This window comes from Chlamydiota bacterium (assembly GCA_012729785.1).
Classification (GTDB): Bacteria; Auribacterota; Tritonobacteria; order UBA1439; family UBA1439; genus UBA1439.
Genome location: JAAYCL010000022.1, coordinates 1 through 57,671, shown reverse-complemented (window position 1 = coordinate 57,671; position 57,671 = coordinate 1). Strand labels below are relative to the sequence as shown.

At 69.8% G+C, this 57,671-nt stretch carries 46 protein-coding genes and 1 pseudogene; 8 read left to right on the top strand and 39 right to left on the bottom strand.

Annotated features, from left to right (window positions below; all coding sequences use genetic code 11):
* Nucleotides 1-1,167: 1,167 nt before the first annotated feature.
* The 24 genes and pseudogenes from GXY35_04995 to serC all read right to left on the bottom strand — a co-directional run bounded on the left by GXY35_04995 (nt 1,168) and on the right by serC (nt 31,520).
* Nucleotides 1,168-2,037: pseudogene (locus GXY35_04995) on the bottom strand (PQQ-like beta-propeller repeat protein).
* 1,042 nt (nt 2,038-3,079) lie between these two features.
* Nucleotides 3,080-3,301: a hypothetical protein gene (locus tag GXY35_04990; protein ID NLW93941.1), complete on the bottom strand. Its 222-nt coding sequence runs from the start codon at nt 3,299-3,301 to the stop codon at nt 3,080-3,082.
* Between the two features lie 788 nt (nt 3,302-4,089).
* Nucleotides 4,090-5,925 carry a tetratricopeptide repeat protein gene (locus GXY35_04985; protein NLW93940.1) on the bottom strand — a complete coding sequence of 612 codons (1,836 nt, stop codon included), beginning with the start codon at nt 5,923-5,925 and terminating at the stop codon, nt 4,090-4,092.
* Nucleotides 5,922-7,220, bottom strand: coding sequence for a hypothetical protein (locus GXY35_04980; GenBank protein NLW93939.1), 1,299 nt, complete (start codon nt 7,218-7,220; stop codon nt 5,922-5,924). Before GXY35_04980 ends, GXY35_04985 begins: the two co-directional genes overlap by 4 nt.
* A 69-nt stretch (nt 7,221-7,289) precedes the next feature.
* Nucleotides 7,290-7,649, bottom strand: coding sequence for a hypothetical protein (locus tag GXY35_04975; protein NLW93938.1), 360 nt, complete (start codon nt 7,647-7,649; stop codon nt 7,290-7,292).
* Between the two features lie 84 nt (nt 7,650-7,733).
* Nucleotides 7,734-8,828, bottom strand: a complete 1,095-nt coding sequence (locus tag GXY35_04970) for a hypothetical protein (GenBank protein NLW93937.1) — start codon at nt 8,826-8,828, stop codon at nt 7,734-7,736.
* Nucleotides 8,825-10,891, bottom strand: coding sequence for a DUF4091 domain-containing protein (locus GXY35_04965; GenBank protein ID NLW93936.1), 2,067 nt, complete (start codon nt 10,889-10,891; stop codon nt 8,825-8,827). Before GXY35_04965 ends, GXY35_04970 begins: the two co-directional genes overlap by 4 nt.
* A gap of 20 nt (nt 10,892-10,911) precedes the next feature.
* The gene (locus GXY35_04960) at nt 10,912-12,207 is read right to left on the bottom strand and encodes a glycosyltransferase family 4 protein (GenBank protein ID NLW93935.1); all 1,296 of its coding nucleotides are present in this window, start codon (nt 12,205-12,207) and stop codon (nt 10,912-10,914) included.
* Nucleotides 12,204-13,592 (bottom strand): radical SAM protein, encoded by a 1,389-nt coding sequence (locus GXY35_04955; GenBank protein ID NLW93934.1) that lies wholly within the window; start codon nt 13,590-13,592, stop codon nt 12,204-12,206. The genes GXY35_04960 and GXY35_04955 overlap by 4 nt, the downstream gene beginning before the upstream one ends.
* Nucleotides 13,583-14,683, bottom strand: coding sequence for a glycosyltransferase family 2 protein (locus GXY35_04950; protein NLW93933.1), 1,101 nt, complete (start codon nt 14,681-14,683; stop codon nt 13,583-13,585). The genes GXY35_04955 and GXY35_04950 overlap by 10 nt, the downstream gene beginning before the upstream one ends.
* Nucleotides 14,684-14,696: 13 nt before the next feature.
* Nucleotides 14,697-15,623 (bottom strand): DUF3473 domain-containing protein, encoded by a 927-nt coding sequence (locus GXY35_04945; GenBank protein NLW93932.1) that lies wholly within the window; start codon nt 15,621-15,623, stop codon nt 14,697-14,699.
* Between the two features lie 161 nt (nt 15,624-15,784).
* Entirely contained in the window at nt 15,785-16,432 is a 648-nt protein-coding gene (locus GXY35_04940) for a class I SAM-dependent methyltransferase (protein NLW93931.1), read from the bottom strand.
* 69 nt (nt 16,433-16,501) lie between these two features.
* Nucleotides 16,502-17,644: a radical SAM protein gene (locus tag GXY35_04935; protein NLW93930.1), complete on the bottom strand. Its 1,143-nt coding sequence runs from the start codon at nt 17,642-17,644 to the stop codon at nt 16,502-16,504.
* A complete protein-coding gene (locus tag GXY35_04930) occupies nt 17,641-18,780 on the bottom strand; it encodes a glycosyltransferase (GenBank protein ID NLW93929.1) in 1,140 nt (379 codons plus the stop codon). Before GXY35_04930 ends, GXY35_04935 begins: the two co-directional genes overlap by 4 nt.
* Nucleotides 18,777-19,946, bottom strand: a complete 1,170-nt coding sequence (locus tag GXY35_04925) for a glycosyltransferase family 4 protein (GenBank protein ID NLW93928.1) — start codon at nt 19,944-19,946, stop codon at nt 18,777-18,779. The genes GXY35_04930 and GXY35_04925 overlap by 4 nt, the downstream gene beginning before the upstream one ends.
* A 25-nt stretch (nt 19,947-19,971) precedes the next feature.
* Nucleotides 19,972-20,991, bottom strand: coding sequence for an SDR family NAD(P)-dependent oxidoreductase (locus GXY35_04920; GenBank protein NLW93927.1), 1,020 nt, complete (start codon nt 20,989-20,991; stop codon nt 19,972-19,974).
* Nucleotides 20,988-23,237 carry a sulfatase gene (locus tag GXY35_04915; GenBank protein NLW93926.1) on the bottom strand — a complete coding sequence of 750 codons (2,250 nt, stop codon included), beginning with the start codon at nt 23,235-23,237 and terminating at the stop codon, nt 20,988-20,990. The genes GXY35_04920 and GXY35_04915 overlap by 4 nt, the downstream gene beginning before the upstream one ends.
* On the bottom strand, nt 23,221-24,348 hold the full coding sequence (locus GXY35_04910; GenBank protein NLW93925.1) for a glycosyltransferase family 4 protein: 1,128 nt from the start codon (nt 24,346-24,348) through the stop codon (nt 23,221-23,223). The genes GXY35_04915 and GXY35_04910 overlap by 17 nt, the downstream gene beginning before the upstream one ends.
* Nucleotides 24,345-25,328: a glycosyltransferase family 2 protein gene (locus GXY35_04905; GenBank protein NLW93924.1), complete on the bottom strand. Its 984-nt coding sequence runs from the start codon at nt 25,326-25,328 to the stop codon at nt 24,345-24,347. The genes GXY35_04910 and GXY35_04905 overlap by 4 nt, the downstream gene beginning before the upstream one ends.
* Before the next feature lie 37 nt (nt 25,329-25,365).
* A complete protein-coding gene (locus GXY35_04900; protein NLW93923.1) occupies nt 25,366-26,274 on the bottom strand; it encodes a class I SAM-dependent methyltransferase in 909 nt (302 codons plus the stop codon).
* Nucleotides 26,271-27,782: an O-antigen ligase family protein gene (locus GXY35_04895; GenBank protein ID NLW93922.1), complete on the bottom strand. Its 1,512-nt coding sequence runs from the start codon at nt 27,780-27,782 to the stop codon at nt 26,271-26,273. The genes GXY35_04900 and GXY35_04895 overlap by 4 nt, the downstream gene beginning before the upstream one ends.
* A 94-nt stretch (nt 27,783-27,876) precedes the next feature.
* On the bottom strand, nt 27,877-29,625 hold the full coding sequence (ade, locus tag GXY35_04890) for an adenine deaminase (GenBank protein NLW93921.1): 1,749 nt from the start codon (nt 29,623-29,625) through the stop codon (nt 27,877-27,879).
* A 17-nt stretch (nt 29,626-29,642) separates the two neighbouring features.
* Entirely contained in the window at nt 29,643-30,356 is a 714-nt protein-coding gene (locus GXY35_04885) for a methyltransferase domain-containing protein (GenBank protein NLW93920.1), read from the bottom strand.
* A gap of 78 nt (nt 30,357-30,434) precedes the next feature.
* Nucleotides 30,435-31,520, bottom strand: a complete 1,086-nt coding sequence (gene serC / locus GXY35_04880; GenBank protein NLW93919.1) for a 3-phosphoserine/phosphohydroxythreonine transaminase — start codon at nt 31,518-31,520, stop codon at nt 30,435-30,437.
* Nucleotides 31,521-31,696: 176 nt separating this feature from the next.
* On the opposite strand from serC, the gene GXY35_04875 reads away from it, so the two are divergent.
* From GXY35_04875 to GXY35_04865, 3 genes are read left to right on the top strand one after another with little or no spacing between them, the layout of a single operon-like run.
* Nucleotides 31,697-33,010: a DUF1015 domain-containing protein gene (locus GXY35_04875; protein ID NLW93918.1), complete on the top strand. Its 1,314-nt coding sequence runs from the start codon at nt 31,697-31,699 to the stop codon at nt 33,008-33,010.
* Nucleotides 33,011-33,038: 28 nt separating this feature from the next.
* Complete coding sequence (locus GXY35_04870) at nt 33,039-33,959, top strand: hydroxyacid dehydrogenase (protein NLW93917.1); 921 nt, start codon at nt 33,039-33,041, stop codon at nt 33,957-33,959.
* A 27-nt stretch (nt 33,960-33,986) separates the two neighbouring features.
* On the top strand, nt 33,987-35,249 hold the full coding sequence (locus GXY35_04865; GenBank protein ID NLW93916.1) for a Glu/Leu/Phe/Val dehydrogenase: 1,263 nt from the start codon (nt 33,987-33,989) through the stop codon (nt 35,247-35,249).
* Between the two features lie 56 nt (nt 35,250-35,305).
* Here the strand turns inward: GXY35_04865 and GXY35_04860 are convergent, their stop codons facing one another.
* Nucleotides 35,306-35,755, bottom strand: a complete 450-nt coding sequence (locus GXY35_04860; protein NLW93915.1) for a metallophosphoesterase — start codon at nt 35,753-35,755, stop codon at nt 35,306-35,308.
* On the opposite strand from GXY35_04860, the gene GXY35_04855 reads away from it, so the two are divergent.
* The 4 genes from GXY35_04855 to GXY35_04840 all read left to right on the top strand — a co-directional run bounded on the left by GXY35_04855 (nt 35,693) and on the right by GXY35_04840 (nt 42,770).
* On the top strand, nt 35,693-37,135 hold the full coding sequence (locus GXY35_04855; GenBank protein ID NLW93914.1) for a Glu/Leu/Phe/Val dehydrogenase: 1,443 nt from the start codon (nt 35,693-35,695) through the stop codon (nt 37,133-37,135). The two genes, GXY35_04860 and GXY35_04855, sit on opposite strands and share 63 nt — an antisense overlap.
* Before the next feature lie 19 nt (nt 37,136-37,154).
* Complete coding sequence (gene nuoE, locus GXY35_04850) at nt 37,155-37,637, top strand: NADH-quinone oxidoreductase subunit NuoE (GenBank protein ID NLW93913.1); 483 nt, start codon at nt 37,155-37,157, stop codon at nt 37,635-37,637.
* Nucleotides 37,634-39,418 (top strand): NADH-quinone oxidoreductase subunit NuoF, encoded by a 1,785-nt coding sequence (locus GXY35_04845; GenBank protein NLW93912.1) that lies wholly within the window; start codon nt 37,634-37,636, stop codon nt 39,416-39,418. Before nuoE ends, GXY35_04845 begins: the two co-directional genes overlap by 4 nt.
* Nucleotides 39,419-39,488: 70 nt before the next feature.
* Entirely contained in the window at nt 39,489-42,770 is a 3,282-nt protein-coding gene (locus GXY35_04840) for an FAD-dependent oxidoreductase (protein NLW93911.1), read from the top strand.
* Nucleotides 42,771-43,100: 330 nt separating this feature from the next.
* Here GXY35_04840 and GXY35_04835 read toward each other — a convergent pair whose 3' ends face one another.
* From GXY35_04835 to trpS, 12 genes are all read right to left on the bottom strand, one after another.
* The gene (locus tag GXY35_04835) at nt 43,101-45,182 is read right to left on the bottom strand and encodes a sulfatase-like hydrolase/transferase (protein ID NLW93910.1); all 2,082 of its coding nucleotides are present in this window, start codon (nt 45,180-45,182) and stop codon (nt 43,101-43,103) included.
* A gap of 52 nt (nt 45,183-45,234) precedes the next feature.
* Nucleotides 45,235-45,471, bottom strand: coding sequence for a hypothetical protein (locus GXY35_04830; GenBank protein NLW93909.1), 237 nt, complete (start codon nt 45,469-45,471; stop codon nt 45,235-45,237).
* Nucleotides 45,472-45,497: 26 nt separating this feature from the next.
* Nucleotides 45,498-47,813, bottom strand: coding sequence for a molybdopterin-dependent oxidoreductase (locus GXY35_04825; protein NLW93908.1), 2,316 nt, complete (start codon nt 47,811-47,813; stop codon nt 45,498-45,500).
* Nucleotides 47,810-48,307 (bottom strand): (2Fe-2S)-binding protein, encoded by a 498-nt coding sequence (locus GXY35_04820; protein ID NLW93907.1) that lies wholly within the window; start codon nt 48,305-48,307, stop codon nt 47,810-47,812. The genes GXY35_04825 and GXY35_04820 overlap by 4 nt, the downstream gene beginning before the upstream one ends.
* 1 nt (nt 48,308) lies before the next feature.
* Complete coding sequence (locus GXY35_04815; GenBank protein NLW93906.1) at nt 48,309-49,187, bottom strand: hypothetical protein; 879 nt, start codon at nt 49,185-49,187, stop codon at nt 48,309-48,311.
* A gap of 153 nt (nt 49,188-49,340) precedes the next feature.
* The gene (locus GXY35_04810; protein ID NLW93905.1) at nt 49,341-50,198 is read right to left on the bottom strand and encodes a prephenate dehydrogenase/arogenate dehydrogenase family protein; all 858 of its coding nucleotides are present in this window, start codon (nt 50,196-50,198) and stop codon (nt 49,341-49,343) included.
* Between the two features lie 17 nt (nt 50,199-50,215).
* Complete coding sequence (locus GXY35_04805; protein ID NLW93904.1) at nt 50,216-51,190, bottom strand: 3-dehydroquinate synthase II; 975 nt, start codon at nt 51,188-51,190, stop codon at nt 50,216-50,218.
* Nucleotides 51,191-51,215: 25 nt separating this feature from the next.
* Nucleotides 51,216-52,013, bottom strand: a complete 798-nt coding sequence (locus GXY35_04800) for a class I fructose-bisphosphate aldolase family protein (protein ID NLW93903.1) — start codon at nt 52,011-52,013, stop codon at nt 51,216-51,218.
* The gene (gene pheA, locus GXY35_04795; GenBank protein ID NLW93902.1) at nt 52,010-53,176 is read right to left on the bottom strand and encodes a prephenate dehydratase; all 1,167 of its coding nucleotides are present in this window, start codon (nt 53,174-53,176) and stop codon (nt 52,010-52,012) included. Before pheA ends, GXY35_04800 begins: the two co-directional genes overlap by 4 nt.
* A gap of 62 nt (nt 53,177-53,238) precedes the next feature.
* Nucleotides 53,239-53,835: an SMC-Scp complex subunit ScpB gene (gene scpB, locus GXY35_04790; GenBank protein NLW93901.1), complete on the bottom strand. Its 597-nt coding sequence runs from the start codon at nt 53,833-53,835 to the stop codon at nt 53,239-53,241.
* Between the two features lie 31 nt (nt 53,836-53,866).
* On the bottom strand, nt 53,867-54,580 hold the full coding sequence (locus GXY35_04785; GenBank protein ID NLW93900.1) for a segregation/condensation protein A: 714 nt from the start codon (nt 54,578-54,580) through the stop codon (nt 53,867-53,869).
* Between the two features lie 62 nt (nt 54,581-54,642).
* Nucleotides 54,643-55,623: a tryptophan--tRNA ligase gene (trpS, locus tag GXY35_04780; protein NLW93899.1), complete on the bottom strand. Its 981-nt coding sequence runs from the start codon at nt 55,621-55,623 to the stop codon at nt 54,643-54,645.
* 171 nt (nt 55,624-55,794) lie between these two features.
* On the opposite strand from trpS, the gene GXY35_04775 reads away from it, so the two are divergent.
* The gene (locus GXY35_04775; protein NLW93898.1) at nt 55,795-56,697 is read left to right on the top strand and encodes a diguanylate cyclase; all 903 of its coding nucleotides are present in this window, start codon (nt 55,795-55,797) and stop codon (nt 56,695-56,697) included.
* A gap of 22 nt (nt 56,698-56,719) precedes the next feature.
* Here GXY35_04775 and GXY35_04770 read toward each other — a convergent pair whose 3' ends face one another.
* Both GXY35_04770 and GXY35_04765 read right to left on the bottom strand, forming a co-directional pair.
* Entirely contained in the window at nt 56,720-56,992 is a 273-nt protein-coding gene (locus GXY35_04770) for an acylphosphatase (GenBank protein NLW93897.1), read from the bottom strand.
* A 336-nt stretch (nt 56,993-57,328) separates the two neighbouring features.
* Nucleotides 57,329-57,658 carry a DMT family protein gene (locus GXY35_04765; protein NLW93896.1) on the bottom strand — a complete coding sequence of 110 codons (330 nt, stop codon included), beginning with the start codon at nt 57,656-57,658 and terminating at the stop codon, nt 57,329-57,331.
* Nucleotides 57,659-57,671: the final 13 nt, after the last annotated feature.

Here is a 57,671-nt window from a genome sequence, read left to right as displayed (position 1 = left end):
CCTCTCGGCGGCGCTCATGACGCCCTCCTTTCGCGCGCCCTCCTCTGCGGAGGCCCGGGGCGTCGCAGCCGTATCCGGCGTCCCCCCGCTTCGCGCCGCGCCGTATCCCTAAAGGATCTCCCGTCCGTCCTCACCCCTCCATCGTCCCACTGATAGTAGACCACCGGGCCGCGCGCGGAGTGTCACGGAAATGTAAAAAGATTGTAGAGAGATCGTGCCAGGATCATTCAACAAGATTAATCCGCTCCTGAGTGACCTGTTCCTCCAGGTTTCGACCAGATGTCTGAAGGTCTGTTATCAGCAAACGCTTGTGGGTTCGGAAAGGAGGCGCGGTGTCCACATAGTGTCTGTCCACCGGCTGCAAACGCCGCCGAGCATAGACGGGGCGATGCAACGAGATCGGGCGCGATCCATTGGGGCTGTCGCTGCTTGCCTGCATGGTGGGAGTAAGGAGAATGCGGGGTCAGCGTCAGCACTGCAGGAAGCCTTCTAGGGAAAACTGAAAGCAAGGAGAAGCCCCGCTCCCGACGGGCGCCGGAAGCGGGGCGTGTGTGGTATGTATGCGGCAACCTACTTCACCTTCAGCGTCTCACGGTCAACCGCGCCGAAGTAGATGAGGTTGTCGGCGGAGACGGTCTTGGTCATGTCCACCGCTCCGCCTTCGAGGTAGTAGGTTCCTGTGGCTATCCCCGAGAAGCTCGCCGAGAGAACCAGGTAGTCCCGGATGGGCTCGGTTGTCACGATGGTCCCCGCCTCGAAGCCGAGGTACGGCACCGGCGAGGCCGTGAACCCAACGCCGGACTGGTAGTACAGCGTCGAGCCGTCGGCCATCAGGATGCGCACGAACGGGTAGCACGGTACCGTCAGGGGCCACACGTCCGCCGTGACGGAGATGGCGCCCGTCGTCCCGTACTCCGTCTTGTCCGCCGTCAGGTCGATCGGGGGCGTGGGCGTGGTGGTCGGCGTCTTCGTGGGCGCGGAGGTCGGGGTGATCGTCGGCGTCTCGGTGGGCACCTGTTTGATGCAATAGAGGCGGTTATCAGCAGAGCCGACATACACCCGCCCGTCACTCCCGAGCGCGGGCGAAGAGGGGTAGAACGAGCCGCCAGTAACATAACTCCACGACAGCGATCCGTCCGAGGCGATGGCATAGAGACTGTTATCCAAAGAGCCGACATACACCCGCCCGTCACTCCCGAGCGCAGGCGAGGAGTACACATTACCGACGGTTTCATAACTCCACGACAGCGCTCCGTCGGAGGCGACGGCATAGAGCCTGTTATCATAAGAGCCGACATACACCTGCCCGTCACTCCCGAGCGCAGGCGAAGAGTGTGCCACATTATAGCCGGTTGCATAACTCCACTCCAGCGCTCTGTCGGAGGCGATGGCATAAATCCTGTAATCATGAGAGCCGAAATACACCCGCCCGTCACTCCCGAGCGCGGGAGAGGAGTACACATACCCGTTGGTTTCATAACTCCACTCCAACGCTCCGTCGGGGGCGATGGCATAGAGCTTGTTATCATAAGAGCCGACATACACCAGCCCGTCACTCCCGAGCGCAGGCGAGGAGAGCACCCAAGCGCCGGTTTTATAACTCCACGACAGCGCTCCGTCGGAGGCGATGGCATAGAGCCTTTGATCTTCTGAGCCGACATACACCCGCCCGTCACTCCCGAGCGCGGGCGAGGAGCCCACATACCAGCCGGTTACATAAGTCCACGACAGCGCTCCGTCGGAGGCGATGGCATAGAGCATGTTATCATTAGAGCCGACATACACCCGCCCGTCAGTCCCGAGCGCGGGCGAGGAGGTCACCCGATAGCCGGTTTCATAACTCCACGATAGCGCTCCGTCCGAGGCGATGGTATAGAGCCTGTTATCCCGAGAGCCGAAATGCACCCGCCCCTCACTCCCGAGCGCAGGCGAGGAGCTGTGCATATAAAAGCCGGTTTCATAACTCCACGCGAGTTCTGGATTTGACGGCCCCGTGTACTCGCTCCGCCCCGTGTGCTGCAAATCGTGCCGGAACATCGGCCACGGGGTGTCGGCGAGTTCGGCGTGTGTGGGGGAGCCAGCGACAAGGGATGCAACGAGGGCAAGCGTCAGACAGAAGGAGAGTTTATTCACGACTGCCTCCTTTCGGCATATTCGCGAGAGATGCCGCCAGGAAAAGACAACGGCGCACCTTTTCAATGACGCGCCTGAAGTCTGCGCCAGGTTCGCTTTGACAACCCATCTTCACAGGGGATACCTCCCCTCCGCGAATCAATGTACTCCTCTCCCGCTGGCTGTCAATCCCCCCGGGGGGGGATTTTGAGGAAAACCGCATCCGGGATTTGTGACCAAATTTTGACCATTCCATATCCCCAACGTGGTTGTTAGTGACATCTATGGCTATCTAACTTTGGGATATAACTTGTTGGGCTGGAACGTAATTGCTTTGTTTGGCGGGTGTTATGGGAAATGGTCGGATGGCATTTTCAGTGCAGCGCTCTGCCAACTGAGCTACCCCGGCACTCCCGGAACGCGCACGCTATACTACAGGAAGGGAGACGATGCCATAGGATTTCGCCGCCCCGCCCCCGCCGCGGGGCGGCGTCCTCCCCTCCCCGATACGACGCGGGATGTCGGGCGGATGCAGGGAGCGACCGCACTCAGCCCCGCCCTTGCCCGGGGCGGCGCCCTCCCCTCCCCGACACGACGCAGGATATCTGGCGGATGCAGGGAGCGACCGCACTCAGCACCGCCCTTGCGCGGGGCGGCGTCCTCCCCTCCCCGACACGACGCGGGATGTCTGGCGGATGCAGGGAGCGGTCGCACTCAGCCCCACCCTTGCGCGGGGCGGCGTCCTCCCTTCCCCGACACGACGCGGGATGTCGGGCGGATGCAGGGAGCGACCGCACTCAGCCCCGCCCGCCCCTCCCCTGACAGCCGCCCCTTTCGGGAACGGCACGGCGCGCATCCCCGCACCCCGAACCTCCTGCATCCGTGCAGGCTCGACGGTCGGCTCGCCGAGGATCCGTCCCGCACCCCGCGCGCATTCCGCCTGTCGGCCGCGGACGATCCGGGCGGTTCATTCGCCTTCCTTGGCCGAGCGGGCCTTGCACGCCTCCTCGACGGACTGGCCGAGCACGACGCGCCCGAGCCTCTTGTGCCCGCACCGCCCGTAGCAGTCCCTCCACGCCGTTCCGAGCCTCCCAGTGAACATCGGCTGCGCGGCGGCCAACCCCTTCCAGACCGACGCGAACTCGTCCACCGCCTTCCTGGCCGCATCCTCGTCCCACGCCTTCATCACCGCCCCTCCCCGTTAGGCGGGAGCCCTGCGCCCCCGCTCACCATACTAGTCGCGGGAAAAGGGGAAAAGTTTCAAACTATTTTCAAAAAATCCCCTTCATGCGAGCATCCCTGCTACATCCCCGCCCGGCGCGCGCGAGCCGCCGGCCAGCGGCGCGGATGCGTGCGAGACGGCGTGGGTGCGTGCGAGCCGCCTATCCGCGGCGGATATGCGTGCGAACCTGCGCGGATGCGCGCAAGACGGCGTGGATGCGTGCGAGACGGCGTGGATGCGCGCGAGCCGCCGGGCCGCGTCGCGGATGCGCGCGAAAAGGCGGGGCTGCGGGCCGGCGGCGCGGGAAGCTTGGAGGGGAGATTCGCGAGGGTTGGCGAAATGGTCGCGGGCACACGTCGCACGGCGCGCAGGCGTACAATGCGCACCTTCTCTCTCGCACAAGAGGCCCGCAAAAAATCGCGAAAAGATTTGACAGGCGGGAGTGAAATCCCTACCATCAGGTGTGCGGTCTCTGTCATGTTCGTACAGGGCACGGTTAACAGCCCAATACGCACAGACGGGAATCCCGACGCGGCCGGAAGTGACCGGTCTCCGGGCCGGACGTGGAACGCCGCAAAGGATGCCCACGTGGTATCCGAAGGGCTGTACTAACAGCCTCGCCCTTACGGCATCGCGGCGGAGGCCGCACATCTTTCCCCCGACGGTTCATTCGCCCTGTCCGTCCGTCCGGTGCACGCCAATCCCGCGCGACAGGCGCCTGGAGGATCTCGAACCGTGGGCGCGGAGGCGTCCCCTCAGGACGGCTCCGCGGGCGGAGGCGATGCGGCTTTCGCGGGGGAGGCGGCGTTTTCGCGCTCCCCCCCCGACTCCGTGACGGTCTTGAGTTCGCGGTACCGGTCGAGATGCTCCCGCGCAGCCTTTTCGTCGCGCAACCTGTCGCGCAGCAGCAGCCCCAGGGCGAGGTGCGCCTCCGCATACCCCGGCGCGCTCTCGATCGCCCGCGCGTACTCCTCCCGCGCCTGGGCGTGGGCCCCCAGATCCTCGTAGAACCTCCCGAGCGCGTAGTGCGCGCGGTGGTAGCCGGGCTTGAAGTGCAGGGCGAGCTTGAACTCGCGCAGCGCGGCGCTCCGCAGCCCCTTCCGCTGATAGATGAGCCCGAGGTTGTAGTGCGCGTAGCCGTGGGCGGGGTCGAGACGGATCACGCGCTTGTACTCCTCCGCGGCGGCGTCGAACTCGTTCCGCTCGTGGTGGAAGACGCCGAGGTTGTAGCGGAGGGTGGCGTTCTCCGGGTTCCGATCCACAAGCAGGCGGTACTCGTCGACGATGTCCCTCCCCTCCCGCACCGCCCCCGCGAGCTCCTTTCTGAGTTCCTCCGCGGCGGTGACGGACAGATCGCCTGAGGAGAGCGCCTTGCGATAGAGGTAGATCGCCTTGCCCGCGTCCTCCAGAGGGCCGCGGTAGAGCGCGGCCAGCCTCTTGAGGCAGCCCGCATCGTCCGGCCGCAGGCGGAGGGCGTACTCGTACTTCGCCGCGGCGTCGGCGTGCTCGCCCCGGCGCGCGAGGTCGTCGGCCCAGGCGGCATAGGTGTCCGCCAGCTCCCCCCTGAGCGGAAGCGCCTCGTCCGAGGCGAGCGCTGTCGTGTAGCTGCGGACCGCACCCGCGTAGTCCCCGAGGCCGCGCGCGGCGCGCCCGAGGCCGACCAGCGCCTGCACCCGGCCGGGGTCGAGCGCGAGCGCCTCCTCGAAATGCGTCTTCGCGTTCCCGAAATCGGCGTTGTCGAGATAGAACTGCCCCAGCCCCCCGTGCGCGTCGGCGAGCGGGGCCGCGGCCGGAAGTGCCGGATCGAGACGCCGCGCCTCGCCCAGATGCCTCGAGGCGCTGCGGTAGCTCTTCTTCTTGAGCATCAGGAGGCCGAGCTGGAAGGCCGCGTCCGCCATTCCGGGGTCGAGTTCCGCGGCCTTGGAGAGTTCCTGCTCCGCCCCCGCGGGGTCGCCGCCGTGGAGGCAGACCATGCCGAGATTGAAACGCGCGATGGCGTTGTCGGGCTGCTCCGCGAGCACCTTTCGGTAGTGGAGGGCGCTCCTGCCCGCATCGAACCCGCGGCCGTACCGTTCGCCGTCGGCGTACTCGTAGCAGACGGCGAGGTTGTAGTGCACCGGGACGCTGTCGCCCCCCAGGAGGAGGGCCTTCTCGAACGTGGATATCGCCTCCGCGTAGGCGCCCTGCCGCATCAGGAGCACGCCGCGGTTGAAGAGGGCCGGCAGGCTCCCGGGATCGATCTCCAGCACCCGATCGAACGAAGCCAGCGCCTCGCCGGTCCTCCCCATCTCTCCGAGAACGATCCCGAGGTTGAGGTGCACGGCGGGGTCCGACGGCGCGAGCTCGGCCGCGAGGCGGAACTGCTCCGCCGCCTTCACGAGCTCGGCCTGCGCGCGGTACCGGACGCCGAGGCGGAAATGCGCATCGGCGGAGAGCGGGTCCCCGGGAGCCGCGATCACGCGCTCCGAGGTCCCCGCGGCGAGCGGGTCGAGGGAGACGCCGAGGGGACCGTGCGGGGTCCGGGCGTCCGCGGAATCGGTGGAGACGGCCAGCGCCGCGGCGGCGGCGAGGAGGATGCGAAGCGGGGTCATAGGGTTCCGGGCGGAGGGGGCCTGCGCACGAGCAGGACGGCGCCGACGACGAGCAGCCCCACGACAGCGCCGCCGAGGCCGCCGGCGGCGATCAACATCCGCATCCGGGGCCCCTGGCTGAGCGGGATGGAGGGGGCCGCGATATCCACGATCTCCATCCCGACCGACCATGCGCCCGGGGAGAACTTCGTCTGCGCGTCCTCGTGCACGGCGCGCGCGTTCTCGACTGCCTTCTGCCGCGCCTGGAACTCGCCGACGAGCGCGCCGATTTGATTTTCGTCGGCGGCGGCGAGGGAGGCGATCCGGCCGGCGGCCAGACGCGCCTCGCGGAGCCGCTCCACTTGCGCCATGAGCACCGAGGCGGCCCGTTTCGTCCTGCTCTGGTCGAGGGCGAGGTCGCTGTACACCGGGTTCAGTTCGCGGCGCTGCTCCTTCACCGTGTCGGCGGGCTTGTCCTTCAGGAGCTCCTTGATCTTCTGGACCTCCTGCTCGTAGCGGGCGCGGAGCGGGTGCCGGTCGGTCGAATCGACGCTCAGGCGCTGGAGCTCCATCTGCTTCTCGGCGAGCCGCTGCTGCATCTCGCGCACCACGGGGTTCTCCTCCCTGAGCTGGAAGGTGACCACGTACTTCTCCTCGCGCGCGAGGCTCTCGGCGAGCGCCGCCTCCCGGGCGTTGAGGGCGCGCAGACGCTCCTCCGCCTCGGAGAGCTCCCGGTCGATCCGGGCGACCTCCCCCCCCACGATGCGCGACAGGCGCTCGCCGCGGGCGAGCCTCGAGAGGGTCTGGGCGGCGACGGCGGGGGGGACCCCCACCTGCTCCACGAGGAACTCCTTGAGGGCGTCACCGGCCTTCTCGCGGAGCGCCTCCTCCTTGACGAGGCGCTCCTTCAGACGGGCGGTCTCCTTCCGGCCGTGCTCGCCGCGGAGCTGCGTGCGCCCCGCCTGGAAGCTGTCCACCCATGCGCGAACGAACGCGTCGGCGACACCGGGTTCCCCGGCCCGGTAGCCGAGCCGGATCCGGCCCTCGTCGATGACGGAGGCCCAGACGCGCTCGGTGAGCTCCTCGACCGACAACCGCCTCTGCGCGCCCCCCGACTGGCGGGCGGCCTCGATCAGCACCGGCGTCTCGAGCATCTGGCGCCGAAGCTCCGCGATCCCTCCCTGGCGGAGCGGGGTGCCGCGCACCGCCACGGTCGCCTCGCAGAGGAAGAGCGGTTCGCGCATGAAGGCGTGGCACCAGCCGAGGACGGCGCCGGCGAACGTGCACAGCGGCAGAATGAGCAGCAACCGTTTCACAACGACCCTTTCGGGCGGAACGTTCGAGCGTCCCGAAGCCACACGAACGGCCGCACGCGCTGCCCGCGCTCAGCGGTCGTCCAGCGGTTCCACCCGGAGCCGGAAATTGAACCGCGCCCCCCCGATATCGAGCGTGAGAAAGGTGTTCATCCGCGTGAGGAGGATCCGGTACGGAACCTGCACCGAGTGCCCCTGGATATCCAGGCCCACACGCGTATCCCCGAGGATCTCCTCCGCGTCGCGCACCGCCTCGACCAGACGGGCGAACTTCCGGAACTTGCCGCAGAGCGCGGCGTCGAATACGTACTCCCGCCCGCAGGCGGGGCAGGACACCTTCGTCTCGTCCCCCGCCGACAGGAACGGGAAGGCGAGGAGCTGGCGGCACTCCCCGTTCACGCAGTGAAACTCTATCGCGCTGTCTTTCTTCACGGTCACTCTCCCGGGCCGCTTCCCTGCGCGGCCGGATATGCACTATACCATATGCCCGGCGCGGCGGAAAAGGCAAATGCCCGCTCAGGACGGAGGCCCGGCGGGCTCCTCACCCACCTCGATCTTCCCGACCACGAAATCCTCCAGCCCCGGGTCGGTGTAGCGGCATTTCGGGAAGCTGCCGGAGTAGTCGTAGGCGCCCCCGTACGGCACGTCGCGCGGGCCGTTCCCCCCCGCGGCGGTGTGGAAGAGCCCGACGCGGATGAGGTAGCGCCCCGCCGGGGCGTATCGCGGGAGGTAGATGGTGAACGGCCCGACCTCCCGGGGGACGCCGACCGGCCAGGTCGTGACCGGCGGGTACGGGACGTGCTCGAGGTGGATGTACCCCGCCCGCTGGGCCGGGACCTTCACCCCCTTTTCCGCCTCCGGATAGAGGTGCACGAAGACGGAGTACGGGATGGTCTGCGGGCGGGCGAGGGAGAGCCAGGCCGATAGCTGGATTGTGTGGCCGAGCCGCGCGGACGGCGGTGCATCCAGTCTCTCGAAGACGACGAACGGGGTCCCCAGCACCGCGCCCGGGGGGCCGTCCTTCTCGAGTTGCAGATCCGCCAGCTCCACGACGGCCTCCTCGTCGGGCTTGGCCATGAAGAAGTGGACCTCCTTGACGCGGGCGAGGTCGAGCCACGGGGCCATCTCCGCAAGGTCCACCACCGCCCGCGTCTCCTCCCCCCCGGGGGGGAGGGGGAAGCCGCGCTCGAAACGCCGCTCCCCCGCGTCCTTGACGATCAGCATCAGCTTCCGATCCGTCCACCGCGGGACGCGCATCCGCCACGCAAGGCGCCGATACGGCGACCAGTCGCGCGCCTGCCCCGGCCCCGACAGCCGGTCGGAGAGGCGGATGCCAGGGAAACCCGGCCCGCGCCTGAACGTCACCCTCCCCCACCCCTCCCGGGAAACGAGTTCGGCGCCGTCCCTGCGCCAGCGCCCCGCCTCGGCCTCGCTGCCGAACCCCCCCAGCGTCAAGACGTTCCGAGGGAGGGGGCGCGTTTCGTGGAGGAGCGCCGCGACGGTGCGCAGGGTGCCCGGGTGGTAGCGGTGCGTCCACGCGCCGATGAGCGAGAGGGCGGCGAGGGGGAGAAACCACGCCAGGAGAACGGCCGCGAGACGGAGCGGTCTCATCGCGCCTCCTCCCGCCCCACGGGGAGGCGCGCGGCCGCGTCCAAAAAACGCCCCAGCGCCTCGCGCGTGCGCAGCAGCCTCTCGGGGTCCCGCGAGTAGTCCCAGCCGGACGCCGCCACCGCCGCGACCCGCTCCTCCAGCTCCCGTCCCGCCTTCTTCTCCGCGGCCATCCGAAGATACTCGTAATCCTCCATCCCGTCCCTGAGGACCTCCAGCCGGATCGATCCGACGGGCCCGGACGGGTGCGGGTAGTAGAGCGACCCGTTGCCGTTCTGGTCGGGCCAGGTCATCGGGTTCTCCATCGGATCCGCGAGGTGCCAGTAGTTCACGCACCAGTAGACCAGGCCGGTCGCGCCCGCCCGCCGGCAGATCCACGGGATGATCCGGGTCTCGATCGAGGGGCTGTCGAGGATGATGGTGGGGAACGGGCGCGTGGGGCTCGCCACGTAGAGCCAGATCTCCTTGCCCCGGTCGCGGAAGCGCCGCGCCGTTTCGCCGTCGAAATTGTTCAGCCGGATGCACCAGATGTCGACGTTCGGGTACCCCTCCTCGGGCGTGCAGGTGAGCATGGTGCGGATGCCCGGGTGCCCCTCGTGGATGAGGCGCGTCAGACTTTCGACCCCGCGGTACGTCTCGTCGATGACGTAGGTGTACGCGCGCCCCATCCAGCCGCGCCGCTCGAGGTGTTTCCCGAAGCTCCTGAAGACGCCGCGTACCGCGTCGGGCCCGGTGAAACCGTACCAGCCGTCGCTCCAGATCCCCTCGTCGGGGACGACGCGGGCCTCGATCGCGATGCCGAAGTCGGTCTGTCCCGCCGCGAGGTACCCCTCCACCCGCCGGTCGAACTCCGCGAAGTCGAGGAGATACCCCCCGTCCTCGACGCCCACAAGCGACGGGTTGCCGACGTTGTGTATCGGCGAGATGCGGTGCCTGAGCATGTCGAGGTAGTAGTCGCGGCAGAGGGCGTCGATCCGCTTCCGCCAGTCCGCCTCCCCCTCCCCCTCGTTTCGCGGGTAGTACCGACGCACGAGGTACTCGTAGAAGTCGAAGCCGGTCTTGAGCGTGGGGGTCGCGGGCAGCTCGAATCCCCATACCCGCAGGGTGAGGTCGACGGCGGCCGGCGCGACCCCCTCCGGCGCGACGGTGACCGTTCCCCGGTACTCCCCCGGCGGGGTGCCGGGGGGGACGAATACGGTGACCCAGAACGACCGGACGCGGCCGGGTTCGACGTCGACGCCTCCGCCGCCGACCGGGAGGAGGGGGTCGGGCCACGGCCCCGTCCGCGGCACATTGTAGTACGGGCGGCGCGTCTCCACCCATCCGGCACAACGGACCTCGATCTGGTCCGTCCCGATCAGGCCGGGCCCGCGGAGTTCCCCCGCGGCGACCCGCACCCCTTTCAGCGGCGCCTCCCCGGCGGCGACGACGACCTGGAACGACTCGTACTCGTTCCGTGCCGCGGAGATCTCCACGCGATGTGCGGGGGGACCGCGCCACTCTTCCCTGTCCGGAAACACCTTGTCGAGCGGGCCGGCGATCCCCACGGCGTACCCACCGGGCCCGAAATCGGCGGCGGTCCATTCCCGCGGCGGCCGGCGCGCGGCCTCGATCGACCCGGCGTTCCAGTTCCGCACGGTCCGGTTCGCCCAGGGGATCCTGACGTAGCCCCGCCTCCCGAGCCAGTCGCGCCCCTGGTAGAAGAGGCCCGCCTCGACGGCGTAGCGGCCCGGCGGCGCTCCGGCCGGGACAACGCAGTAAAACGGCCCCAGGCGCGCGGTTTCGCCCGGCGACCAGCGGCGCATCGGGAGCGGTATCGCCACGTCGGCGTTGATCTTCGTTTCGCCGCCCGCGAAGTGGATGAAGAGGGAGGCGCCGGGAGGGAACGGCGCGTGCGGGAGCACCGAGAACGCCAGCGGGAACTCCTCCCCGAGCAGGACCCGTTCGGGGATCTCGACTTTCAGCAGTTCGATGCGGGGGAACCGGAAGCGGAGGGCCCCGTAGAGCCACCCCGCCGCGAAAAGCGAAAGCGCGACGAGGGCGATGGTCCCCTTCCCTCTCTTCATCCGACCCCTCCCATACGCATTCACCCGGGGCCGATCCCCTCTTCCGCCCCTCCCCCGCCCCCCTCCCCGCGGAACGCCCGGAGGAGGCGCGCGGCGTTGCGGACGACGTTGAACTCCCGCTCGACCTTCCTCCGCGCCGCCGCGGCGAGGCGCGACGCGAGGGACCTGTCTTCGAGCAGGCGCTCGATCGCCGCGGCGAGGGCGGCGGGATCGTTCGGGGGGACGAGGAGACCGGTGTGCCCGTGCTCGACCAGCTCGGGTATCCCCGACACGGGACAGGAGACGACGGGGACGCCGATCGCCATCGCCTCCATCAGGGAGACCGGGATGCCGTCCATCACGCCGCTGCGTTTCGGCGCGGGGCGCGACGGAAGGGCGAAGACCGACGCCCTCGCCATCATCGCGAGCACCTCCTGCGGCGTGCGCTCCCCCTCCATCGAGACCAGCCCGCGGAGCCGGAGGCGGTCGATGAGCCTCTCGAGCTCCGCCCGGTCCGGCCCGTCGCCGACGATGCGGCACGAGAAGACGGCGCCGCGGTCGCGCAGGAGCGCCGCCGCCCCGAGGAGCGTCTCGAACCCCTTGATCGCCATCAAACGGCCGACGGCGAGCACCATCCGGCTCCCCGTCTCGGGCGACGCAGAGGGGAGCCGGCCGAGGTCGAGACCGCAGTGCAGGACCTCGACCTTCGACGCCGCGTCCGGCCCGACCGCATCGAGGATGAACCGGCGGTTGTACTCCGAGATGGCGAAGACGCGGCGGGCGAGACGGACCTTGACGCCGAGCAAAAGCTGGCTCTGGAAGATGTCGTGGGCGTGGGCGGTCGCCGTGAACGGGATCCCCGTCAGGCGCGAGATGACGAACGCCGCGGTGGCCGGGTAGTTGGCGAAATGCGCGTGGACGTGCCGCACCCCCTCCGCCTCGAGGATGCGGGCGAAGAGGACCGTCTTGGGGAACAGGGCCGCGGTCTTGGCCAACTCCACCGGGCTTCGCCAGAGGCGGGCGGCGAGGAAGGCGATCGAACCGAGGTAGCGGCGCGGCCGGGCGAGGAGGAGGCGGAGGTTCGCCGCCAGCACCGCCCGCGAGAACAGGTACGGCGCATAGCGCGTGCGGGGGAGCAGCGGACGCGCCTCCTCGTCGACGATCTTCTCCGAGAAGTCGCGCAGGGAGAGGACGGTCAGCTCCGCGCCCCGCCTGAGGAGCTCGCGCATCTCCCGAAGCACGAACGTCTCCGAGTAGCAGGGGAACATCACCACGACGTAGGCGACGCGGACGGGGGGTCCGGGATGCGGGGCCGCCGCGCCGCGTTTGTTCCTCATCGGCGTCTCCACAAGAGCCTCCGCAGGTAGTGGACCACGCTCCGGCGGCGCGAGGAGAGGAACCGGGCGAGCGAGAAGAGGCGGCGGTTGCGGATGTAGAACGACAGGTAGGCGCGCGCCTGCCACCGTTCGAGCTCGCGGCGGCCGATCCCCACCATCTCGAGCGCCCCGCCGAAATACTTGTCGTACTCCTTCCAGTCGCGGCTGATAAGGCGGTACCCCCCCTCCCCGCGGGCCGCCATCGCGGCGATCTCGGTGCCGGGATACGGGACCATCACGCCGAAGGCGACGGTGGTCGGGTTGAGCTCGCGGGCGAAGGCGATCGTCTGCCGGATGGTCTCCCGGGTCTCGCCGGGGTGGCCGATGATGAAGAAGGCGGCCGTGCGAAGGCCCGCCTCGCGGGCGAGGCGGATCATCTCGCGCGCCTTCTCCTTCGTGATCCCCTTGTGGACCCGGTCAAGGATCTCCTGGTTTCCCGACTCGATCCCCACCCCGACGCGCACGCACCCCGCCGCGCGCATCTTCCGGTACAGGGCCGCGGAACGGCAGTCCACGCGGGCGTTGGCGAACCAGGGGGTCGTATGGAGCCGCTTGGCGATGAGGAGGTCGCAGATCGCCGTCGCCCGACGTTCGTCGAGCGTGAACACCTCGTCGGAGAAGGAGATCTCGGCGGGTTTCCTCGTCGCGACCAGCCACTCGAACTCCCTGACCACCCCCTCGACGCTCCGGAAACGCACCCGGTCGCCGAGGACCCGCATGCAGAAGCTGCACCGGTACGGGCAGCCGCGCGAGGAGAAGATCTGGTACTCCCGCGAGGGGCCGTACAGGTCCCAGGCGGGAAACGGGAGCGCGTCGATGTCGCGCCGCCACGGGCGCGGCGGATTCGCGGCGGCGGCGCCGCCGGAGGAACGGTGGGAGAGCCCGTCGATGCCCGCCGCCCCCCGTCCGGATCGGAGCGCGTCCGCGAGGGCGAGGAGCGTCTCCTCCCCCTCGCCGAAGGCGGCGAAGTCGAAGTCGGGGAACTCGGCGAGCGTCTCGAGGGGGAGCGCCGTCGCATGCGGGCCGCCGATGACGGTCCGGAGCCCCGGGAGGACGGCGCGGGAGGCCGCGGCGATCTCGGCGGCGCGGCGCACCTCGTGCGTCATCGCGGTGAGGCCGAGGAGGGACGGCGAGAAGCCGCGTATCCTCTCCAGGACGGCTTCGAGCCCCAGCCGGTCGAACTTCGCGTCCGCGATGGCGACCGGGTACCCGTGGAGGCGCAGGTAGGCGGCGAGGTAGCCCAGCCCGAGGAGCGGCATCCGGTACCAGTCGCCCTGCACGATCTCCTCGGGCGCCGGGTTCACCAGCATCACCCTGAATGCGCGTCGCCGATCTTCTATTTCCATGAGAGCCTGCCCCCACGGGTGAAGTAGACCGCCGTCCCGCAGAGGGCGGCGGCGTTGCCGGCGAGGAACTTCCTCGCCGCGGAGGAGAGCTTCCCGCCCGGCCCCGTCCCCCGGATCAGCGCCAGGGCGGCCGCGGCGAGGAAAACGGCGGCCGCCGCGGCGGGGGCGCGCACGAGCGCCGACAGGCAGAGGGCGAGAAGCAGGAACGGCGACGCGAGGCGGAGGATTTTGTGCGAGAGGAACTGCCAGCAGACCCGCGGCCGGCGCAGCGACAGGAGTTTCCGGCAGTAGAAGAGCTGTTGCCAGTTCCCGGCGGTCACGCGGACGCGGCTGCGGAAATCCCCCATCCGCGGGTCGAGATCGTCCACGACCGCGTCCTCCTCGAGCACCATCCTGTGCCCGCGCGCCACCATCAGCGCCGGGATCACGAAGTCGTCGTTGATCGTGTCGGGCGGGGGGGCGACGAAGAGGGAGCGCCGGAGGGCGTACATCGCCCCCGTCGCCCCCAGGAGCGTCGCCCACCGGCTCTGGGCGCGCTTGATGGCGAACTCGTAATCCCAGTAGAGGAGCTCCCCCGCCCCGCCCGAACGCTCGAGGCCCGGGGAGCGGTACCAGCCGCAGACGCCGCCGACCTCCGGGTCGGCGAAGTTGGCGGCCATCGCGCGCAGCGCCCCGGGGCGGAGCATCCCGCTCGCGTCCGAGAAGACGAGGATCTCGCCGCGGGCGCGCGGCAGGGCGTCAAGGAGGGCGGCCAGCTTGCCCCGCCGCTCCGGGAACTCGACGACCTCCACCCCGCGCCCCGCGTACCGGCGCGCGAGCTCCGCCGTGCGGTCGGTCGACCCGTCGGAGACGACCAGCAGCTGAACCTTCCCGGGCGGGTAGTCGAGGGCGAGGGTGTTCTCGATCTTCTCCTCGATAACCCGCTCCTCGTTCAGCGCAGGGACGATGACGGTCGCCGAAGGGGCCGCATCGCCGGCGCGCACCGGCCGGGGGAAGAGGCGGGCCAGGAGGAGGACGAGGAGCGGGTAGACGAGGTAGGCGTAGGCCAGGAGCGAGGCCGAGACCAGCACTGTCCAGGCGGCAACGGTCATGGATGGCGTCCAGTCAATTCAATCCGCCGCGCGAGACGGCTGCGTCCCCGGTTTCGGCCCCCGCGTTTCGGGGCCCGCCTCCCCTCGACGCATCGAGGGAGGCGAGCAGCTCGCCCACGGGGGCGAAGCGGAACTCCTCGAGGAGCCGCTCCAGCTTCGCGGCGTTGCGGCTGATGCCGCCGTAGTGCCTGAGGCGCGCCAGGCGCGGGAGCGGGGCGACGGGGAGGCGTGCATCGAACTCCCACGGATGCGCGAAGACCGCCGCGGGTCTCCCCTCTCGGTGCGCCGCCCTGATCGCCCCGCGCGTCCAGGCGTAGGGCAGGAGCCGCAGGTATCCGCCCCCTGCGGCCGGGAGCGTCATCCCGGCGATGCGCCGCGTGAATCCCGGATACTCCCAGAGCCGGCGCCCCCCCCCCTCGAGCACGACGTACGGGAAACGCGGCGACCCCGGGATGCCGTAGCGGTCGTGCCGGATCGGGTAGATCGAGGCGTCGTAGCCGAACCCCTGGTCGAGGAGCACCTCCAGCGCCCACCGCGTCCGCTCCGTGACGGAGAAGGTGGGGGCGCGGTACCCCGCCACGCGCGTCCCCGCGGCATCTTCGAGAAGCTCGCGCGCGCGCCTGACATCCCGGGCGAACTCCTCGCGGGTCTGCCTCGTGATCATCGCGTGCCCGAAGCCGTGGCAGGCGATCTCGTGCCCCGCGGCGGCGATCCGTTTCACGAGCCGCCCGTGCCGTTGCGCCACCCACCCCAGGACGAAGAAGGTGGCCCTGACGCCGCGGGCGGCGAGGATGTCGAGGATGCGCCCGACCTGCGTCTCGCAGCGGCTCTCCAGACGCTCCCATCGCGCGGGCGGGAAAAGCCCGGCGAACGCCTCCGCCTGGAACCACTCCTCGACGTCGAAGCTGAGCGCGTTGACGGTGTCGGAAAACAGATGCATAGTCTACCGTCCCGCAGAATGCACGGGGGCACGGAACCTGCTGTCGCCATCGGCGGCCACGGACGAACACGGATGCGAATCCCGCCGCCGATCCCCCATGAAGATCCGCGGCGGGAGGGACCCGTGTCTCCGTGCGCCCCCCGCCTCCTCTGCGGCAACGTTCAGCGCTTCATGGCGACGGCGAAATGAAGCTTCCCCACCCTTCCCACGCGCGCCGGCGACCAGCCGGTCTCCTCCAGGAGACGCCACACGCGGGCGCGGGTGTAGAAATACACGGGGCAGCCCCGCGCGGCGAGGCGCGCCTTCCGCAACGGCGCGCGCCAGGTCCAGAGGCGCGGGAAGGTGGCGATCAGTTTCCCCCCCCGCCCCGCCGACGCCGCCATCCTCTCCAGGTGGGGGCGCGGGTCTGCGATGTAGTCGAAGAACCCTATCGCGAGCGTCAGGTCGTACCCACGGGCGAGCGGCGCCGAGAGGAACTCGGAGAGGACGAATCGACAGCGCGCGGCGCAGCCGCGCTCCGCGGCGAGCCGGCGGGCGAGTTCGAGCATCGGCGCCGCGGTGTCCACGCCCGTCACCCTCGCGCCGCGGAGGGCAAGCGCGATCGCGTAGCGGCCGCTGCCGCAGCCGACGTCCAAAACCTCCGCCCCCGACGCGTCGGCGCACTCCCGCATCGTCTCGTCGAAACGGGCGCCTATGTCCCGGCGCAGCGTCCGGTCGAGCCAGCGCCTGACCGGTCCCTTCGACCCCGAGTAGATCGCGTCGAAGGTGGTCGCCTCCGCCTCCCAGAACTCCCTCACCCTGTCGGCCATCGAACCTCCCGTTCCCGCGTCCGACGTGGCGGACCTGCCCGCACGCCGACGCACACGACTGGCGCGAACTCAAAACGCGTAGAGCAAACAGCAGCGCACGCATCCGGGGAAGATCCGCGTACGGCGAAGCCGCTTCCTGAACAGGCGCGCCCGCGGACCGTTCCACAGCTCCTCCCAGGGGCGTTCGTTGAGGTTGCCGTACGAGTAGTCCAGGCACGGGAGGAGCTCGCCCGACGGCATGACGAACGCGCTCAGCCACACCGCCCGGCACGCGAGGCGGGTCACCGGCGCCGTGCGCTCCGTGTAGTAGCGCCGCACCCCCTCCGCGTCGAGCTCCGGGAGGCACTTGACCGCGATGCCCGCCCGCCTCGCCCGCGCCCGGTCGAGTTCCCGGGCGACGATCGCCGGGTCTATCAGATCGAGTTCGTGCGTGTTCTGCTCGACGACCGGGCAGAGATCGCCGCACAGACGGTTGTGTCGCTCGACGATCCCCGCGTCCCAGAACCAGAGGTGCGAGAAGAGGAGACTATCCGCCCCGAACCCCGCGGCGACTTCCGGCATCGAGCCGAGGACGGAGATATTGCGGCTGTTGATGGTGCAGTTCACCCGCAGGCGCGGCTTCACGGCGCCGGTCTCCCGCTTCAGGCGGGCGATCTCCCGCGCCCCGTCGCGGGCGCGGGAGAAGGTCCCTTGCACCCCCCGCGTCGCGTCGTGGATCTCCTCCGGGCCGTCGATGGAGAGCACGATGCTGTCCAGGCCCGCCGCCACAAGATCGCGGGCGTGCCGCGCGAGCAGCACGCCGTTCGTGGTGAGGGTGCAGATGAACCCGCGCGCCTTCGCGCGGCGGATCATCTCGGCGGCCCGCGGGTGCAGCAGCGGCTCGCCCCCGCCGAAGGAGAGGACCGGCTTCATGAAACCGAACGAGGCGCAGAGCCGCTCGAAAAGCTCCGGCCCCAGCTCCCCCCCCGGCGCCTCCCTTCGCGAGCGGATGGAATCGATCTCCCGCCCCCCCCCGTACAGGTCGCACATGTGGCATTTGAGGTTGCAGCGGTGCGTGAGCTCGAGCGTCAGGTGCACGGGGGTGAAGGCGCGCCCGCTCCGCAGGAACAGGTAGTCGGCGGGGAACCGGGTGCGGAGCTTCGCCGCGGCCGTCCGCAGGGCGTAGCGGGGGTCGTCCCTGAGTATCCGCAGATACCGCCTCGCCTCGTTCACCGCCCCCTCTCCCGGAGGCCGTCGAGATAGACCGTTTCCATCCCCGCCACCATCCGCTCCAGCGTGAACCGCTCGAGCGCCCGTCTCCTGCCCGCTTCCCCCATCCGGCGCCGGCGCCCGGCGTCGCGGGCGAAGGCGAGGATCCGCTCCGACAGCGCCCGGTCGTCGCCGACGGGGAAGAGCAGCCCGGTCTTCCCCTCCTCCACCACCTCCCGGTTCCCGCCGCTCGCCGTGGCGATGACCGGGAGGCCCGAGGCCATCGCCTCGAGCACGGCGTTGGACATCCCCTCCGAAAGCGAGGCCATCACGAACAGATCCATCCGCTTGAACTCGTCCTCCGGGCGCTCGGTCCCGCCCGCGAACTCCACGCAGCGCCCGAGCCCGAGCTCCCGGGCGAGCGCCTTCAGGGACGCCCCGGTGTCCCCCTCGTAGGCGCGGCGCGCCTCGAGCGGCCCCTCGCCGACGATGCGGACCTTCAGGCCGGGGAATTCGTCGAGCGCGCGCCGCGCGGCCCTGAGCAGGAGATCCACCCCCTTCACCCGGGTCAGGCTGCCCACGTACCCGACGGTGAGTTCGCCGGGTCCGCGGTCTTCGGGCGCCGGGGCCGGGGAGAACCGCTTCGCGTCCACCCCATTATATACTATCCTGATCCTGCCCGGCGGCACCCCCTCCCGCCGGACGAGGTATTCCTTCACCGCCTCGGAGTTGGCGACCTGCAGATGCGCGAGGGCGTTGGAGACCCTCCGCGCGAGCCGGTGCCTCCGTGCGGTCCAGTAGACGCCCACCGCCCGCCGCCCCGCGACGACGAGCGGCACGCCCGCGAGGCGCGCCGGCGGCACGCAGAACGCCTGCGCCGCGAACAGGTACGCGTGGAGGACGTCGATGCGCTCGCGTCTCAGGAAGGCGGCCAGGCGCAGCCCCTCCCGCGCCGCGGCACAATCGTAGATCCGCTTCAGCCCGTACGCCTCGACCGGCACCCCCTCCGCCTCGAGCCGCGCGCCGAGCGCGCCCTTTTCCTGGAGGCAGAGCAGGCGGGGGAGGAAACGGGTTCGGTCGTGCCCGCGGATCATCGCGGCGATGTGCGTCTGCGTTCCCGCGTACGCCATCGTGTCGACGGCATAGAGCACCCGGATCACCGTGTCGCGCCCCCTCCCCCGCCGACCGTTGCGCAGATGGACCTCAGATCCCGCGCGCACGCCTCCCATCGCCGCCCGGACACCCGCTTCCTGCCCTCCTCCCCCATCCGGCGCCGGCGTGCGGCGTCGCCCAGCAGCACGCGGAGCGCGCGGCCGAGTTCCCCGGGAGCGGCCGGATCGACGAGGAACCCGGTCTCCCCGTCGGCGACCGAATCCGCAGTCCCCCCCGCCACCCCCGCCACGACCGGTTTCCCGCACGCCGCCGCCTCGAGCAGCACGATACACGCCCCTTCCGTATCGCCGTCGGACATCTCGCGGTTGGGCATCACGAAGACGTCGCAGGCGGCGTAGCAGTCGAGCAGCTCGTCTCTCCCGATCCGGCCCGCGAAGATCACCGCGCCCTCCGCGCCCGCCTCCCGCGCCGCGCGGCGGAGACGCTCCTCGGCGGGCCCCGCCCCCACGATCAGGTAGGCGAGACCGGGGAACTCCTCGGCGAGGGAGGGGAAGAGGCGCAGCACGTCCTCGTGCCCCTTCCGTTCGACCAGGCGCCCCACCGTGAGCAGGAGCGGCCCGTCGCCGATCCCGTAGCGCCCCCGCGCGGCGCGCGGGGAGGGAGTGCGCGAGAAGAAGGCGTCGTCCACGGCGGGACGGAGCAGGTGCAGGCGTTCGGGGGGCACCCCCTGGCGGAGCGCCTCGTCCCGCGGCGTGGTCGCGGAGGCGACGACGGCGCCCGCGCGGAGGAGGATGGAACGCATCAGGCGCGCCCCGGTGCGAAGCTTTTTCAAAACGTTCAGCTCCTCCCCGTGGACGTAGACGACATACGGAACCCGCCACAGCGCCCCGAGCGCCCTGCCGACGCAGGCGGTGGGAAAGATCTCGCCGCAAACGATGGCGTCCGGGCGCTCCCGCGCCATGGCCCGCATCCCCCGCAGCAGCATCTCGGCGTAGACGGCGAGCATGGAAAACGGCGGGCGGCCCGGCAGGGCGGGGAAGAAGCCGCGCTCGGCCCGCAGCCCCTCCCGCCGGTCGAACTCCCTCCACCCCGGACGCCGCTTCGTGAGGAGGCGCACCTCGCCGGGGGGGAAGCGCACCATCGTGTGAAAGTAGAGCAGGCGGGATCCGCCGTAGTGCGGGAGGAAGTCGTCCGTCAGCCAGAGTATCTTCATCGGGGATCCCCGAAAGGCGCGCCGTTCAGAGCATCGCGTCGTTCGCCTTGATCCAGTCGTGGAGCTTTCGTATCCCCTCGTCCCTGCCGGTCGCCGGCTCCCAGCCGAGCTCCTCGCGCGCCCTGCGTATGTCGCTCACGTAGATCGGCTGATCCCCCGGGCGCCATGCGGCGAACGACGGCTCGACGCGGTAGCCGAACCGATCGCGCATCATCGCGAGCAGCTCGAGGAGGGAGAGGGTGTTGTTCGCCCCCCCGCCGATATTGTAGACGCGGCCGCGGGCGGTCTCGATCCGCTCCGCCGCACTCCTGAACGCCCTGACGAGATCCGCCACGTAGAGGATGTCGCGCACCTGTTTCCCGTTGCCGTAGACGGTGAGCGGGCGGCCCTTCGCCCCCGAGATCAGGAAGTGCGCGACCCAGCCCTGGTCCTCGTTTCCGAACTGCCGCGGCCCGTAGATGCAGGACATCCGGAAGACGACCGTCGGGAGGCCGTAGATGCGGGCGTAGTCGCGCACGTACTGGTCCGCCGCGCCTTTGGAGCAGCCGTACGGCGAATGGAAGTCGAGCGGCCGGTCCTCGGCGATCCCCAGGACGCCGGAGGAGAACCGGCACCGATCCCCCTCCTCCACCGCCTCCAGATCCTCCATCCCCCCGTAGACCTTGTTCGTGGATGTGAAGACCAGCGCCGGGCGACGGCCGCTCAGGCGCGCCGCCTCGAGGACGTTGAACGTCCCCAGCGCATTCACCTCGAAGTCTTCGCGCGGCTCCGCGACCGAGGTCGTCACGGCGACCTGCCCCGCAAGATGATAGATGACGCGCGCCCGCGCGACGGTCCGGCGCACCGCCTCGAAATCGCGGACATCCCCCTTCACAAACTCAAGTTTTTCGCCGCAGGTCTTCCGGAGCCACTCCAGGTTCCGTTCGGTCCCCCGCCTCGAGAGGTTGTCGAAGACCGTCACCCGGTCGCCCCGCGAAACGATATCGGCCGCGAGGTTCGATCCGACGAACCCCGCGCCTCCGGTCACCAGCACCGCGTCCTTCATCGGTCCCCTCCTTCCGCGCGCCGCTTCAGGCGCGCGAGTTCGAGATACGACTTCAGATCGAACAGACCCCGCTGCATCTCCGCGGCGCGGGCGGGTTCCGCCGCCGCCAGGTCGCGCCGCTCGCACGGATCCTCCTCCGCATTATAGAGCAGGTTCGTGCCGCTGTAAAAATCGTGGATCAGCTTGAACCCGCCCCGCGTGAGCGCCATCAGCCGCGACGGCGGCTTCCCGAGCGTCTCGGAGACGAGGTCCCGCCCCCGCGGCGCCTCAACCCCCGCGAGCGCGGGAACGAGATTCCAGCCGCTGATATCGGCGGGGACCGGCGCCCCCGCGAGGGAGAGGAGCGTGGGCATGATATCGACGCTCTGGACCGGATCGGGGACGGTGCGGGCGCCGCGGAACGAGGGGAGGAATGCGAGGGGGACCGTCGTCGCCTCCGCGTGGAGCCCGGCGCCGTGGTACAGCCCGCCGTGCTCGAAGAACTCCTCCCCGTGATCCGAGGTGAGCACGACGGCCGCGCGCTCCAGGATGCCCCGCTCGCCGAGACGCCGCATGAGTTTCCCGACCTCGCTGTCGGCGTAGGCGACCGCCCTGTCGTAACAGAGCGTCATCCATGCCAGTTCGCCGGGGCGCGGGATGAAGATCGTCTGGACGCCGGTCGCGGCGCCGAACATCGAGGAGAACGGGGGCGGCGCGGGATATGCGGCGTGCGTGTCGGAGTAGCAGACGAGGACGAAGAGGGGCCGGCCGGGGGGGCGCTCGTCGAGGAGCCGCTCCACGTCCGCGGTCACCTCGCCGGCGCCGATGCGGTACCGCCCGCGGTCGCCGGGCTCGGAGAAGATGTCGAAATCGCCCCGCAGAAGCGGCGGAAGACCCGGGAACGGCGGCGTGATGCTCTGAAACGACGCGGTGAAGTAGCCCGCCTCTTTGAGAGAGGCCTGGAGGGTCGGGACCGCCCCGGCCCCCTCCCCCGGCAGCTCGCTCGGGTGCAGGGAGGTCAGGATGGAGGAGATCGAGGGCCCCGTCCCCGGCGAGGGGCAGACGCATCTGGGGAAATAGGTCCCTTCGCGAAAGAGGTCGTCCATCTGCGGAGTCGTGCGCCGCGGATACCCGTTGAGGCTTACGTGGTCGCTCCGCAGCGCGTCGACGAGCAGGATGAAGATGTCCGGCCGTTGTGTGCCCCAGCGCTCCTCCCGCAGCCGCGCTCCATCGCGGTCCGCCGCCGCGTTGTAGGCGCGCCGCCTCTCGTCTTCCCGCCGCAGCCGGTCGAACTCTTCGCGCGTAAAATCCCCCCCCGTGCAATCCTCGTCCAGACCGTTTCCGGGGAGGTCGACGGCGAGCGGGTTGATCTTTCCGTTCCAGTTGTCGCAGTCGCGGACCGGCGCGAGGGGGCCGAAGAAATCCCGATCCGGATCGAAGGCGGCGTTGAGGGTTCTCAGGCAGAGCCGCGCCGCGACGGGGGAACGGAAGAAGAGGATCGTCTTGGCCTGCGAATCGCGCCCGCAGAGGAGGAACATGACGAGCGCGGCGGGGACGCACCACGCCAGGCGCCCGACATTCGTGCCCCGGAGCCGCCCCCACGCCGCGGCGAGGAACCATCCGGTCGCCACGCACCCCGCCCCGAGGGCGGCGTTCGCCGCGCACGAGGCCGGGGATGCGCTCTCCGGCAGACGGTAGTTCACCGGCACGGCCAGCGTCGCGAAGAGGAATGCGGCCCAGGTCCAGGCGGCGCGGCCGTTCGGGTGCCTGGACCGCGCGAGCAGGATCCAGACGACGGCGAAGGCCGCGAGGCAGGCCCCCAGGAGCAGCGCGTTCGCGGCGAGGACCCGCGGATCGACCAGCGCCGCCCGCAGCTGCCACCCCCGCAGGTAGACCCGACGGCCCCACTCGAATGCGAAGGAGTATCCGTTGAGATACGCGGCGGTCTCCACCCAGGCGAAGAGGCCGAGGGCGGCGGCCGTCAGGAACGGGGGGCACCCGCGGCGGCCGGCCGGAGTACACCGGAGAAGCCGTCCCGCCGCCGCCGCGAGCGCCCCCGCGCACGTCCCGATCGTCCCGTAGGCGAGGATGAGACAGGCCGAGAACGCCAGGAACCGGCCCCCCTCCGGCGGCGGGCAGACGTTCTTGACGACGCTATAGCGGTCGAAGAAGAACGCGGCCGCGGCCGCGCCGTAGGCCAGGCCCGCGAGGCATCCGAGCGCCGCGGCCGCGCCGGCCCCGCGCGGCCGTTCAGCAAAGCCGTTCATAGAGCCTCACGGTCTCCCGGGCGGCCCGTTCCCAGGTGAATTCCCGCGCCCGCCTGAACCCCCTCGCACGGGCCTCCGGGCTCCTCCCCTCGCGGACGCCCCACACGAGCGCCTCCGCCATCCCCTCCTCGTCCGAGGGGTCGAAGTAGCGCGCCGCGTCGCCGAGCACCTCGGGGAGCGCCCCCGCGCGCGAGGCGACGACCGGGCAGCCGCAGGCGAGCGCCTCGAGCGGCGGGAGGCCGAACCCCTCGTCGAACGACGGGAAGACGAACAGCTCCGCCGCGCTGTAGAGCAGCGGCAGATCCCCGGCCGGGACGTAGTCGATGAAGCGGAACCGGTCCGCCACGCCGAGCCCCTCCGCGTCGCGGAGCGGGCCGGGGGCGCCGTAGGATTTGCCGGCGACGACGAGCAGGTGCGGCAGTCCGGCGGTGCGCCGCGCCCGCGCGAAGGCGCGCAGCAGGCCCGGGATGTTCTTCCGGGGGGAGAGGGAGAGGACCGAGAGGATGTACGGCGCGGTCAGCCCGCGCCGGGCTCGAAAAAGATCGAGCGCCGCGGGATCGTCGACGGGGACGCACGACGGATCCACCCCCTCGTGGATCACCTCGATTCGTTCCTCCGGCACCCCGTAGATCTCGACGACGTCCCGCTGCGTGGCCCGGGAGACCGCGATCACCGCGTCCGCCCGCCGCGCGCTCTCCCGCGCCCTGCGCCTGAACCCGGCCGAGCAGCCGGGCGCCCACTCCGGGCGCTTCTCGTGCGCCAGGTCATGGACGGTCACCACGGTCCTCGCGCGCCGCGTGCGAGGCAGGAGGTAGCTGGGACCGTGCAACAGGTCGATCCGGCGCATGGCGATCTCGAACGGGAGCCAGAGATCGAACCAGAGCCGATGGAACCTGTCCTCGCGCATATCGCCCCGCACGGGGCATCGACGAGCCGCGAAACCGGGCGGCGGGGGGGGGATCGCGCCGCCGCGCGGAAAGAGGAGGTCGAACCGGTGCGCCGTGCCGAGCGCGGCGATCGCCTCGACGAGCTGCCGGGTGTACCGGCCGATCCCCGTGAGATGGGGCGAGGAGAGTATCCCCGCGTCGTAGGCCACCCGCATTTCGCTCACCCCCCGCTCCCGGACAGACGGCGGAAACGCCGCGCCGCGAGGCGGCTGAGGAATCGCGGGGGGACAAGCCTTCCCGGCGGCCCGAACCGGTTGAGGAGCGCGTGCCACGCCCCCGCGAGCGCCGCCTCTGCGGCGGCGTGCCTTCCCTTCTCGCCGAGTCCCTGGTAGACCCAGAAGCTCTCCTTGAGATACGCGAGGTAGAGCATCGGCCAGAGCAGCACGGGGGTGTGTTTCCTGCTCAACAGCATCCAGTTGCGAGTCCAGAGGTAGTACAGCGACGGCGAATACTCCCCCCCCATCGACATCGACACCTTGTGCCACACCTTCGCCTCCGGCACGAAGTAGCAGTACCAGCCCGCATCCTCCGCGCGCCGGCAGAGGTCGTACTCCTCGTGGTAGATGAAGAAGCGCTCGTCGAGCAGGCCGACCTCCCGCAGCACCTCGCTCTTGATGTAGATCGCGCAGCCGATGACCGCGGCGATGCGGCTGATGGCGTCGTACTGCCCTTCGTCGCGTTGGCGCTTCCCTTCCTGCGTATAGGTCAGCATCCAGCCGGTCGTGGAGTAGCTGCTCCGGCTCCCGGCCCACCAGAAGACATCCGGGGATTCGTGGTAGTAGATCTTGGGCCCGAGAACGCCCGCGCGCGGGAGGAAGGCCGCCGCATCGGCGAGCCGACGCAGCAGTTCCGGACATACGATGGTGTCGTTGTTGAGCAGGAGCACCGCCTCGGCGCCCTCCCGCAAGGCGGCGCGCATCCCGATGTTGTTGCCCCCGTCGAAGCCCGCGTTGACCTGGTTGCGGATGAGGAGCGCCTCCGGGAACTGTTCGGCGATCGCCTTCGGCGAGCCGTCGGTCGAGGCGTTGTCCACGACGATCACCTTGAAACGCGGGTAGGAGATCCGCCGGAGCGAGGCGAGGCAGTCGAGCGTCTCCTTCAGTCCGTTCCAGTTGAGGACGATGATGCAGATGTACGGATCCATTCCGATGCGCTCCCCCGCGCCCCGCAACGCCTCCCGCTCAGGGGACGGCGGGCCTTTGAAGCCAGCACTCCAGATAGTCGTTCAACAGGCTCCGCCCGAGCAGCAGCGCGGCGCACGAGTCAAGGACGCGCGCCGCCCGCCACGCCCCCCGGATCGAGAAGAGCCGGTCCCTCAGCTCGTTGATGCATACGAGGTCGTTCAGGGCGGGATCCCGGAGCCGGGCACGCCGGATCAGCACCGCCGTGGCGTCGAAATGCGTGCCCCGAAACTCCCGCGCCTCGAGCCCCGCGCGGCGGGCGAGGATCTCGAGGGCGCGGCGGGAGAAGAGGAACAGGTGGTTGTCCGGATCCACGTTCCACCAGCCGCGCCCCAGCAGCCGGCTCGAGAGGGAACCCCAGTGCGGCGTCTCCACGTACACCCACCCCCCGGCCCGCACCAGCCCGGCCGCCTCCCGCAGCGCCTCCGCCGGGGCGGCGAGATGCTCGAGGGAGTGGGAGAAGATCACCGCGTCGAACGAGGCCGCCGGGAACGCCGCGTCGGCGAGGGTGCCGACTTTGATGTCGAGACCGCGCTCTTCGATCCCCTCCTCCGCGATTTTCCCGGCCAGCTCCACGCCGGCGACGCGCCAGCCGCGCCGCCGCGCGTCCTCCATCAGTATCCCCCGGCCGCAGCCCACGTCGAGCAAAGACCCGCGGCATCCCCGCCGCTCCAAACGCTCCAGTATCTCCCTGTTGCGGGCGCGTATCCGTTCGAGCACCGCCGTCTCCCGCTCGCGGGGCAGCCGCCGCGCGGCGGCGCGGTCGACGGTTTCTTCCAGCACGGCGGACGCGGGCCGGGGCCACAGATGGACGGCGCCGCAGGCGCGGCATCGGCGCAGGGAACGTTCCGCCTCCGCGACCAGGGGGCGGAGACGCGTGCCGCCGCAGATGGGGCAGGGGGCGGTCACGGCGTGCCCCCCGCGGGGCGCACGGCCACGGGAGGCGGGGGCACGGCGCCGGGCGTCATCATCGACTGCTTCCTGATCAAGACGATCATCGCGGCGAGGATCCACCAGACGCCGACCGTCTCGGTGGTGTTGAACCGGCAGCCGAAGAAGTTCGCCACCAGAAATCCGATCACGCCGGTCGCGAACCCCATCCCGACCGCCCGGTACATCGTATCGGTGCCGTATCGGTAGATGGCCAGCGAGTACCGCAGCAGCCGGAAGACGATCATCAGGTACACCAGCAGCGCCGGGATCCCCATCTCCGCGGCGATCAGCAGATACGCGTTGTGCGCGTCCCTGCCCGCCGCGTACGAGTCGTACTCGCCGACCCGCACCGGGAACTGTCCGTACCCGACCCCGAGGAGGGGATAGCGCATCACCATCTTGAGGCCGGCCGTGTAGATCGCGATCCGCCCCGCCGAGGAGGACTCGAACCGCACCTTCGACTTCCCGTAGTCGGCCTCGTACTCCACCGTCGTCCCCTCGATGCGCTCCACGACCGCCTGCGGCAAGACGAGCCCCGGCTTCTGCCACAGCATGAGCATCACCACGGCCGTCAGCACGAAGAGCCACTTCTTGTAGAGCCAGCATATGTACAGCGTCCCCGCGACGAAGGCGAAGTAGCCGCCCCGCGAGAAGGCCAGCATGATCCCCCGCGCGCACGGGTAGATGCATATCAGCAGCAGCCAGTATTTGAACTGGTTTGCGTGGAGGCTGAAGAAGGCGAAGTAGTAGAACATGTAGTAGACGAAGAACGCCGCCAGCAGGTTCGCCTGCGACAGTCCCGCGTCCTCGCGCCGCTCCCAGGAGAAGTGGGTCGGCGTGTGCGTGTCCTTGGTGGCCAGGAACGCCACCATCAGCGTCGTCAACATCACGATGTAGATGCAGTCCTGGATCTGTTGCCGGTCCCGCACGATCCAGCTCGCCAGATAGTAGAGGAAGATCGGCGTGATGAACCGTTTGATCAGCGTCACGAGGAGGAACCAGTCCATCGTCTCGGCGAGCGCCGCCCGGAAGAAGGCCACGAACGTCAGTAGCAGGTGGAGGCCGATCAGCCGGTCCAGCTCCGTGGACACCAGGAAGTGCCCCCCCTCGCGGATGCTCCTGAAGAAGAGCCCGAAGACGATGATGACGAGGAGCACGTTGGTGATGTTCACCGCCGTGCCGTAGTCGCCGGGGAGCATCTGGCTGAACGGCACGTAAAAGACCAGCACGTAGAAGACGAAGTTGACGTTGACGAGGGCCACGATCAGGAGGAGGATCTCGCCGAGGACGATCCCGAGGAGCCGAAGCTCCTCCGTCCCCACCGGCCCCCGTTTCGCCATCGAGGCGACCTTGCCCATGATCAGGAGGGCGAACAGCAGCCCGATCTTCGTCGCCAGCCCGACGCTGCGCGGGGCCGGGGCCGCGCCCGGGGGTGGGGCGGGCGCCGGGGCGCCGGGTCCGGGGCGGCGGGGGGGGCCGTTCATCGCCGCTGCCCCCCGACGAGGCGCGCGGAGAGCGCCCGGAGGATCTCCGCCTCGTGATCAGGCGCGGCCGCGAGGATGGGCGCCCCGTCGATCCTCATCGCCGCGCGCCCTTTCCGCCCGCCCTCTCCTGCGCGAAGAGCGGAACGATCTTCTGCGCCGAAACGTCCACGAGCCCCTTGTCGGTGAGCTTGAGCTCTGGGATCACCGAGAGCGACAAAAACGAGAGCATCATGAACGGGTCCTCAAGCCTGCAGCCCATCCGACGGGCGGCCGCGATCAGGGCGTCGAGCTCGTCCCCGACCTCGCGGACGGACTTCTCCGACATCAGTCCTGCGATCGGGAGGGCGACGCTCGCGATGAGCTTCCCGTCCACCACCGCGGTGAGCCCCCCCTGGAGCTTCCTGATCTTGATCACCGCCTCCAGGATGTCGGCGTCGTTCGTGCCGACGGCGACGATGTTGTGCGAGTCGTGGGCGACGGAGGAGGCGATCGCGCCCCGCGTCAGGCCGAAGCCGCGCACGATCCCCAGGCCGATATTCGGGGAGGCGTGGTGGCGCTCGATGACGGCGATCTTCAATAGGTCGCGCCCCGGATCGGCGACCACTCGCCCGGAGAGGACGGAGGGCTTCACGAGCTCCAGGCGCGTGAGGAGCTGCCCCGGGACAAGCGCGATCGCGCGGAGACGCCCGCGGGACGCGGGGATCTCAAACTGCTCGCGCGCGAGCCACTGGATGTTGATCGAGCCGCGCAGCGGCTCGGGCGGCCGGGGCGCGCCGGGAACGCCGGGGATGAGCGCGCCGTCTTGGGCGGCGAGGCGGCCGTTCTTGAAAACCATCTCGACCGAGAATCCGTCCAGGTCTTCGAGGACGACGATGTCGGCGATCTTCCCGGGGGCCACCGCGCCGAGCCCGTCGAGGCCGTAGTGGCGGGCCGGGTTCAGGGTGCAGAGCGTGATCGCCGTCACCGGGTCGAGCCCCAGCCGCACCGCCTTCCTGAGGACGCCGTTCATGTGCCCCTCGGAGATCAGCGCCTGGGGGTGTCGGTCGTCGGTGCAGAAGGCGCAGTGCGGGGCGGTCGCGGGGGTGACGAGAGGCAGGAGCGCCTCCATGTTACGCGCGCACCCCCCCTCGCGGATCATCACGGTCATCCCCAGGCGGAGCTTCTCGCGCGCCTCCTCTTCCGTCACGCACTCGTGGTCCGAGGAGATCCCGGCGGCGATGTAGGCGCACAGATCCTTTCCCGAAAGGCCGGGGGCGTGTCCGTCGATGATCCTGCGGCCCGCGATCCTCACCTTGTCGAGAATCGCCGGGTCGCAGGCGAGGAGGCCGGGATAGTCCATCATCTCGGCAAGGCCCAGGACCCACTCCTGGTTGAGGAAGAAGAGGATGTCGGTCGCCCGCAGCACCGCCCCCGGCGTCTCAAGCGGGGACGACGGCACGCAGGAGGGGACCATCACGAACACGTTGAGGGGGTTGTACTTGCTCGACCTGAGCATGTAGTTGATCCCCTCGAGGCCCATCACGTTGGCGATCTCGTGGGGGTCGCTCACCACCGACGTGGTGCCCATCGGCACGACGACCCGGGCGAACTCGGGCACCGTCACCATCGCGCTCTCGAGGTGGATATGCGCGTCGATGAACCCCGGGGCGACGAACCGCCCCGCGACGTCGTACTCTTTCGCCCCGCGGTAGCTCCCGAGCCCGACGATCCGGTCCCCGAGGATCGCCACGTCCGTCTCGACGCACTCCCCGGTGTAGACGTTGACGACCCGGCCGTTCCGCAACACCACGTCGGCCTTGGCCTTCCCGCGCGCCACCCTGATCATCCTGTCCAGGCGTTCCATCCCGCCTCCTCCCCGGATCACGCCCGCGCGGACGGGCCGCACGCCGTCCCGGGAGCCTTCACCCCGATGAAATAGACGCTCGAACAGACCACGTGCGCGAGCGTGTACCGGTAGACGATATGATCGAAGAACCTGAACGGCGAGAAGAGGTACGAGAAGAGCACCCGGAAGATCTTGTAGAGCAGGACCCGGTTGCACGAGAAGAAGAGCGCCCAGAAATGGACCGAGAGGCGGAGGTACGTCGAGCAGGGCCCCTTCTGGAAGCCGTTGAACGCCTTTTGGAAGCCCAGCCGCTCGAAGAGGAGGGCGATGCCCGAGACCGAGTAGCGCCAATGGTCTTCGGGCGCCTCGTGGTACGGAAAAACGAACGGCGCCACGGCGTAGACGGCGCCCCCGGGCCGCAGCACCCTCCCGATCTCCGCCGCAACCCTTGCGGGATCCCGCACGTGCTCCAGCACGTTCAGGATCATCACCCCGTCGAGGGAGCCGGTGCGGAACGGAAGGTCCAGGGCGTCTCCGGCCACGTCGGTCGTGGCGGTCGGGCACAGCTCCATCGTGACGATCCCCGGGAGCATCCGCATCCCGCCGGCCCCCACGTCGAGGATGCGCGCATCGCGGCCGGTCCGCTCCAGCAGGGCCCGGAACCTCTCCCGCTCGTCGCCGAAGTTGAGCCCCAGGAGCCGCTCCGGCGGCTCGATCCGCCTCTTGAACCTCGCCCAGAGCGCGGCCATCCCGACACGCCCCTTTGCGGCGCCGCGGGGCCCCGAAAGGCCCCGCGGTCTGCCGCGGTCATGCCTCTGCGTGAACGATCAGCTGTTGGCCTTCATGAACTCCTCGAGGAACGCGATCAGGGCCTTGACCCCCTTCATCGGCATCGCGTTGTAGATCGAGGCGCGCATCCCGCCCACGCTCCGATGCCCCTTCAGCCCGATCAGGCCGCGCGCCTTCGCCTCGGCGGCGCACTTCTCCTCGAGTTCCGCGGTCGGCAGGCGGAAGGTCACGTTCATCCGCGAGCGGGAATCCTTGCGCGCGAACGGGCGGTAGAACCCCCCCGATCGATCGATCATCGAGTAGAGCGCGTTCGCCTTCCTCTTGTTGAGCTTCTCGATGTACGGCAGCCCGCCCTTCTCCTTGAGCTCGCGCAGCGCCAGCAGCGAGAGGTAGATGGCGAAGCAGGGGGGCGTGTTGTGCATCGACCCCTTGTCCACATGGGTCCCGTAGGAGACCATCGTGGGGAGCTTCTTCGCGCGGGCCCGCGCCACCATATCCTCCCTGACGATCACCACCGCGACGCCCGCGGGGCCGAGGTTCTTCTGCGCGCCGGCGTAGAGAAGCGCCACCGAGGACCAGTCGACCGGGTGGCTCAGGAAGTCCGACGAGGCGTCCACCACGAGCGGCACCTGGCCCGTGGCGGGGAACCTGAACCACTCGATCCCGCCGATCGTCTCGTTGGAGGTGATGTGGAGGTACGACGAGTTGGGGTCGATGCGGAAATCCCGCGGGATGTAGTTGAAGTTCGCATCCTCGGACGAGGCGGGTATCTGCACCTCGCCGAAAAAGCCCGCCTCCTTGATCGCCGCCTTCGCCCACGCGCCGGTGTGGATGTAGGAGAGCGGCTTCCCCTCGAGCGAGAGGTTCCACGGGATGTGGAAGAACTGCGTCGACGCGCCGCCGTGGAGCCAGAGGACGTGGAACCCGGCGGGGACGGCGTACAGCTCCTTCACGAGGGCCGTCGCCTCGTCGATAACCGCCTGAAAATCCTTCGACCGGTGGCTGATCTCGCAGACCGACATCCCGCTCCCGCGGAAGTCGAGAAGCTCGCTCCTGGCCGCCTTGAGCGCCTTGAGCGGGAGCGTCGCCGGCCCCGCGTAGAAGTTGAACACCCGCTTTCCCATATCCCCGCCTCCTGTCTGACGCAACCGCGTCGCCTGTCTGTGCGGCCGTTATACTACTACGAGCGCCCCCCTCCCGTCCAGCGGGAGTTGCCGGGGGGCGGGGAATACGGTTGACGCGCCGGCTCCGCCCGCCTATCATAGAATCCTCGTCACCACCATCTGCTGGGAGGGTCGCGATGGCGTTTGTCTATCCGTTCAGGGGATACCGCTACAACCCGGAGAAGGTCCCGGATACCGGCCTCGTCTTCGCGGAGCCGTACGACAAGATCACGCCGGAACTGCAGGAGATCTACTACCGGCGGCATCCGCACCATATCGTGCGCTTCTCCAAAGGCGCCACCACGCCGCAGGACACGCCCGCCGACAACCAGTACACCCGTGCGCGCTCCTTCTTCGACCGGTGCGTCGCGGAACGCGTCCTGGTCCGCGACGAGCGGGAAGCGTTGTACGTCTACGCCCAGGAGTACTCGTTCGCGGGCGGCCCCGTCAAGACCCGGCGCGGCTTCATCGCCCTCGGCGGGCTGGAGGAGTTCAAGAAGGGCGGCGTGATGCCGCACGAACGCACCCTCGCGGGGCCCAAGGCGGACCGCCTCAACCTGATGCGCGCGACCGCGGTGCAGTCGGGCCTGATCTTCATGCTCTACTCCGACCCGGAGGGGGCGGTCGCCGGCGCCCTCGCCCGGAAGACCGGCGGCCCGCCCGACGTCGAGGCGCGCGACGACGACGGGGTGGTCCACCGGGTCTGGGTCGTGACCGATCCCGCGGTGCACCGCGAGGTGCAGTCGCTGATGGAGGCCAAGTCGCTCTTTATCGCCGACGGCCACCACCGCTACGAGACGGCGCTGAACTACCGGCGCGAGATGCGGGAGAAGGGGGTGCGGTGCCTGCCCGGCAACGAGAATTTCGACTCCCACATCATGGCGTTCGTCGCGATGGAGGACCCGGGGCTCACCGTCCTCCCCACGCACCGCCTGCTGCACCACCTCCCCCCCGACGAGCTCGCGGCCTTCCCCGCACGGCTCGCGCGCCTCTTCACCCTCGAGCGCTGCGGCGGGCTTGACGAACTGCTTGCGGGGATGAAAACCGACCGCCCCGGCGACCACCGCTTCGGACTCTACCTCGGCAAAACCTTCACCGTTCTCCGCCTCAACGACGAGGCGGCCGTCGCCGCGTCGATGCCGGCGGACGCCTCGGCGGACTGGAAGCGGCTCGACGTGAGCATCATCCACGCCGTCCTCGAAACGCTCCTCGGCATCGACAAGCGGAAACTGGAGGAGGAGGCGCACGTCTCCTACGAGCGGTACGCCGACGCCGCCGTGCGGGCGGTGGACACCGGCGCATTCCAGGCGGCGGTCTTTCTCAATCCGACGCGGGCCGAGGAGGTCGCCCGTGTCGCCGGGAACGGCGAGCGGATGCCGCAGAAGTCGACCGATTTCTATCCGAAGCTGTACACCGGGCTGGTGCTGAACGCGTTGAACCTGCCGCGATGACGCGGCCTGCATGAGGGGAGGAACGGGGATGAAGAAGGTGCTGATCTGTGATCCGGTGGCGAAGGAGGCGGTGGCGATCCTCAAGGGCGCGGGTCTCGAGGTGACCGAGAAGACCGGCCTCAAGGAGGACGATCTCGTCGGATGCATCGGCGACTACCACGCGGTCATCGTCCGGAGCGCGACCAAGATCACGCGCAAGGTCATCGAGGCGGGCGGGAAGCTGCAGGTCATCGCCCGCGGCGGCGTCGGCCTCGACAACATCGACGTCGCCTGCGCCAAGGAACGGGGCATCCCCGTGGTCAACACCCCCCGCGCATCCTCCGTCTCCGTCGCCGAGCTCGCGATCGGGCTGATCTTCGCCGTCGCCCGGAAGATCCCCGCCGCCGACGCCTCGGTCAAGGCGGGCAAGTGGGAGAAGAAGAAATTCGCGGGGACGGAGCTCTACGGCAAGCGGCTGGGCATCATCGGCATCGGCCGCATCGGGCAGGAGATGGCCGTCCGGGCCCTCGGCCTCGGGATGCGGGTGACCACCTGCGCCCGGACCAGCCGCTGCGCCCCTCTCGTCCAGGCGCCCCTGATGGACACCTGCGATCTCGAGACCACCTTGAGAGAGTCCGACATCATCTCCCTGCACCTCCCCAAGACGAAGGAATCGACGCACCTGATCGGGGAGAAGCAGTTCGCCATGATGAAGAAGGGCGTCATCATCATCAACTGCGCGCGCGGAGGGGTCGTGGACGAAGCGGCCCTCTACGAGGCGCTGCAGAGCGGCAAGGTGCGCGGCGCCGCCCTCGACGTCTTCGAGGTCGAGCCCCCCGCGCCCGACAACCCGCTCCTGAAGCTCGAGAACGTGGTCGCCACCCCGCACATCGGCGCCTCCACCGCCGAGGGCCAGTTCCGCGTGGGCACCGAGATCGCGGCGCTCGTGGTCGAGAAGCTGACGGCGTAAGACGCCTGCAAAGAGAGGGCGCGCACGATGAACAAGCCGCTTCAGGACGAACAGGGGCCGCTCGAGTTGGCGCTCAAACAGCTCGAGAACGCCGCCGGGAAGCTCGGGCTCGACCCGGACATCCACGAGAAGCTGAAGAAGCCGCAGCGAACCCTCATCGTCTCCGTGCCGATCCGGATGGACGACGGCCACACCAAGGTCTTCACCGGCTACCGTGTCCAGCACAGCATGGAGCGGGGGCCCTGCAAGGGCGGTATCCGCTACCACCCGCAGGTAGACCTGGACGAGATCACGGCGCTGGCGATGCTGATGACCTGGAAGTGCGCGCTCGTCAACATCCCGTACGGCGGCTCGAAGGGCGGCGTGGTCTGCGACCCGTCGAAGATGTCCGAGCGTGAGCTCGAGCACCTGACGCGGCGCTACACGAGCGAGATCGCGATCATCATCGGCCCCGACAGGGATATCCCCGCCCCCGACATGAACACGAACCCGAAGGTGATGAGCTGGATCATGGACACCTTCAGCATGAACCACGGCCACTCGGTCCCGGGCGTGGTCACGGGCAAGCCGATCTGCCTCGGGGGCTCCAAGGGGCGGATCGAGGCGACGGCGCGCGGGGTCTTCTACGTGACCGAGCAGGTCTGCCTCCATGCCGGAACGGAGCTCAGCCGCTGCTCGTTCGCGATTCAGGGGTTCGGGAACGTCGGCGCGCACTCCGTCCGGATCATCCACGAACACGGCGGGAAGATCGTCGCAGTGAGCGACGTGCACGGCGGCGTGCACGCCCCGGCCGGGCTCGACGTCCCGGCGCTGCTCCTGCACGCGGAGAGGACCGGGACGGTGAAGGGGTTCGCGGGGGGGAAGGCGCTCACCAACGCCCAGCTTCTCGAGACGCCGTGCGACATCCTCATCCCCGCCGCACTGGGGGGGCAGATCACCGAGGAGAACGCCGCGCGGGTGCGCGCCAAAATCATCGTCGAGGCGGCCAACGCCCCGATCAGCTCCGCGGGCGAGGCGGTCCTCCTGCGCCGCGGCATCACGGTGGTGCCCGACATCCTCGCCAACGCGGGCGGCGTCACCGTCTCCTACTTCGAGTGGGTGCAGAGTCTCCAGGAGTACTTCTGGACCGAGGAGGAGGTCAACGAGCGGCTTCGCCGGATCATGACGGGGGCGTTCGCCGAGACGGTGGAGATGATGGAGCGGCACAAGGTCGACATGCGCACGGCGGCGATGATGCTCGGGGTGAGCCGCGTGGCCGAGGCGGCCTGCTACCGGGGGCTGTGGCCCTGAACGCGGCTGCGCGTCTCTAGTATCTCGGTTCCGCGGCCGGAGAGAAGCGGCGGACGTCAGAGGGTTTCGAGCTTCGCCTCCATCGTCTCGGTGTCGAGCAGGGCGACCGTGGCGCGCCCGGTGATCCAGCCGCAGCACTCCCCCGGGTTCACCACGAGCGTTTTTCCCGTCCGCCGCACCACCACCTCGTGCGTGTGGCCGTAGACGATCACGTCGTAGGCCCCGCTCGCCTCCAGCGCCGCGAGCGCGTCCGGGGCGTGCATCAGAAGCAGTTTCCTCCCCCCCGCCTCCCCCTCCCAGCAGTGTTCATGGATCGTCGCGAACGGGGCGAAACGCTCCCTCAGGAACAGCTTGTCCCCGTCGTTGTTCCCGAAGACGGCCCGCATCCGCGCCGCGAGCCTCGAGAACTCCTTCGCGGTGATCGGGGAGATGATGTCGCCCGCATGCAGCACCAGCCCGACCGTTTCACGGTTGAACAGATCGACCGCCCGCCTGATCATCGGCATGTGCTCGTGCGAATCCGAGATCAGCCCGATCTTCATCGACGCCCCCTCTCCGCCCGCGCTTGTCTTTCAGGCGCCGATAGTATATCATCCTGGGATGCACCCCGCATTAGGCCCCGAAGGGACCCGTTGAACACGACATCGCTCACTGCATGGGACGCGGCCCGCACGCAGCTCGACTGTGCCGCGCGGATCCTCGATCTCGATCCGTACATCCACGAACGCCTCCGCCATCCCCAGCGCGAGCTCACCGTCTCCATCCCGATGCGGATGGACGACGGGACCCCGCGCGTCTTCACCGGCTACCGCGTCCAGCACAACCTCATCCGCGGTCCGGCGAAGGGGGGGATACGGTACCACCCCCGCGTCGACCTCGACGAGATGCGGGCGCTGGCGATGTGGATGACCTGGAAGTGCGCGGTGGTCAACATCCCCTACGGCGGGGCGAAGGGCGGCGTGGTCTGCGACCCGAAGACGATGTCGTCGCGGGAGCTCGAGCACCTGACGCGCCGCTACGCGACCGAGATCGGATCGTTCATCGGCCCCACGAAGGATATCCCCGCCCCCGACGTCTACACGGACGCGCAGATCATGGCCTGGTTCATGGACACCATCAGCATGACCGAGGGGTGGAGCGCCATCAGCTCGGTGACCGGGAAACCGATGGAGATCGGCGGGTCGCTCGGCCGCCAGGAGGCGACCGGGCGCGGGGTGATGCTCACCGCGGCGGAGGCGCTCAGGTACCGGGGGATCCCGCTGGAGGGGGCGCGCGTCGCGGTCCAGGGGTTCGGCAACGCGGGCTCGGTCTCGGCGAGGCTGCTCCACGAGGCGGACGCGAAGATCGTCGCCTTGTCGGACTCCAGGGGGGGCATCTTCAACCCCGACGGGCTCGACCCGCGCGCGGTCCTCCTGCACAAGCGGCAAACCGGTTCGGTGGTCGGCTTCCCCGGCGCCGACGCGGTCACGAACGCCGAGCTCCTCGAGCTCGACTGCGAGCTCCTCGTCCCCGCCGCCCTCGAGGGGCAGATCACCGCGGAGATCGCCCCGCGGATCCGCGCGCGCGTCATCGCGGAGGCGGCGAACGGCCCCACGACCCCCGAGGCGGACCCGATCCTTCACGACCTCGGGGTCTTCATCGTGCCGGACATCCTCGCCAACGCCGGCGGCGTCACCGTCTCCTACTTCGAGTGGGTGCAGAACCTGCAGGCGTACTTCTGGAGCGAGAACGAGGTGAACGAGCGTCTCCGCCTGATCATGGTCTCAAGTTTCAACGCGGTGTTGCGGGCGGCGGAGACCCATCGCGTGGACATGCGCACCGCGGCAATCGTCCTGGCGGTGGGGAAGGTCGGCAACGCCATGAGGATCCGCGGCCTCTGGCCGTAACGGCGGGGAGAGTCCGGCGATGCACACGATTCGGCAGCGCGACGCCGCGGTGCGGGAGCGCCGCTTCAGGCGCCTTCTCGCCACCCTCGGGAAGCGTCCCGGGGCCCTGATCCCGCTTCTCCAGCAGGCACAGGGGATCTTCGGCTTCCTCCCGGCCGCCGCGATGCGGCGCATCGCCCGGGCGCGGAGGATTTCGGCCGCGGAGGTCTACGGGGTCGCGACCTTCTACGGGCAGTTCCGTCTGAAACCCGCGGGGAGGCACCTGCTCACCGTCTGCCACGGCACTGCGTGCCATGTCGCGGGCGCGGAGAAGATCTCGGAGGCGGTCGAGCGTTTGTTGGGCGTGAAGGCCGGCGAGACGACCCCCGACGGGCGCCTCACCGTTCGCGACGCCGCGTGCCTGGGCTGCTGCAGCCTCTCCCCCGTCGTGATGCTGGACGACGCCGTCCACGGGAAGCTCTCCCCCGCCAAACTTCCCGCGTTGATCGAGAAGTGCCGATGAAGCCCCGGGTGCGGTTCAAGATCACCGTGGGGTTGAGCTCCTGCGGCATCGCCGCCGGAGCCGAGGCGGTTGCCAACGCCTTCCGCCGGGAGATCGTGGCGCGCGGCCTCGACGCCGCGGTCGAGATCACCGGCTGCGTCGGGATGTGCCACCGCGAGGTGCTCGCCGAGGTCGCCCCGGCGGGCGGGGGAACGTTCCTCTACGGCGACCTGACCGCGGACCGCGTCCCCCGCATCGCCCACGAGCACCTTGCCAACGGCGTCCCGGTCGGGGAATGGCTCGTGCTGCCGGAGGGGAGCGACCTTCGGTCCCTCCCCTACTTCGCGGGGCAGCGCAAAATCGTCCTGGCGAACTGCGGGTTCGTCGATCCCGAGAAGATCGGCGACTCGATCCGGCGGGGCGGCTACGCCGGTCTCGCCGCCGCCCTCGAAACGATCCGTCCGGACGACCTCATCCATCTCGTCGAGGAGTCGGGCCTCCGCGGGCGCGGCGGCGCGGGATTCCCGACGGCGAAAAAGTGGCGTGCCGCGCGCAACGCCCCGGGGACGGAGAAGTACCTCATCTGCAACGCGGACGAGGGGGACCCGGGGGCGTTCATGGACCGGAGCGTTCTCGAAAGCGACCCGCACACGGTCCTCGAGGGGATGGCGATCGCCGCCTACGCGATCGGGGCCTCCCGCGGAATCGTCTACGTGCGCGCGGAGTACCCGCTCGCGGTGAAGCGGCTCGCCATCGCCGTGCGGCAGGCCGAGCGGCGCGGCTTCCTCGGCGCCGACATCCTCGGATCCGGTTTCGATTTCACCGTCTCCCTGATGGAGGGGGCGGGGGCGTTCGTCTGCGGGGAGGAGACCGCGCTCATACGATCCATCCAGGGCGAACGCGGGATGCCGCGCCTCCGGCCGCCGTTCCCCCCGGAGCGGGGCCTCTGGGGGAAGCCGACCTGCATCAACAACGTCGAGACGCTCGCCGCCGTCCCCTGGATCGTCCGGCACGGCGCCGCCGCGTACGCCGCCGTCGGCACGGCGGGGAGCCGGGGGACGAAGGTCTTCGCCCTCGCCGGGAAGGTGAACCGGGGCGGGCTGGTCGAGGTCCCGATGGGGACCACGCTGCGGGAGATCGTCTTCGGCATCGGCGGCGGCGCGCCGGGGGGGCGGCCGGTCAAGGCGATCCAGATCGGCGGCCCGTCGGGCGGATGTCTGCCGGAGGCGCTCTTCGACACGCCGGTGGACTACGAGTCGCTGCAGGAGAGCGGGGCCATCATGGGCTCCGGCGGCATGATCGTCCTCGACGAGTCCAGCTGCATGGTGGAGATCGCCCGCTACTTCCTGTCGTTCACGCAGGCGGAGTCGTGCGGGAAATGCACCTTCTGCCGCATCGGGACGAAACGGATGCTCGAGATCCTCAATCGGATCGCGGGGGGGACGGGGCGGATGGAGGACCTCGACCTTCTCGAGGAGCTCGCGGGGAAGGTGAAGACCGCATCCCTCTGCGGCCTCGGGCAGACGGCCCCGAATCCGGTGCTCACGACGCTCCGCTTCTTCCGTTCGGAGTACGAGGCGCACATCCGTGACCGGCGCTGCCCGGCGAAGCGCTGCAAGGCGCTCATCCGCTACGAGATATCCGCCGAAACGTGCATCGGCTGCGGGGCGTGCCTCCGCTTGTGCCCGGCCAAGGCGATCGAGGGGGAACCGAAGAGGTTGCACCGGATAGACCCGGCGCGTTGCACGCGGTGCGGTCTCTGCGTCGAGGCGTGCAAATTTGGGGCGGTGGCGGCGGAGTGACGCGTATCGATCTCGGGTTTCGAATTTCGGATCTCAGATTTGAGATCTCAAATTTCAGAACGGGGACGCGATGCACCTTACGATCGACGGACGCGGGGTAACGGCGCGCCGGGGGGAGACGATCCTCGACGCCGCGAGGCGCGCGGGGGTCCATATCCCCACGCTCTGCCATGACCGCAAGCTCGAGCCGTACGCCTCCTGCTGGATCTGCGTCGTCAAGGTGAAGGGGGAGCGGCGCTTCCGCCCCGCCTGCTCCACCCCCGCCGTCGAGGGGATGGAGGTCGTCACCCTCGACGACGAGATCCGCGCCGCGCGCCGCCTCTGCCTCGAGCTCCTCCTCTCCGACCATTGCGGCGACTGCGTCCCCCCCTGCCGTCTCGCCTGCCCCGCCGGCTGCGACGCCCGCGGCTACCTCGGGTTCATCTCCCAACGGCGCTACGGCGACGCGCTGGCCCTCGTCCGCGAAACGGTCCCGCTGCCCGCGACGATCGGGAGGATCTGCCCCCACCCGTGCGAGGACGCGTGCCGGCGAAGCATCGTCGACGAGCCCGCCTCCATCTGCGCGCTCAAGCGCTTCGTCGCGGAACGGGCGGAGGAGGAGCCCCTCCCCTCCACGAAGCCCTCGACCGGGAGGCGGGTGGCCGTGGTCGGCTCGGGCCCGGCCGGCCTCTCCGCCGCCTGGTTCCTCCTCCTCGAGGGGCACGGCGTCACGATTTTCGAGGCGAGGCCGATGCCGGGGGGCATGCTCCGCTACGGGATCCCCGAGTACCGCCTCCCCAAGGCGGTGCTCGACGCCGAGATCGACGCAATCCGGCGCCTCGGCGCGGAGATCCGGTGCGGGGTCCGCGTCGGAGCGGAACACGGCATCCGCCTTCTCCTCGCCGGCGGCTACGACGCGGTCCTCGTCGCCGCGGGCGCCCAGCGCAGCCGCCCGATGGGCATCCCCGGCGAGGCGCTCCCCGGCGTCCTCGGCGGCGTCGATCTCCTCGCCGCGGTCGCGGGAGGCGCTTCGCCGGCGCTCGGTGACGAGGTCGTCGTGGTCGGCGGCGGCGACACGGCGATCGACGCGGCGCGGACGGCGCGGCGCCTCGGGGCGCGCCGCGTGACGATCGCCTACCGCCGTTCCCGCGAGGAGATGCCCGCCACGCCCGGCGAGATCGCCGCGGCCGAGGAGGAGGGGGTCGAGCTCCGGTTCCTCACCCTCCCCATCGCCATCAGGCAGGCGGGCGGGCGCCTCGAGATCGACTGCCGGCGGATGGCGCTCGGCCCCCCCGACGAGAGCGGCCGGCGGAGGCCGGTCCCCGTCGAGGGGGGGGTCCACACCCTCGCGGCCGACCGCGTCGTGATGGCCATCGGCCAGTCGGTCGACGCCTCCGTGCTGGACGGCTCGGAGATCGCCCCCGCCGCGAGCGGTCTCGTCCCGGCCGACGCGGGCACGTTCGAGACCGGGCTTCCGGGCGTCTTCGCCGCCGGGGACTGCGTCACCGGCCCCGACATCGCCATCGCCGCCGTCGCCGCGGGGCGCAGGGCCGCGTTCGCGATCGACGCGTGGCTCCGCACCGGCGCCGCCGCCGCCCTCCCCCCGCTGCGCAGCCCCGCGAGGAGGAACAACGAGGAGGTCGATCCAGGCGACTACGCCGACGAGCCGCGGGTCGGCAGGATGGGCGTCTGCCGCCCCGGCGCGCGCGAAAGGACGGCGGATTTTCGCGAGGTGGAGGCGACCGCCCCGGAGGAGGACGCGGTCCGCGAGGCGTACCGCTGCCTTTCGTGCGGCTGCGAACGGGCGGACGACTGCACCCTGCGCGACCTCGCGCGCGACTACGGGGTCGAGCAGAACCGCTTCGGCTCCCCCCCCAAGCGCTGGCAGATCGACGACCGCCACCCGTGGATCGTGCGCGATCCCGACAAGTGCATCAAGTGCGCGCGCTGCATCCGCGTCTGCATCGAGGTGCAGGGGATCGGCGCGTGGGGGTACGTCGGGAGGGGGCTGGGGATGCAGGTCGCCCCGCCGTTCGACGGCCCGCTCCAGGATACGGACTGCGAGACCTGCGGGCAGTGCCTGACCGCCTGCCCGACCGGCGCGCTCGTGGCGCGGCGCGCCGCCGTCCGCGTTCCGGCGCCGTCGGCGCCGACGGAGACGACGTGCGGGCGGTGCGGCGACGGCTGCCGCGTGGCGGTGCGCACCGCGGGGAACCTGATCGACTCGGTCCGGCCCGCGGACGACGAAAACCTTTGCGAGAAGGGGCGGTTCGGCTGCGGCGGGCTCTCAAGCGGGGAGAGGATCCTCTCCCCATTCCTCGGGCGCGGCGCATCTTCCCGCCCGGCGGCGTGGCGCGAGGCGGCGGAGGCGGCGCGCGCGGGACTGGGCGGGGTGGAACCGCGGCGCATCGCCGTTTTCGTCTCCCCGCGCATCACCAACGAGGAGGCGTTCGAGGCCCAGCGCCTTGCCCGCGCGGTCCTGAACACGAACAACCTCTACCCCGCCGCGGGGGCGATCTTCACGCCGCAGCTGTTCCGCGAACTCGGGCGCGTCGTCTCGCCGTGGGGCCCCGTCGAGATCGAGAAGAGCGACGCCATCGCCGTGGTGGGGGCCTCCCTCGTCGACTCGAACCGCGTCGCCGCCCTCTCCGTCGTCGCGGCGAGGAGGCGTGCGGCGCGGATCATCGTCGTCGGGAGGGAACAGACGAAGCTCGATCGGATCGCGGCGGAGAACGTCCGCGTGCCGCCGGACCGCTTCGCCGCGTACGGCGCGCGGCTCGCCTCGTTATTCCGCGGCGCGAAGCGTCCCGCGATCGTCTTCACCCGCGACGCCCTCCCCGCCGCGACGCTGCGGGCGCTGCACCGGCTCGCGGCGCGGACGGGCGCCGGGATCGTGTCGCTCTGCGCGGAGGCGAACGGCCAGGGACTCCTCGATGCCGGGGTGTCGCCGTTCGTCCTCCCGGGGCAGAGGCCCATCGCGGCCCCCCGCGCGCGGCGCCTCGTCGAAAGGGAGTCGGGCATCCGCGTTCCGCCGCGGCCCGGAATGGGCCGCGCGGCGCTGCTGGCGGCGATGCGGCGGGGGCGGATCCGCGCGGCGCTCTTCCTCGGGGGGGCCGTTCCCGACGAAGACCGGGAACTCGCCAAGGCCCTCCGCGGCGTCCCGTTCGTGCTGATGCAGGCGCTCGAGCGTTCCCCGCTCACCCGCCGCGCGCACCTGCTTCTCCCCGCGGCCTCCTGGGCGGAGAGCCGCGGGACGTTCACCCGCTGCGACGGGACGGCGCTGCCCGTCCGCCCCGTTCTCCCCCCGCTCTGCGGCTACACCAACGCCGAGATCTGGCGCCTCCTCTTCGCTCACGCCCCCGCGGCCGGCTGATCCGTCGCCGGATATCGTCGGCGCCTCGAGGCGGAATCGGCGGGCCGGCGCCGCGGAGGGTGCCGCCGCTGGCCCCCGGCGGCCCGGCTTCACGGCGCCCTGCGGAATCAAACCGCGTTGCCCTCCGCCGACGATCGCCGTGACCAGCCCCTGGCAGGGCCCTCCGCCGTGGCGCGCGGAAACGGGTTCTGGCGGTCTTCGCGCGCGCCCGCCTCTGCCTCCGGCACGCACCGTCGGGCGCCGGCCCGCGGCCCGATCCGGCCGGCGCGGAGGGAGGGCCGCCCGCGTCTCGCTCGAACCGCCGTCGTCGCGCAGGGCATCCGTTGTCGATCAACGGTCGGGTCCCACCACGCGCAGATCCGCGTAGCGTGCCAGCTCGGAGAGCATTGCCTCCTTGATGCGTTGCAGCGACAGCTCCCCCGACAGATCGTTACGTTCCGCCGGATCCTCATCCAGATTAAACAGCTCGACCGCACCCGCGGCAACCGTCACGATCAGCTTCCATGGCCCGACGATGACCGATCGCTGTTTCGCGTCCACCGAGACTATCGGGCGGCATGCGGGCAGAGCCCCCCCCGCAACGGCAGGCACGAGACTGATCCCCTCGAGATCGTCCGGGGGAGGCACCCCCGCCAATTCCAGTGCGGTCGGAGCCAGATCCAGGAGACTGACGTTCTGCGCCACGCAGACGGGTTCGACCCCGGGGATATGCACCGCGAGCGGCACATGAATCAGGGAATGGTACACATACTGGGTATGCGTCATCACGCCGTGCTCGCCGAGCCCCTGCCCATGGTCCGAGAAAAGGACGACGGTCGTGGTCGTGTCGATCCCGTTGGCCTTCAACGCGCCGAGTATCCGGCATACCTCGGCGTCCGCCCGGGAGAGCAGGTAGTCGTATTTGTCCCGCGCGGCCATGGAGGTCCCATACACGGACCGGTCGAGATACGGCCACTCGTGGAGGTCCATGAGATGGACCCAGATGAAGAATTTCTCGTTTCTGTGCGCGTCGATCTCCTTGACCGCCGCCGCGCTTATATCGCCGTCCATGAGGCCGCCGGTCCAGTGTTTGTCGAATCTCCCCCGCTCGGTCAACCGCAGATGCTCGAACCCGCGATGCAGGTACCCGATCCTCTTGCCCCCCCCCATCGCCGGATTGAGTATGGCCACCGTGGAATAGCCCGCGTCTTTCAACCTCTCCGCGAGAGAGGGATGCGGCGCGTCCCCCTCCCAGGGGTCAAAACGGGACGCCATCAGCCGGGGGATCGAGATGGGGGTGAACGAGGCGGCGGCGAAACACCGGGTAAAAAACACGGATCGGTCCCTGAGCGCCGCCATGCAGGGGATGATCTTCCGTGCCGTCGTCTCGTCGATCAGTCTGTCTGCGCGCATCGCATCCACGGAGATGAAGAGCATGTTGTAGCGGGAGGTCTTTTCCGTCAACTCTTGTATCCGTTTCTGCAACGGCGGATCCCTCGGAACCGCCGTGCGGTGGTGAAATTGTCCCGCGCCCGCTCCGGCGCCCATGCCCAAAGGCACCCTCCGCGGGTCCAGATCATCGGGATCCCCCCCGCCGAGCACGGGCGAGAATCCGTCTCTGTCGATGTCCCAGACACGACGGATCGCCTGCGCCGCCTTGCGGTGATAGTACGGCTTGCCCCAGGCAAAGACGCGTTGCGAATTGCCGCGCAGGAACAGAGGGAATACCGCGCACTGAGACAGCAGGATAAGGATCGCCAACCGCCCCACCGGGAGGGGACGGACCCGCCGAAGCCGTCTCGCCACGGCCCCGCGCACCGGTTCGACGGTCAGATGGAGAGCCTGCAGCACCACGAATGCGCCCAGCGCTGCGGTCATATGAAGATACTGATACAGGTCGGGATAGACAAACAGATCGCAGTAGAGTATCGCGCCGCCCGCCGCGCAGAGCGCAACAGAGATGCCCAGGCGACCGAAGGAGAAGGCCTGTGCCCCCGGGGCATTCCATCGCTGCCTGCACGCAAGCCCCCAGGCGACGACCCCCCCGATCATGGCCCCAAGAACCGCCGGGGCGATCCAGCGCGGACCGGTCCACCATCTCGAGATCCTGGGGCCGGCCAACAACGTCAGGGAGACGGGCGCGACAAGAAGAAGTGAGACACATCCCACGACTGCGCCGCTGAAGACAATGCCGGCCCGCGCACGGGAGAGGTTCAATCTGCGCGCGCACAGAAGGGGGATATTCAACAGCGCCCACTCCACGCACGCGAGTATGAGCCCGCAGAGAAGCAGGACCGCGAGAGCGCCGGCAGGATAGAGCGGGTGCGGGAGGATCCGACTGCTCCGCAGCATGATCGCGAGGTCGGCGAGCCAGAGGATCGTCGCCGCGAAAAGGCCTGCGCGCAGAAGCGCGCGGAGGGATACCGGTGCCACGGGGGAACTCATCTTCGCGCTTTCCAGGTCGGACCTCGCGGGGCGCCCTGCGTTACCCTCCGCCGATGATCATCAGGACCTTGAGGCGGCAGCCCGGGGAGAGCACGGAGGAAGGGCTCGCCTTGTCCCCGTCGATGTAGTAGACGAGCAGATCCACGTGGGAGGGGGAATAGCCGAGCGTTTCGACCATCAGCTGCCCGACGGTCGTCTTCTCCCGGATCTCGACGTCGACCGGCCCCTGCCCCAGCGGCTTCCTCATCGCCCCGAGCATCTCCAGCGAGATCTTCACCGATCCCTCCTCGCGTCGGGCCTGAATCAGCGGCGGTGCAGCGCCATGAAGACCTTTTCGGGGGTATAGGGTGGCGTGCGGAGGCGGAGGCCGACGGCGTCGAAGATGGCGTTGGAGATGGCGGGCATCGGGCCGTTGATGTTCACCTCCGCGATCGACTTGGCGCCGAACGGACCGGTGGGCTCGTAGGTGGGGACGAGGAAGGTGCGTATCTCGGGCAGGTCGCGGGTGAACCAGACGCCGTAGGTGCCGAAGGACGGATTCAGCAGGCGGCCGTTGCCGTCGTAGATGTAGCGCTCGGAGAGGGCATAGCTGATCCCGTTCAGGAGGGCGCCCTCGACCTGTCCCTCGGCCAGGAGCGGGTTTATGGCGACCCCGCAGTCGGTCGCGGTGACGTAGCGCACGACCCGCACCTTCCCGGTCTCGGTGTCCACCTCGACCTCTGCGACGTGCGCCGCGAACGGCGGCGGGGACTGGTCGGAGAACGCCGAGGCGAAGGCGGCGATCTGGTGCTGGTCGTGCTCGTAGAGCGCGCGCGCCCCGACGCGGGCGAGCGTCACCGCGCCCTTCGTCCCGACCGCCTCCCCCCCCTCGAGCCGTATCCCCTCCGCCGCCTCGCCGAGCAGCTCCGCCGCCACGACGCGGATCTGCGCGGCCACCTGCTCCGCGCACCGTTTCGCGGACATCCCGGAGAGGTAGGTGGTGGAGGAGGCGTAGGCCCCGACGTCGAACGGGGTGAGGTCGGTGTCCGAGGAGTAGACGATGACGTCGCCGATTCCCACGCCGAGCACCTCGGCCGCGATCTTGGCCATCATCGTGTCGGAGCCGGTCCCGATGTCGGTCGCCCCGCAGAGGAGGTTGAACGAGCCGTCCTCGTTCATCTTGATCGAGCAGGACGCCATGTCGATCTTCGGGATGGAGGATCCCTGCATCATCACCGCCATCCCGAGGCCGCGCCGCAGGCGGCCCGTCCCGGGCCTCCCGCGTTTGTGCGCCCAGCCGCTCTCGCGCACGACGATGTCGATGCAGTCCGAGAGCCCGCAGGAGTTGATGGTCATCGGATGCCCCTCGGCCCCCTCCCCCAGCGCGGCGAAGACCGGCGACCCCTCCCCCTCCCGGATGTGGAGTCTGCGGTACAGGTCGGGAGGGTCCAGTGCGATGAGACGGGCCATCTCGTCCATCTGGATGTTCACGGCGAGGCCCGACTGCGTGCCGCCGTACCCGCGGTACGCCCCGCCCTGGGAGAGGTTCGTGTAGACCGACCAGGCGTTGAAGCGGACGTTCGGACAGCGGAAGAGCGGGAGGATCTTCGATCCGGTGTTCGTGAGCACGGTGAGGCCGTGCGTCCCGTACGGCCCCGCGTTCTGGAGGGCGGTCATCTCGACGGCGGTGAGCGTCCCGTCCCGTTTGATCCCCGTCTTGAGCGTCGTGAGGCACTGGTGCCTCGTGCGCGAGGAGGCGAAGACCTCCGCGCGGGTGAGCTGGAGGCGCACCGGGCGCCCCGTCGCGAGGGCGAGCGCCGCGGCGAGCGGCTCGGTGACGATGTCCTGCTTGGAGCCGAACCCGCCGCCTATGCGCGGCTTGATGACCCTGATCCGCTTGACCGGCAGGTCGAGGGCGCGCGCCACGATGCGGCGGACGTGGAACGGCACCTGCGTGGAGGAGATGATGACGAGGCGGTTGTCGGGATCGAGGTAGCTGATGCTGATGTGCGGCTCGTTGGCGACGTGCTGCGCGTAGTGGTTCTCGTATTCGTTTTCAACGACGAAATCCGCCTCCGCGAAGCCCGCGGCCATGTCGCCGATGGTGACGTCGGCCCGTCCGCAGAGGTTCTTCTTCGGGTCCATCTCGACCGGGATGGGGATGAGCCATTCCGGCTCGTCGTGGATGATCGGGGCGCCCTCCTTCATCGAGTCGCGCGGGTCGAGAATCGCGGGGAGCGGCTCGTAGTCGACCTCGATGAGCCGGAGCGCCGCCTCCGCGATCGCCGTCGTCTCCGCCGCGACCACGGCGACCTCGTCGCCGACGAAGCGGACCTTGCGGTCGAGGATGAACTTGTCGTAGGGGGACGGCTCCGGGCACCCCTGCCCCGCCTCGGTGACGATGACGCGCGGGACGTCCTCCCAGGTGAGGACCGCCTTCACCCCGGGGAGGCGGCGCGCCCGCGAGGCGTCGATGGACCTGACGCGGGCGTGCGGATGCGGGCTCCTCAGCACCTTGGCCGAGAGCATCCCGGGCAGGTCGTAGTCGTCCGTGAAGAGGGCCCGCCCGGTGACGAGCCCGATGCCGTCCACGCGGCGGCGGTCCTTGTTGACCTCGTTGAAGTTCCTCTCCCGGCTCATCGGCGTGCCCCCCGGCGGCGCGCGCCGCCCTTCCCCGCCGCCAGCCGCCTCGCGGCGAGCTTCACGGCGTTCACGATCTTCACGTACCCGGTGCAGCGGCAGTAGTTTCCGTCGAGCCCCCCCCGGATGCGCGCCTCGTCCGGCGACGGGTCCTTGTCGAGGAGCGACTTGGCGGAGAGGATGAATCCGGGCGTGCAGTAGCCGCACTGCACGGCGCCGGCGTCGAGGAACGCCTCCTGGATCGGGTGGAGCCGGTCCACGCTCCCGATCCCCTCGATCGTCGTGATCTTCCTTCCCTCGACGAGCCCGGCGAGCAGAAGACAGGAGTTGACCGGTTCCCCGTCCAGGAGCACGGTGCAGGCCCCGCAGAACCCCTGCCCGCAGCCGAACTTCGCCCCCTTGTACCCTTCGCGCCGGAGGACGTCGAGCAGCACCTCCCCCGGCTCCGCGTCCACCGTCTTCAAGACCCCGTTTATGGAGAACTCCATCTTCATCTCAGCGTCCCTTGCCCTTCCCGCCCCTCGCCGCGGCGAAGGCCCTCTCCAGCGCCCTCCGCCCCACCACCGCCGCGAGGCGCTTCTTGTACTCCCCGCTCACCCTGATGTCCTTGATCGCGCCCGTCTCCTCCACCGCCTCCGCGGCCGCCGTGCCGATACGCGCGGGCGACGGGGCCAGCCCCTCAAGGACCGCCGCCGCCCTCTCTGAAACGCGCGGAAGGAGCCGGAGCCCCCCGAGGGCGAGGCGCGCCGACCGGCACCGTCCCGCGCGGTCGAGCGTGACGACCGCCGCGGCGGAGACGAGGGCGAAGGTGTTCTCCGTCTCGCTGAACTTCTCGAACGCCGCGCCGGTGCGGGGCGGCGGCGCGGGGATGGCGATTTTCTCGAGGAACTCCGAGGGGCGAAGCAGGAGGGCCGGCTGCGACTCGTAGAAGCGGGCGGCGGAGAGGCGGCGCGCGCCGTTCTCCCCCCGCAGCGTGAAAACGGCGCCCGCGGCGGCGTAGACGACGGGCAGGTCGGACCAGATGAAGAGCCGTATCGCGTTGCCGCCGACGGTGATCAGGTTCCGGTTGGGCGTCGCGGCGATTTTGGCGGCCGTCTCCGCGAGGAGACCGCCGAGGAACCTTTGCGCGGGCGCCGAGGCCGCCAGCTTCGCCACGGTGACGAGCGTTCCGAGGCTGAGTCCGTTCCGGTCGACGGCGACGGCGTCGAGGCCGAGCGCGCGGAGACTGGCGAGCTCGGTCACCTTCGGGGGCACGGAGAACGAAAACGAGATCCCGCCGCCGACGGGGGCCACCCTCCCCCTCCCCTTCTTCAAGAGCGCACTGAGTTCCCCGGCGTTCCGGGGGTAATGGATCTTCCGTATCTTCGCCTGCACGCAATCCCCTCCCCTTTGCACGAGCGCCACGTCGCGCGCGGATGTGGAAGCGTAGCACACGGGCGCCTCTCGTTCAAGCGGGCTGATTGCGGGCTGATTGCGTGCGGGCCGATTGCACGGCGACGGGTCTGACGGCCGTGTGCCCGCGGGCGGTCAGCCGGCGTTGAGCGGGCGGCGCGCGGCGGCGGCCCGGGCGAGAAACCGGCGGAGGGCTTCGCGGTCCCGGCGGCGAAGGGCCGTTTTCAACAGGGAGAGCTGCCGCTCGACGCGATCGACGAGGCGCAGGATCTCGCGGGGGTTGTCCGCCGCGATCTCCGCCCAGATCCCGGGATCGCCCGCGGCGACCCGCGTGGTGTCGCGGAAACCGCTCCCCGCGTAGTCGAGGACGGGCCTCTCGCCGCCGCGCATCCCGGCGGAGGCGTTGACGAGGGCGGCGGCGACGAGGTGTGGCAGGTGACTGACGGCGGCGACGACGCGGTCGTGCGCCGCGGGGCTCATCACGCAGACGCGCGCCCCGAGGGCCTCCCAGAACGCGGCGGTGTTCTCCATGGCGGCGGGATCCGTGCCGCGGACCGGCGTGAGGATGCACGGGGCCCCCTCGAACAGGTCCGCGCGGGATGCCTCCATCCCGCTCCGTTCCGAGCCCGCGATCGGATGCGCGCCGACGAAGCGCACGTCCCGGCCGAGGGCCTTCTGCGTCCGCCCGATGACGAGGCGCTTGCAGCTCCCGACGTCGGTGACGACGCACCCCGCGGGGAGATGGGGGCGCACCCGTTCCGCGACCGCGGCGGTGGCGCCCAGCGTGACGGCGAGGACGACCATCTCCGCCCCCCGGACCGCCTCGGCGGGGTCGCGCGTGGCGACATCGACAACGCCCATGCGCGTCGCCGTGCGGACGGAACCGGGCCTCCGCACCAGGCCGCAGACCTCGCGGGCGAGCCGTCTCTCCCGGGCCGCGAGACCGATCGAGCCGCCGATGAGGCCGAGACCGCAGATGGCGAGCTTCTTCACCCCCCGTCCCCCCGTGGTCAACGCCCCCCGGCGCATCCCGATGCGGCGGCGGGGCGGAGGTGCGCGAGGATCTCGGTTCCCTTTTCGAGCCCGCGCACGGATACGGCGGCGCCCCCGGGTGTTACGAGCCGGCTTGTTTCGGCGTCATCCAGGATGAGCGTCACGGGCCTCCCGCCCGCCTCGGCCTTCACCCGCAGCAGCGGCCCCTTCTCGATCCTCACCCTTCCGATGATCGCCCGTTGCGCCGAGCCGTCGTGGGCGACGACGAGCGCCTCCTCGTGCGCCGCGACTTCGGAGAGGGGCTTCGTGGCGCCGCCGGGCAACAAGACGCAGGCGCGCGCGCCGCCCGCGTCGATCCTGAACGGGTACAGGCCGGCGGAGGCGCGCTCGGCGCTTTGGGAGTGGACGAGGAGCAACGCGCCGCCTGACTCCCCGGCGAGCAGCCCCGCCCCCAGCCTCAGGGCCGCGCAGGTGTCGACGCAGACCCGGTCCCCCGTCCCGCACCGCTCCACGCCGGTCACCCGCGCGGTCACGAGCTCGACCCTCTCGCCGACCCGGCGCGCCTCCCTGACCGTCTCCCGGATCTGCGCCGGGTCGGCGGCATGGAGGACGATCCCGTCCACCCCCTTCTCGAGGATCCGCACGGCGGTCAGGGCCTCGTCGAGGTTCTTCACCTCGGCGAAGAGGCCGCGCGTCTGGGCGATGAGGTTCTCGAGGGGGATGATCGTCCAGTCGGCGCACCGGACCACAACGGTCTTGGCTCTGCTCAGCCGCAGCGCCTCCTCCTCGTCCGCCTTCCCCCCGATCTCCACCTCGACGACGTCCTCGCCGATCCTCAGGTCCCCGTCGGGCGCGACGGTTTGGATGCGGCCCAGCCTCCTCACCTCCGCCGTCCTCCCCTCCTCCACGACCACGGCGTCGGCGCCGCTCTCGATCGCGGCGGCCACCGCCGCCGCGTCCCACGGAACCGCCTTGACCCAGACCTTCTTCACGACACCCTCGTGCATGCGGCGGGGATCATCGCTGTTTCAGGAACTCCAGCGCCTTCTCGGCGTCCCAATGCTGGTGCGTCATCCTGCCGATCGCCTGCACGATGCGGATCGGGTCCTTGTGCTGGAACGCGTTCCTGCCGATCGAGACGCCGGCGGCGCCGGCCTTCAGCGCCCCTTCGACCATCGCGAGCAGATCCCTGTCGGTCTCCATCTTCTCCCCGCCCGCGATGACGACCGGGACCGGGCACCCCTCGACGACCTCCCGGAACGTCTCCGGGCTTCCGGTGTAGACCACCTTCACGATGTCGGCGCCGAGCTCCGCACCGACGCGGGCGGCCTGCTTCACATGCTTGACGTCGAACTGGTTTTTGATCTTCTCCCCGCGCGTGTACATCATCGCCACGAGCGGCATCCCCCATTCGCGGCACGCTTTCGAGATGACGCCCGTGTCGCGGATCATCGCCGTGTCCATCACGTCGCCGAGGTTCACGTGCACGCTCACCGCGTCCGCGCCGAGGCGGACCGCCTCCTCGACGGTGCAGACGAGGACCTTCGTGTTCGGGTACGGGCTCAGCGAGGTGGACGCCGAGAGGTGGACGATGAGCCCCACGTCCTTCCCCCCGCCGCGGTGCCCCGCCTCGACCATCCCCTTGTGGAGCAGGATGGCATTCGCGCCCCCCTCGACCATCTTGTTGATCGTCTCCTTGATGTCGCCGATCCCGGGGATGGGGCCCAACGTCATCCCGTGGTCCATCGGGACGATGACCGTCCGCCTGCTCGCCCGGTTGATGGTGCGCTCCAGCCGTATCGCCTTGCCTATCATCCGACCCTCCCTGCCCTGTTCCGGTTCAATCCGCCGGGTTTGCCCGCGCGCCGCGGGCGGCGGTTCCGTTTCGTCTCCTCCGCGCAGGCGCACGGGAGCCGCGGTTTCGCCCTCGGGTACGAGCCGAGGTGCTCCACGAACAGACACTGCCGCTCCAGCTCCCGCAGCGCCTCTGCCACCTTCTTCTGCGCCACGTGCCCCTCCAGATCGATGAAGAAGTAGTACTCCCACGCCTTCCTCTTCGAGGGGCGCGACTCGATCTTGGTCAGGTTGATCGCGTGCCTCCTGAACGGGTAGAGCATCCGGTGGAGCGCCCCCACCCGGTCGGAGATCGAGACCAGGATGGAGGTCTTGTCGTCCCCGCTCGGCCCCGCGGAGGCGCGGCCGATCACGAGGAAGCGCGTCTCGTTTCTGCCGCTGTCCTCGATGCCGCGGGCCGCGATCCTCAGCCCGTACAGCTCCGCGGCGAGCTCGCTGGCGATCGCCGCGGCGCCGGGCTCCCCGGCCGCGCGCTCCGCCGCCCGGGCGGTCGAGGAACAGTCGATCAGCTCCACCGACGGGCAATTCTCCCGGATCCAGGCGCGGCACTGCCCGAAGACCTCGGCCTTCGAGTAGATTGTTGTGATCTCCCGCGGCGCGCAGGATGCCATCAGGCAGTGCGAGATGTCGAGGTAGATCTCCGCGCAGATCTTCGCCCGGGAATCCGCGAACATGTCGAGGGTGTGCGTCACGGCGCCCTCGTTGGAGTTCTCGATCGGCACGACCCCGTAGTCCGCCGCGCCCCGCTCGACCTCGCCGAAGATATCCGTGATGCTCGCCGCCGGGGCGTAGTCGACGGAACCGCCGAACTTGTTCCTCGCCGCCAGGTGCGTGAACGTCGCCTCCGGGCCGAGGTAGGCGACCACCAGCTTCTTCTCGATGGCGAGCGAGGCCGACATGATCTCGCGGTAGATCGCCCGGAGCGAGCCGGCCGGAAGCGGCCCGCCGCTCATCCCCTCCACCTTCTCGTAGACCGCCTTCTCGCGCTCGGGGGCGTAGATCTCCCGGTTCGTGTCGCGCTTGATCCGGCCGATCTCGTGAGCGCAGGAGGCCCGCTCATTGATCAGGGCCACGATCCTGCGGTCCAGCGCGTCGATCTTCTTCCTCAGATCGTCGATCTTCATGCGTCCTCCGCGTCCCTCCCGGCGCCCCAGGGGAGGCCGCGCCTTCCCGTTGCGGCGCCCGATCATGCGAGCCCCTGCCGCTCCGCGGGGGGGGCGGGCCCGGCCGGCGCCTCCGCCGCGATCGCGCGCTTCAGCTCCTCTATCTCCGGAAGATCCTTGATGGTGCGGAGCCCGAAATGCTCCAGGAACCTCTTGGTGGTCCCGAACAGGTGCGGCTTCCCGATCGCCTGCTTGCGCCCCTTCGTCTCGACCAGTCCCCGGTCCATCAGGTTCTCGAGCACCCCGTCGATGTTGACCCCGCGGATCGCCTCGATCTCGGCCTTCGTGATCGGCTGGCGGTAGGCGACGATGGCCAGCGTCTCGAGGGCGGGCGCAGAGAGCTTCCGCCGCGACGGCGCCGCCCGGAGACGCGAGATCCAGTCTCCGTACTCGGGGAGCGTCTGGAGACGGTAGCCGCCGGCGATCTCGGCGATGGTGAAGCTCCTCCCGCCCTTCCGGTAGTCGTCCCGCAACTCCTCGATCAGCGCGCGTATCGTTCCGTCGCCCTGCGGAAGCGAGACGGCGAGGATCTCCCGTATCTCGGACGGCTTGACCGGCTCGCTGCCGGCGAAGAGCAGCGCCTCCACGATGGCCTTGACGTTGTTCGCCTCTTCCCCCATCTCGCGTCTCCCGTCTGGGATCTGCCGTGCCTCAGGCCGCGCAGATCTCTATCTCCGCGAACGGCGCAGGCTGGTGCGCCTGTATCTTCTTGAGCCGTATCAGCTCAAGCAGCGCCAGGAACGTCACCACCACCTCCGTCCGGATGCGCGCATCCTTGAACAGCTCGCTGAATTTCAGCACCGGCCGGACGCCGAGGAGGGCGGTGATGGCGGCGATCTTGTCGGTCACCGTGTACAGCTCCTCGGCGATCTCCCGCGGGTCTCCGGTGCAGCGCTTCAGCACGTCCGAGAAGGCGCTGATCAGGTCGAAGATGCTCACCTCCACGAGCGGGCTGTCCGAGGGGCCGGGGAGAAACGTCCGGTCCACGTAGCGCGCGAAGACCGACTGCTGCTCCTGTTCCTTCCAGGAGAGGAAGCCCGCCGCCTCCTTGAAGCGCTTGTACTCGAGGAGCTGCTTGACGAGCGCGCCGCGAGGGTCCTCCTCCTCGACCGCCTCCTCGACCGGGCGCTCCTCGGGCGGGAGCAGCATCCGCGACTTGATCTGCAGCAGCGTCGCCGCCATCACGAGAAACTCGCTCGCGATGTCGAGGTCGAGCATCCGCATCAGGTCGAGGTAGCCGATGTACTGGTCGGCGATCGTGACGATCGGGATGTCGCGGATGTCGACCTCCTCGCGCCGTATCAGGTAGAGGAGCAGGTCGAGGGGGCCCTCGAAGACGTCGAGCGCCACCTTGCAGTCCCGCATATCCTGCAGCGCGCGGAGGCGCTCCGCCCCCGCGGCGGACCGGTCCGCATCCGCGGCGGCGCTCAGCGGAGGAGCCCCATCCTCCCCTTCACGTCCCGCATCGTCTCCCGCGCGATCGTCCTGCATCTCTCCGCCCCCTCGTCGAGCACCCGGCGCACCGCCGCCGGATCGTTGCGCAACGCCTCGTACCGCTCCCGGATCGGCGCGAGCTCCCGCGCGATATTCTCCGCCAGCAGCCGTTTGCACTCGAGACAGCCGATCCCCGCGGTGCGGCACCCCTCCGCCACCCGCGCCCGCTGCGCCGGCGTCGAGAAGAACGCGTGCAGCGAGAAGATGTTGCACGCCTCGGGGGTCCCCGGGTCCGTGCGGCGCTTCCTGGCGGGATCGGTCACCGCCGTCGAGAGCTTTTTCCAGATCTCCTCCGGCGTTTCGTTGATCGCGATGTAGTTGTCCAGCGTCTTGCTCATCTTGGCCGCCCCGTCGAGGCCCGCGACGCGGGGGGCCGTTCCGACCAGCGTCCGGGGCTCCGGGAACGTCTCCCCGTAGAGACGGTTGAACTTCCGCGCGACGTCCCGCGTGAGCTCGAGGTGCTGCGACTGGTCCTCCCCGACGGGGACGATCCCGGCCTTGTAGAGGAGGATGTCCGCCGCCTGGAGCACCGGGTAGCCGAGGAGCCCCATGTTGATCTGCTCGTGGAACTGCGCCGACTTGTCCTTGTACTGGGTCATCCGCTCGAGGTACGCGACCGGGGTCACCGTGTTGAAATACCAGGCGAGCTCGGTGTGCTCCGGGACGTCCGACTGGACGAAAATCGCGCACCGCGCCGGATCGACCCCGCACGCCAGGTACCCGACGGCGGCGTCGAATATCCGCGCCTGCATCCCCGCGGGCTCGTACGGCACCGTGATCGCGTGCTGGTCCACGATGCAGAAGATGCACTCGTGGTCGTCGAGCAGGGCGACCCAGGTCTTGATCGCGCCGAGGTAGTTGCCGATGTGCAGCACACCGGTCGGCTGTATGCCGCTGAAGACGCGCGTGTTCACCCTTCTCCCCCCTGTGATCGTGAAGTCTATCAGTTCGTTTGAGCGGTGTCAAACGCCTCCCCCGCCGCGGCGCGCCGGATACGCCTTCCCCCGCGGGCGTTCAGATGATATCCTTGGGCGTGCCTCCGGCGGGGAAAGCCGCGGCGGGCGATCTGGGGGAGGATGCGGGAGATGTCGGGAAGGGAACGCGCCCTGATCGTGGACAGGCGGGGGACGTCCGCGGAGACGCTGATGGAGGTCTGCCGCCGCATCGGCCTCGTGGCGGCGGAGGTTCGTTCCTGGTCCGAAGCGCGGGCTGAGTTGGGCGCGCGCTACCACGACCTCGTCATCCTCTGCCTCGATCCAGGCGGGCGGCCCGGCGTCGAGATGATACGCGAGATCAGGGAGATGGGACTGGACTCGTGCATCATCATCACCGCCACGCCCGGCCGATTCAGGACCATCGTCTCCTGCCTCGTCCAGGGCGCCTACGACACGATCCTGACGCCGATCCGGGGGGAGTGGGCGGAGATCGTCATCAGGAGGGCGATCGAGCGCCGCCGGTACTACGCGGGGGCCCGGATGAAGGACCATTACCGGCGGCTCTCCATCTTCGACGAGCTCACCCGCATCCACAACCACCGCTACTTTCACCAGGCGCTGGCGCGGGGGATCAGCGCGGCGGCGAGGTACGGGTACCCGTTCTCCCTGCTCCTCATGGACCTCGACGGATTCAAGGACTACAACGACGCCCACGGGCACCTCGCCGGCGACGAGGCCCTCCGCGCCATGGGCTCCCTTCTCGGCAGGTCCATCCGGGCGGGCGACATCGCCGCGCGCTACGGGGGGGAGGAGTTCGCCCTCCTCCTCTCCCATACCAACAAGAAGCGCGCGATCGCCGTCGCGGAGCGCCTCCGCGCGGCGACGGAGGAACTGCACCGCAGCCGCGCCGGCAGGCGGATGCCCGCCCCCGTGACCATCAGCATAGGGGTGGCCGCGTTTCCCGACGACGGCCGCACGAGGGACGTCCTGGTGCTCAAGGCGGACAAGGCGCTCTACCGCGCCAAGCGCGCCGGGAAGAACCGGGTCCGCTGAGGGGCGCCGCGTCGCGCCCTGTTCAGGAGAGCACGCGGAAGCCGTCGAATTCGTTTCGGTACGGCTCCTCGTCCGCGTGGAACTCGTCGACCACGGCGTCGGGGGGCCCGTGCCGGAACCAGCCGGTTATGGAGTCCACGTCCGGCTCCTCGCCCTCGACGACCGCCTCGACGCGGCCGTCGGGGGTGTTGCGGACCCAGCCGGAGACGCCCGCGCGCGCCGCTTCCCGCGCCGCGTAGTACCGGAAGCAGACACCCTGCACGACGCCGCCGACCCGGATCCGCATCCTCTTCATCGCCCGTGCCCCGTCCGGTGACTGTATCAGCTTCGAGGGGCCGACGCAAGGAGAAGCAGGAGAATCGGCTCCCCCGCCCCGCGGCTTTCCCCGGCGGAATCGAAATCCTCGGGGATTCCCGGAATCCTCCGGGGACAATCACCCCGCCCTCCTCCCATCCCCCTCCCCCGAGTCTGGGTGCAGAGGGAGGGTCAGGGGGGGGGAGCCAGCCCCATGAGACGGCAAGGAAAGGATGTCGCACGCGTCTTGGGGCGATCTCCTGGAATCCCGGCCCCCCCCCCCAGGGGACGCACAAGGCGCCAGCCCCTTTGCGAACGACGCCGCGGTGTTCCGCCGCTACCCCTTGAAGATGAAAAAGACCGCCCCGAGGAGGCAGCACCCCGCCCAGAGGTAGTTGAGCCGCATCTCCTGGCCCATGTAGAAGAGGGAGAACGGGACGAAGACGGAGAGCGTGATCACCTCCTGCACTATCTTGAGCTGCGCCAGGGAAAGCGTGCCGTAGCCGATCCTGTTGGCGGGGACCTGCAGGAGGTACTCGAAGAGCGCCACGCCCCAGCTCAGGAGGGCGGCGATGAACCAGGCCCGGTTGTTCAGGTTCCGCAAATGGGCGTACCAGGCAAACGTCATGAAGATATTGGAGAGCATCAGGAGGACGACGGTCTTCACGAGCACGGACATA

Excerpts from the sequence above, each read along its gene's own strand:
- GXY35_04985 (NLW93940.1), bottom strand. The coding sequence starts at position 5,925 with ATGACCCCGCTTCGCATCCTCCTCGCCGCCGCCGCGGCGCTGGCCGTC.
- GXY35_04970 (NLW93937.1), bottom strand. The coding sequence starts at position 8,828 with ATGAGACCGCTCCGTCTCGCGGCCGTTCTCCTGGCGTGGTTTCTCCCC.
- GXY35_04965 (NLW93936.1), bottom strand. The coding sequence starts at position 10,891 with ATGAAGAGAGGGAAGGGGACCATCGCCCTCGTCGCGCTTTCGCTTTTC.
- GXY35_04960 (NLW93935.1), bottom strand. The coding sequence starts at position 12,207 with ATGAGGAACAAACGCGGCGCGGCGGCCCCGCATCCCGGACCCCCCGTC.
- GXY35_04955 (NLW93934.1), bottom strand. The coding sequence starts at position 13,592 with ATGGAAATAGAAGATCGGCGACGCGCATTCAGGGTGATGCTGGTGAAC.
- GXY35_04950 (NLW93933.1), bottom strand. The coding sequence starts at position 14,683 with ATGACCGTTGCCGCCTGGACAGTGCTGGTCTCGGCCTCGCTCCTGGCC.
- GXY35_04945 (NLW93932.1), bottom strand. The coding sequence starts at position 15,623 with ATGCATCTGTTTTCCGACACCGTCAACGCGCTCAGCTTCGACGTCGAG.
- GXY35_04940 (NLW93931.1), bottom strand. The coding sequence starts at position 16,432 with ATGGCCGACAGGGTGAGGGAGTTCTGGGAGGCGGAGGCGACCACCTTC.
- GXY35_04925 (NLW93928.1), bottom strand. The coding sequence starts at position 19,946 with ATGAAGATACTCTGGCTGACGGACGACTTCCTCCCGCACTACGGCGGA.
- GXY35_04920 (NLW93927.1), bottom strand. The coding sequence starts at position 20,991 with ATGAAGGACGCGGTGCTGGTGACCGGAGGCGCGGGGTTCGTCGGATCG.
- GXY35_04915 (NLW93926.1), bottom strand. The coding sequence starts at position 23,237 with ATGAACGGCTTTGCTGAACGGCCGCGCGGGGCCGGCGCGGCCGCGGCG.
- GXY35_04905 (NLW93924.1), bottom strand. The coding sequence starts at position 25,328 with ATGGATCCGTACATCTGCATCATCGTCCTCAACTGGAACGGACTGAAG.
- GXY35_04895 (NLW93922.1), bottom strand. The coding sequence starts at position 27,782 with ATGAACGGCCCCCCCCGCCGCCCCGGACCCGGCGCCCCGGCGCCCGCC.
- ade (NLW93921.1), bottom strand. The coding sequence starts at position 29,625 with ATGGAACGCCTGGACAGGATGATCAGGGTGGCGCGCGGGAAGGCCAAG.
- GXY35_04885 (NLW93920.1), bottom strand. The coding sequence starts at position 30,356 with ATGGCCGCGCTCTGGGCGAGGTTCAAGAGGCGGATCGAGCCGCCGGAG.
- serC (NLW93919.1), bottom strand. The coding sequence starts at position 31,520 with ATGGGAAAGCGGGTGTTCAACTTCTACGCGGGGCCGGCGACGCTCCCG.
- GXY35_04875 (NLW93918.1), top strand. The coding sequence starts at position 31,697 with ATGGCGTTTGTCTATCCGTTCAGGGGATACCGCTACAACCCGGAGAAG.
- GXY35_04870 (NLW93917.1), top strand. The coding sequence starts at position 33,039 with ATGAAGAAGGTGCTGATCTGTGATCCGGTGGCGAAGGAGGCGGTGGCG.
- GXY35_04865 (NLW93916.1), top strand. The coding sequence starts at position 33,987 with ATGAACAAGCCGCTTCAGGACGAACAGGGGCCGCTCGAGTTGGCGCTC.
- GXY35_04855 (NLW93914.1), top strand. The coding sequence starts at position 35,693 with ATGCAGCACCAGCCCGACCGTTTCACGGTTGAACAGATCGACCGCCCG.
- GXY35_04860 (NLW93915.1), bottom strand. The coding sequence starts at position 35,755 with ATGCCGATGATCAGGCGGGCGGTCGATCTGTTCAACCGTGAAACGGTC.
- nuoE (NLW93913.1), top strand. The coding sequence starts at position 37,155 with ATGCACACGATTCGGCAGCGCGACGCCGCGGTGCGGGAGCGCCGCTTC.
- GXY35_04845 (NLW93912.1), top strand. The coding sequence starts at position 37,634 with ATGAAGCCCCGGGTGCGGTTCAAGATCACCGTGGGGTTGAGCTCCTGC.
- GXY35_04840 (NLW93911.1), top strand. The coding sequence starts at position 39,489 with ATGCACCTTACGATCGACGGACGCGGGGTAACGGCGCGCCGGGGGGAG.
- GXY35_04825 (NLW93908.1), bottom strand. The coding sequence starts at position 47,813 with ATGAGCCGGGAGAGGAACTTCAACGAGGTCAACAAGGACCGCCGCCGC.
- GXY35_04820 (NLW93907.1), bottom strand. The coding sequence starts at position 48,307 with ATGAAGATGGAGTTCTCCATAAACGGGGTCTTGAAGACGGTGGACGCG.
- GXY35_04800 (NLW93903.1), bottom strand. The coding sequence starts at position 52,013 with ATGATAGGCAAGGCGATACGGCTGGAGCGCACCATCAACCGGGCGAGC.
- pheA (NLW93902.1), bottom strand. The coding sequence starts at position 53,176 with ATGAAGATCGACGATCTGAGGAAGAAGATCGACGCGCTGGACCGCAGG.
- scpB (NLW93901.1), bottom strand. The coding sequence starts at position 53,835 with ATGGGGGAAGAGGCGAACAACGTCAAGGCCATCGTGGAGGCGCTGCTC.
- GXY35_04785 (NLW93900.1), bottom strand. The coding sequence starts at position 54,580 with ATGCGGGACTGCAAGGTGGCGCTCGACGTCTTCGAGGGCCCCCTCGAC.
- GXY35_04775 (NLW93898.1), top strand. The coding sequence starts at position 55,795 with ATGTCGGGAAGGGAACGCGCCCTGATCGTGGACAGGCGGGGGACGTCC.
- GXY35_04770 (NLW93897.1), bottom strand. The coding sequence starts at position 56,992 with ATGAAGAGGATGCGGATCCGGGTCGGCGGCGTCGTGCAGGGTGTCTGC.